The organism is Salinicola sp. MIT1003, assembly GCF_001858555.1.
Taxonomy (GTDB): Bacteria; Pseudomonadota; Gammaproteobacteria; order Pseudomonadales; family Halomonadaceae; genus Salinicola; species Salinicola salarius.
In genome coordinates, this window is sequence record NZ_MCAP01000013.1 from 1 (window position 1) to 57,281 (window position 57,281).

General features: G+C 64.1%; 50 protein-coding genes and 4 tRNA genes (1 of these 54 running past the window's edge). 21 read left to right on the forward strand and 33 right to left on the reverse strand.

Going from position 1 to position 57,281, the window contains the following annotated elements; translation table 11 throughout:
• Positions 1–735 precede the first annotated feature (735 nt).
• The 3 genes from BC443_RS07720 (at position 736) to BC443_RS07730 (ending at position 2,977) form a co-directional block, all read left to right on the forward strand.
• On the forward strand, positions 736–1,470 hold the full coding sequence (locus tag BC443_RS07720; protein ID WP_071231277.1) for an amino acid ABC transporter substrate-binding protein: 735 nt from the start codon (positions 736–738) through the stop codon (positions 1,468–1,470).
• 89 nt (positions 1,471–1,559) lie between these two features.
• The gene (locus tag BC443_RS07725; RefSeq protein ID WP_071231278.1) at positions 1,560–2,234 is read left to right on the forward strand and encodes an amino acid ABC transporter permease; all 675 of its coding nucleotides are present in this window, start codon (positions 1,560–1,562) and stop codon (positions 2,232–2,234) included.
• Complete coding sequence (locus BC443_RS07730; RefSeq protein ID WP_071231279.1) at positions 2,231–2,977, forward strand: amino acid ABC transporter ATP-binding protein; 747 nt, start codon at positions 2,231–2,233, stop codon at positions 2,975–2,977. Before BC443_RS07725 ends, BC443_RS07730 begins: the two co-directional genes overlap by 4 nt.
• Positions 2,978–3,076: 99 nt before the next feature.
• On the opposite strand, the gene BC443_RS07735 is transcribed toward BC443_RS07730, so the two are convergent.
• Positions 3,077–4,561, reverse strand: coding sequence for a sodium:solute symporter family protein (locus BC443_RS07735; protein ID WP_071231280.1), 1,485 nt, complete (start codon positions 4,559–4,561; stop codon positions 3,077–3,079).
• Positions 4,551–4,781 carry a hypothetical protein gene (locus BC443_RS07740; protein WP_071231281.1) on the reverse strand — a complete coding sequence of 77 codons (231 nt, stop codon included), beginning with the start codon at positions 4,779–4,781 and terminating at the stop codon, positions 4,551–4,553. Before BC443_RS07740 ends, BC443_RS07735 begins: the two co-directional genes overlap by 11 nt.
• 223 nt (positions 4,782–5,004) lie before the next feature.
• Here BC443_RS07740 and BC443_RS07745 point away from each other — a divergent pair, with 223 nt between their 5' ends.
• Positions 5,005–5,823 (forward strand): DUF1206 domain-containing protein, encoded by an 819-nt coding sequence (locus BC443_RS07745; RefSeq protein ID WP_071231282.1) that lies wholly within the window; start codon positions 5,005–5,007, stop codon positions 5,821–5,823.
• 161 nt (positions 5,824–5,984) lie between these two features.
• Here the strand turns inward: BC443_RS07745 and BC443_RS07750 are convergent, their stop codons facing one another.
• The 14 genes from BC443_RS07750 to BC443_RS07815 form a co-directional block, all read right to left on the reverse strand.
• Positions 5,985–6,590 (reverse strand): HupE/UreJ family protein, encoded by a 606-nt coding sequence (locus BC443_RS07750; RefSeq protein WP_071231283.1) that lies wholly within the window; start codon positions 6,588–6,590, stop codon positions 5,985–5,987.
• Between the two features lie 31 nt (positions 6,591–6,621).
• On the reverse strand, positions 6,622–7,284 hold the full coding sequence (ureG, locus tag BC443_RS07755) for an urease accessory protein UreG (protein WP_071231284.1): 663 nt from the start codon (positions 7,282–7,284) through the stop codon (positions 6,622–6,624).
• An 86-nt stretch (positions 7,285–7,370) separates the two neighbouring features.
• Positions 7,371–8,048 (reverse strand): urease accessory UreF family protein, encoded by a 678-nt coding sequence (locus tag BC443_RS07760; RefSeq protein WP_071231285.1) that lies wholly within the window; start codon positions 8,046–8,048, stop codon positions 7,371–7,373.
• Between the two features lie 13 nt (positions 8,049–8,061).
• On the reverse strand, positions 8,062–8,622 hold the full coding sequence (gene ureE, locus BC443_RS07765) for an urease accessory protein UreE (protein WP_071231286.1): 561 nt from the start codon (positions 8,620–8,622) through the stop codon (positions 8,062–8,064).
• A gap of 95 nt (positions 8,623–8,717) precedes the next feature.
• On the reverse strand, positions 8,718–10,424 hold the full coding sequence (gene ureC / locus BC443_RS07770; protein WP_071231287.1) for an urease subunit alpha: 1,707 nt from the start codon (positions 10,422–10,424) through the stop codon (positions 8,718–8,720).
• Positions 10,424–10,762, reverse strand: a complete 339-nt coding sequence (locus BC443_RS07775) for an urease subunit beta (protein WP_071231288.1) — start codon at positions 10,760–10,762, stop codon at positions 10,424–10,426. Before BC443_RS07775 ends, ureC begins: the two co-directional genes overlap by 1 nt.
• A gap of 165 nt (positions 10,763–10,927) precedes the next feature.
• Complete coding sequence (locus BC443_RS07780; RefSeq protein ID WP_071231289.1) at positions 10,928–11,230, reverse strand: urease subunit gamma; 303 nt, start codon at positions 11,228–11,230, stop codon at positions 10,928–10,930.
• A gap of 147 nt (positions 11,231–11,377) precedes the next feature.
• Positions 11,378–12,316, reverse strand: coding sequence for an urease accessory protein UreD (locus BC443_RS07785; RefSeq protein ID WP_071231290.1), 939 nt, complete (start codon positions 12,314–12,316; stop codon positions 11,378–11,380).
• Positions 12,313–13,008, reverse strand: a complete 696-nt coding sequence (gene urtE / locus BC443_RS07790) for an urea ABC transporter ATP-binding subunit UrtE (protein WP_071231291.1) — start codon at positions 13,006–13,008, stop codon at positions 12,313–12,315. The genes BC443_RS07785 and urtE overlap by 4 nt, the downstream gene beginning before the upstream one ends.
• Positions 13,008–13,865 (reverse strand): urea ABC transporter ATP-binding protein UrtD, encoded by an 858-nt coding sequence (gene urtD, locus BC443_RS07795; protein WP_071231292.1) that lies wholly within the window; start codon positions 13,863–13,865, stop codon positions 13,008–13,010. Before urtD ends, urtE begins: the two co-directional genes overlap by 1 nt.
• The gene (urtC, locus tag BC443_RS07800) at positions 13,862–14,953 is read right to left on the reverse strand and encodes an urea ABC transporter permease subunit UrtC (RefSeq protein ID WP_071231293.1); all 1,092 of its coding nucleotides are present in this window, start codon (positions 14,951–14,953) and stop codon (positions 13,862–13,864) included. Before urtC ends, urtD begins: the two co-directional genes overlap by 4 nt.
• On the reverse strand, positions 14,950–16,584 hold the full coding sequence (gene urtB, locus BC443_RS07805; RefSeq protein WP_071231294.1) for an urea ABC transporter permease subunit UrtB: 1,635 nt from the start codon (positions 16,582–16,584) through the stop codon (positions 14,950–14,952). The genes urtC and urtB overlap by 4 nt, the downstream gene beginning before the upstream one ends.
• Positions 16,585–16,676: 92 nt before the next feature.
• Entirely contained in the window at positions 16,677–17,996 is a 1,320-nt protein-coding gene (urtA, locus tag BC443_RS07810) for an urea ABC transporter substrate-binding protein (RefSeq protein WP_071231295.1), read from the reverse strand.
• A gap of 483 nt (positions 17,997–18,479) precedes the next feature.
• Positions 18,480–20,282 (reverse strand): acyl-CoA dehydrogenase C-terminal domain-containing protein, encoded by a 1,803-nt coding sequence (locus BC443_RS07815; protein WP_071231296.1) that lies wholly within the window; start codon positions 20,280–20,282, stop codon positions 18,480–18,482.
• 422 nt (positions 20,283–20,704) lie between these two features.
• On the opposite strand from BC443_RS07815, the gene BC443_RS07820 reads away from it, so the two are divergent.
• Positions 20,705–22,336 (forward strand): BCCT family transporter, encoded by a 1,632-nt coding sequence (locus tag BC443_RS07820; RefSeq protein ID WP_071231297.1) that lies wholly within the window; start codon positions 20,705–20,707, stop codon positions 22,334–22,336.
• A gap of 96 nt (positions 22,337–22,432) precedes the next feature.
• On the opposite strand, the gene BC443_RS07825 is transcribed toward BC443_RS07820, so the two are convergent.
• From BC443_RS07825 to serS, 5 genes are all read right to left on the reverse strand, one after another.
• Positions 22,433–23,155 carry a 3'-5' exonuclease gene (locus BC443_RS07825; RefSeq protein WP_071231298.1) on the reverse strand — a complete coding sequence of 241 codons (723 nt, stop codon included), beginning with the start codon at positions 23,153–23,155 and terminating at the stop codon, positions 22,433–22,435.
• Positions 23,155–25,116 (reverse strand): DUF294 nucleotidyltransferase-like domain-containing protein, encoded by a 1,962-nt coding sequence (locus tag BC443_RS07830; RefSeq protein ID WP_071231299.1) that lies wholly within the window; start codon positions 25,114–25,116, stop codon positions 23,155–23,157. Before BC443_RS07830 ends, BC443_RS07825 begins: the two co-directional genes overlap by 1 nt.
• A gap of 136 nt (positions 25,117–25,252) precedes the next feature.
• On the reverse strand, positions 25,253–26,182 hold the full coding sequence (locus BC443_RS07835) for a 2-hydroxyacid dehydrogenase (protein WP_071231300.1): 930 nt from the start codon (positions 26,180–26,182) through the stop codon (positions 25,253–25,255).
• An 85-nt stretch (positions 26,183–26,267) separates the two neighbouring features.
• On the reverse strand, positions 26,268–27,461 hold the full coding sequence (gene cobA, locus BC443_RS07840) for a uroporphyrinogen-III C-methyltransferase (protein ID WP_348769669.1): 1,194 nt from the start codon (positions 27,459–27,461) through the stop codon (positions 26,268–26,270).
• Positions 27,462–27,687: 226 nt separating this feature from the next.
• Positions 27,688–28,965, reverse strand: coding sequence for a serine--tRNA ligase (gene serS / locus BC443_RS07845; RefSeq protein ID WP_071231301.1), 1,278 nt, complete (start codon positions 28,963–28,965; stop codon positions 27,688–27,690).
• Between the two features lie 312 nt (positions 28,966–29,277).
• Between serS and BC443_RS07850 the strand changes: the two genes are divergently transcribed.
• The 3 genes from BC443_RS07850 (at position 29,278) to BC443_RS07860 (ending at position 35,014) form a co-directional block, all read left to right on the forward strand.
• The gene (locus tag BC443_RS07850) at positions 29,278–32,436 is read left to right on the forward strand and encodes an FAD-binding and (Fe-S)-binding domain-containing protein (RefSeq protein ID WP_071231334.1); all 3,159 of its coding nucleotides are present in this window, start codon (positions 29,278–29,280) and stop codon (positions 32,434–32,436) included.
• Positions 32,437–32,683: 247 nt separating this feature from the next.
• Positions 32,684–33,127: a thioredoxin TrxC gene (gene trxC, locus BC443_RS07855; protein WP_071231302.1), complete on the forward strand. Its 444-nt coding sequence runs from the start codon at positions 32,684–32,686 to the stop codon at positions 33,125–33,127.
• Positions 33,128–33,214: 87 nt separating this feature from the next.
• Positions 33,215–35,014, forward strand: coding sequence for a sodium:proton antiporter (locus BC443_RS07860; RefSeq protein WP_071231303.1), 1,800 nt, complete (start codon positions 33,215–33,217; stop codon positions 35,012–35,014).
• Positions 35,015–35,168: 154 nt separating this feature from the next.
• Here BC443_RS07860 and trpC read toward each other — a convergent pair whose 3' ends face one another.
• From trpC to BC443_RS07890, 6 genes are all read right to left on the reverse strand, one after another.
• Complete coding sequence (gene trpC, locus BC443_RS07865) at positions 35,169–35,981, reverse strand: indole-3-glycerol phosphate synthase TrpC (RefSeq protein ID WP_071231304.1); 813 nt, start codon at positions 35,979–35,981, stop codon at positions 35,169–35,171.
• A 78-nt stretch (positions 35,982–36,059) separates the two neighbouring features.
• Complete coding sequence (trpD, locus tag BC443_RS07870) at positions 36,060–37,079, reverse strand: anthranilate phosphoribosyltransferase (RefSeq protein ID WP_071231305.1); 1,020 nt, start codon at positions 37,077–37,079, stop codon at positions 36,060–36,062.
• A 21-nt stretch (positions 37,080–37,100) separates the two neighbouring features.
• Entirely contained in the window at positions 37,101–37,688 is a 588-nt protein-coding gene (locus tag BC443_RS07875) for an aminodeoxychorismate/anthranilate synthase component II (protein ID WP_071231306.1), read from the reverse strand.
• 314 nt (positions 37,689–38,002) lie between these two features.
• Positions 38,003–38,761, reverse strand: a complete 759-nt coding sequence (locus tag BC443_RS07880) for a Crp/Fnr family transcriptional regulator (protein ID WP_071231307.1) — start codon at positions 38,759–38,761, stop codon at positions 38,003–38,005.
• A gap of 112 nt (positions 38,762–38,873) precedes the next feature.
• A complete protein-coding gene (locus tag BC443_RS07885; protein WP_071231308.1) occupies positions 38,874–39,233 on the reverse strand; it encodes a hypothetical protein in 360 nt (119 codons plus the stop codon).
• A 296-nt stretch (positions 39,234–39,529) separates the two neighbouring features.
• A tRNA-Ala gene (locus BC443_RS07890) sits at positions 39,530–39,605 on the reverse strand.
• Between the two features lie 225 nt (positions 39,606–39,830).
• Between BC443_RS07890 and BC443_RS07895 the strand changes: the two genes are divergently transcribed.
• The 7 genes from BC443_RS07895 (at position 39,831) to dusA (ending at position 45,202) form a co-directional block, all read left to right on the forward strand.
• Entirely contained in the window at positions 39,831–40,640 is an 810-nt protein-coding gene (locus BC443_RS07895; protein WP_348769670.1) for a response regulator, read from the forward strand.
• A 79-nt stretch (positions 40,641–40,719) separates the two neighbouring features.
• Positions 40,720–42,561: an excinuclease ABC subunit UvrC gene (gene uvrC, locus BC443_RS07900; protein ID WP_083387281.1), complete on the forward strand. Its 1,842-nt coding sequence runs from the start codon at positions 40,720–40,722 to the stop codon at positions 42,559–42,561.
• A 61-nt stretch (positions 42,562–42,622) separates the two neighbouring features.
• Positions 42,623–43,171, forward strand: a complete 549-nt coding sequence (gene pgsA, locus BC443_RS07905; RefSeq protein ID WP_071231310.1) for a CDP-diacylglycerol--glycerol-3-phosphate 3-phosphatidyltransferase — start codon at positions 42,623–42,625, stop codon at positions 43,169–43,171.
• A 63-nt stretch (positions 43,172–43,234) separates the two neighbouring features.
• Positions 43,235–43,309: transfer RNA gene (locus BC443_RS07910), tRNA-Gly, on the forward strand.
• A gap of 83 nt (positions 43,310–43,392) precedes the next feature.
• Positions 43,393–43,466 (forward strand) — tRNA-Cys (locus tag BC443_RS07915).
• A gap of 99 nt (positions 43,467–43,565) precedes the next feature.
• Positions 43,566–43,652: transfer RNA gene (locus tag BC443_RS07920), tRNA-Leu, on the forward strand.
• A 524-nt stretch (positions 43,653–44,176) separates the two neighbouring features.
• Positions 44,177–45,202, forward strand: coding sequence for a tRNA dihydrouridine(20/20a) synthase DusA (gene dusA, locus BC443_RS07925; protein WP_071231311.1), 1,026 nt, complete (start codon positions 44,177–44,179; stop codon positions 45,200–45,202).
• Between the two features lie 58 nt (positions 45,203–45,260).
• On the opposite strand, the gene BC443_RS07930 is transcribed toward dusA, so the two are convergent.
• Both BC443_RS07930 and BC443_RS07935 read right to left on the reverse strand, forming a co-directional pair.
• On the reverse strand, positions 45,261–46,283 hold the full coding sequence (locus BC443_RS07930) for a succinylglutamate desuccinylase/aspartoacylase family protein (RefSeq protein ID WP_071231312.1): 1,023 nt from the start codon (positions 46,281–46,283) through the stop codon (positions 45,261–45,263).
• A 172-nt stretch (positions 46,284–46,455) separates the two neighbouring features.
• Entirely contained in the window at positions 46,456–47,220 is a 765-nt protein-coding gene (locus tag BC443_RS07935) for a CDP-alcohol phosphatidyltransferase family protein (RefSeq protein WP_210766264.1), read from the reverse strand.
• 362 nt (positions 47,221–47,582) lie between these two features.
• On the opposite strand from BC443_RS07935, the gene BC443_RS07940 reads away from it, so the two are divergent.
• From BC443_RS07940 to BC443_RS07960, 5 genes are all read left to right on the forward strand, one after another.
• Positions 47,583–48,554, forward strand: a complete 972-nt coding sequence (locus BC443_RS07940; protein WP_071231313.1) for a zinc-binding alcohol dehydrogenase — start codon at positions 47,583–47,585, stop codon at positions 48,552–48,554.
• Positions 48,555–48,629: 75 nt separating this feature from the next.
• Positions 48,630–49,028, forward strand: a complete 399-nt coding sequence (locus BC443_RS07945; protein ID WP_071231314.1) for a 6-carboxytetrahydropterin synthase — start codon at positions 48,630–48,632, stop codon at positions 49,026–49,028.
• A complete protein-coding gene (locus BC443_RS07950) occupies positions 49,025–50,089 on the forward strand; it encodes a glycosyltransferase family 4 protein (RefSeq protein WP_071231315.1) in 1,065 nt (354 codons plus the stop codon). Before BC443_RS07945 ends, BC443_RS07950 begins: the two co-directional genes overlap by 4 nt.
• Positions 50,089–51,015, forward strand: a complete 927-nt coding sequence (locus tag BC443_RS07955; protein WP_071231316.1) for a class I SAM-dependent methyltransferase — start codon at positions 50,089–50,091, stop codon at positions 51,013–51,015. Before BC443_RS07950 ends, BC443_RS07955 begins: the two co-directional genes overlap by 1 nt.
• Positions 51,012–52,019: a lysylphosphatidylglycerol synthase transmembrane domain-containing protein gene (locus tag BC443_RS07960; protein ID WP_071231317.1), complete on the forward strand. Its 1,008-nt coding sequence runs from the start codon at positions 51,012–51,014 to the stop codon at positions 52,017–52,019. The genes BC443_RS07955 and BC443_RS07960 overlap by 4 nt, the downstream gene beginning before the upstream one ends.
• Before the next feature lie 8 nt (positions 52,020–52,027).
• On the opposite strand, the gene BC443_RS07965 is transcribed toward BC443_RS07960, so the two are convergent.
• A complete protein-coding gene (locus BC443_RS07965) occupies positions 52,028–52,933 on the reverse strand; it encodes a RibD family protein (protein ID WP_244179938.1) in 906 nt (301 codons plus the stop codon).
• A 173-nt stretch (positions 52,934–53,106) separates the two neighbouring features.
• Between BC443_RS07965 and ribA the strand changes: the two genes are divergently transcribed.
• Complete coding sequence (ribA, locus tag BC443_RS07970) at positions 53,107–54,246, forward strand: GTP cyclohydrolase II RibA (RefSeq protein WP_071231318.1); 1,140 nt, start codon at positions 53,107–53,109, stop codon at positions 54,244–54,246.
• Between the two features lie 77 nt (positions 54,247–54,323).
• Here the strand turns inward: ribA and BC443_RS07975 are convergent, their stop codons facing one another.
• The 3 genes in view from BC443_RS07975 to recB are tightly spaced (each overlapping or abutting the next) and all read right to left on the reverse strand, a layout consistent with a single transcriptional unit that may run on beyond the window.
• On the reverse strand, positions 54,324–55,133 hold the full coding sequence (locus BC443_RS07975; protein WP_071231319.1) for a creatininase family protein: 810 nt from the start codon (positions 55,131–55,133) through the stop codon (positions 54,324–54,326).
• Positions 55,130–57,208 carry an exodeoxyribonuclease V subunit alpha gene (gene recD / locus BC443_RS07980; protein WP_083387282.1) on the reverse strand — a complete coding sequence of 693 codons (2,079 nt, stop codon included), beginning with the start codon at positions 57,206–57,208 and terminating at the stop codon, positions 55,130–55,132. The genes BC443_RS07975 and recD overlap by 4 nt, the downstream gene beginning before the upstream one ends.
• Positions 57,205–57,281, reverse strand: partial view of an exodeoxyribonuclease V subunit beta gene (recB, locus tag BC443_RS07985; protein WP_071231320.1) — the 3' end only. Its footprint extends 3,880 nt past the window's final position; 77 of the gene's 3,957 nt are visible here — the last part of the coding sequence; its start codon lies off the right edge, out of view; its stop codon occupies positions 57,205–57,207. Before recB ends, recD begins: the two co-directional genes overlap by 4 nt.

Consider the following 57,281-nt stretch of genomic DNA (forward strand, 5'->3'; position numbering starts at 1 on the left):
AGAGATGGCGATAGCAGTAAGTCATGGCAACACCGTACCTGATGGCTCACGTGTTGCACTTGGTCATTGAGACCGCCAAGCCACACCGGCATCGAGAAAGAGTTGGAGAGAAGAGAGAATCCTCTGAAGAGGATCGAGCCTCCTTGGAGAAGAAAACCGACGGAAGGACGCCGGCTTTCGGGACACCTGCCTAAACGAGTGCCATGGAACTCAATGCCAGAGGCGAAAGAGACCATGCAACACTTTCGCCAGCCATGCGCCAACCCTTCCTGAGCGATCCTGAGCCTTTCGGCTCGTTCCTTGGCCCATGCCACTAACCAACGCCGAGCGCAAGTCCCTTGGTCACGTCCCTGCAGCAGCCTTCACAGAAAGAACTGGGCAAATGTTAGATCAATACATTACAGACAGCAAAGATCAGTACAGATTGTTTCACCGCAATCTCTCGCGGGGCGTCACGCGAGGGCTCGCCGATTCATCCGATCGCCTCGCTTGTCTGCTCTCTGGGTCCGTAGAATGGAGCCATAGTCTATGATCCTAGGTATAGATGCCCATAGACGGTCCCATAGCCCCAAACGAATGGGCATATAAATTATTTTTCTTATTACCAAAATTGAAATTCCGCTATCCTGCCGTCACTGGATTCAACCAATGACGCTGATTCATTCACCCTCTTCTCTCCGTCAAGGATCTGCTCACATGCCAAAACGACCCTCTCAAATTCTCCCATGGCGCCGAATGGCGCTGGCTCTGGCACTAACCTCCCTGAGTGCTATGACGGCTCAAGCGGATACGCTGCGAGTCGGCATGTCGGGCAGTTATTACCCGTTCACCTACGTCGAACAGGACAAGCTCAAGGGCTTCGAAGTCGACCTGATGAACGCGATCGGCGAGATCACCGGCGACGATGTCCAGTTCGTGACCGCCAGCTTCTCCGGGCTGGCCGGCATGCTGGACTCCAGGCGGATCGATACCATCGCCAACCAGATCACCATCACGCCGGAACGCCAGGAGAAATATCTCTTCAGCGAACCTTATGTCTATGATGGTGCCCAGATCGTGGTCCGCAAGGGTAACGATGCCATCCACGGCGTCGAGGACCTCAAGGGCAAGACGGTCGCGGTCAATCTCGGTTCCAACTACGAGCAGTTGCTCAACGAGCTTCCCTATGCCGATGACATCACGATCAAGACTTACGACTCCAATATCGAGCAGGACGTTGCCCTGGGGCGTGCCGACGCCTTCGTCATGGATCGTGTCAGCGCTTCTCAGGTGATCAAGGACAAGCCATTGCCGCTACAGCTGGCCGGCCAGCCTTTTTCCAAAATCGAGAACGCCTATCCGTTCCGTGACGACGAGGCGGGAGAGGCACTGAGGAACCGCATCAACGACGCCTTGGCCCAGTTGCGCGACAGCGGCAAATTGAGCCAACTTTCTCAGAAATGGTTCGGGAACGACATTACCCAGCCCTGACCGAATCTCGCATCGACGGCCCATGACGCTGACCGGCGTCATGGGCTTTTCCGTTACCCAAGGTCGCCAAGCGCGGAGCACCAAGCCCTATGCACGCACTCGATTTCGACTACATGCTGGGCCTGGTGCCCATTCTTCTCGGTTATCTGCCACTGACCCTTGCCATGGCGGCCGCCGGCATGGCCTGTGCGCTGGTACTGGCGTGCCTGCTGGCGATCGTAAGGGTGACCCGTATTCCCGGCCTCAACGCCGTTGCGCTGCTGTTCATCTCGTTCTTTCGCGGCACGCCGCTGCTGGTTCAGCTGTTCCTGTTCTACTACGGGCTGCCCCAGGTACTGACCTTCCTGGTCGCGATCAACGGCATCACCGCCACCATTCTCGGTCTGACGCTCCATTTCTCCGCCTACATGGCGGAGTCGATCCGCGCCGCCATCGTGGGTATCGACCGAAGCCAGACCGAAGCGGCGCTCTCCATCGGCATGACACGTGCACAGCTGATGCGAAGGATCGTGCTGCCACAGGCGACCCGTGTCGCCACGCCGACACTGATGAACTACTTCATCGACATGATCAAGTCGACATCGCTGGCCTTCACCCTCGGCGTCACCGAGCTGATGGGGGCGACCCAGAAGGAAGCCGCTGGCAGCTTTCTCTACTTCGAGGCCTTCCTGGTGGTCGCGGTGATCTACTGGATCGTGGTCGAGGCACTCTCCTGGGTGCAAAAATGGCTGGAACAACGACTCAACCGGGCGTATCAGCGATGATCGAACTCAAGGGCATTCGCAAGCAATTCGGCGACCATGTCGTCTTCGACGACATCGATCTCGCTCTCGAGCGCGGCGAGATCATCGTCATCGTCGGCCCCTCCGGAACCGGCAAGTCCACCCTGCTGCGCTGCATCAACTTTCTCGAGACGCCCGATGCCGGCCATCTGACCGTTGGCGATCTCAGCTTCGACGCGACGCAGGCGACCCGTGAACAGATCCTCGCGCTGAGACGGCGCACGGCGTTCGTGTTCCAGAACTATGCGCTGTTCGCCAACAAGACCGCGCTGCAGAACATCGCCGAGGGCATGATCGTGGTCGACGGCATGCCCAAGGCCAAGGCCTACGCCAGAGCCCGCGAGATTCTCGAGCGCATCGGCCTGGCCGACAAGGCCGATGCCTATCCCGCCTCGCTCTCCGGCGGCCAGCAACAGCGCGTGGGCATCGGCCGGGCGATGGCGGCCAACGCCGACGTGATCCTGTTCGACGAGCCGACCTCCGCGCTGGATCCGCAATGGGTGGAGGAAGTACTGGGACTGATGAAGCAGCTCGCCGCGGAACATCAGACCATGATCGTCGTCACTCACGAGATGCAGTTCGCCCGTGAGGTCGCCGATCGCGTGGTATTCATGGACCAGGGCCGCATCATCGAGCAGGCACCGCCGGCGGAATTGTTCAGCCGGCCCAGGGACGAGCGCACGCAACGGTTTCTGCGCAAGATTCTGGCGACGAACGTCGTCTGATCGACGCTCGCCGCCAGCGGGATCAGCGCGGCGAAGGCGATCTAGAAAGCGTTGGCGCGCTGATGGCAGAAAATCGCCGGGAGCGATTTTCGACGCCGCCTAGCGGCGTCCCGAAGGGAGCCTGCCAGGGATGGCAAGCTCAAAGAAGCGCTCCACCACGTCGTCTCTCACCGGCGGCGTCAGGCAGGAGACGATCACGAACAGGGGCAGGTTGATCATCAACCCCCAGAACCCGGCGTGAATGCCGAGCGGATTGGGCCAGACCAGGGTGAACGCCAGCGTCACGCTGAACCCGCTCAAGATCCCGGCCAGCACGCCCCACCGTGACGCGCGGGTCCACAGGAACATGCCGATGAAGGCCGGCAACACTTGCGTCGCGAACCCCAGCCCCACCAGCAGGATCATGATCAGATTGCTCGGCTCGCTGATCGCCACCGGCGCCACGATCAACGCCATGATGGGAATCAGCAAGCGACGAGCGAGGCGCGCGGTGGCCGCATCGCCGAGGCGAAACAGCGGCTGAGCGATATCCTTGGCATAGGCCATCGATACCGAATGCAGAAACGGCTCGCAGGATGACATGGCAGCGGCCAGCGTTCCCGCGCCCAGCAGACCCACCAGCCAGCTCGGCAGGTTCTGCAGCGCGAATTCGAGCGCCACGGTATCGGCCCGGCCCAGATTGGGGAGCGCGGTGATGCCGATGAAGCCCACCACCACCATCGGCAGCACGACGATATAGTAGGTCGGCAGCCAGGTCGCGCTGCGCCGGATCGTGTCGGCCGAACGCGCGCTCATCCACTGGCTCCAGACCGGCGGCATGAACGAGAGCATCGAGACGATGATCGACGTGGTCCAGAACGCGAAACTCATCTTGCCATCGGCCCCCGGCAGGGTCAGAAACGCCGGCCGTTCGGCAGCCAGGCGCTCGAAGACGCTTGCGAACCCCATCTCGCCGGTAGCGTGATGAGCCGCCCACAGCCCGACCGTCCAGGCCACGACCAGCATCAGGATGCCCTGAAAGGCGTTGGTCAGGCCGATGGCCCGCTGACCGCTGACATAGAGATAGATCGCGATGACACTCAGAATCACGATCACGCCGGCCCAGACCGGGATCCGCCCACCGCTCATCACCGACAGGATATAGGCGGACCCTATCGTCTGGAGCACCGCATAGGCCAGCGAGCCGATCGACATCACCAGGGCCGCCAACCCGCCGAGCAGCGGACTCTGGTAGCGGTCGGCGATCGCCGCGCCCTGGGTGACATGCCCGAAACGCTGGCCGAAGGCCCACACCTTGGGGCCGCAATACCATGCCACCAGCGCCAGATAGGAGAGATAGATCACCACGTAGAAGACGGCAACGCCCTTGCTGTAGGCCCAGCCGGGCGCGCCCATGAAGGTGTAGGCGCTGATGCTGCCCGCCGCGATCAGCAGATAGAGCGTTATCGGCCCCATGCTTCGCCCGGCAACGCCCCACTCCTCCAGGCTATCCATCAGGTGCCCGCCACGGGCGCGCAACCCGATGAACAGCGCAACGCCGATGTACCCCAGGGTGATCCACAGCGGCAACAGACTAGTCGTCATGTGATGGCACCCGCAACCAGCGATTGGCGAGGAGCATGGCCAGCCAGCACCCCAGCACGATCACGTAGGTCCATATTGCGAGCCAGGGCAGCCCCAGCCATAGCCGCGGCTGGTTGAACCAGCCGATCACCGGCCACAGCCCCAGAGCGATCAGCGCCACGAACGCCAGGGTCAGGATCCATCCCTTACCCGAACGTGGGCGGACGACATAATGTTTCATCGATGTGTCTAGCCTTTGCAAAGTCTGGCCTGTGAAGAATCTGGCCTTTGAAGAGTCTCGTCTTTGAAGGGTCTCGCCTTCGAGGAGACTCGTCCCTGAAGTGTCTGGCGCCGCAAGTCCGAAGCGCCATAGAATCATACCGCACCGAGCGTTGAGGCCCGGCCGCCGTATCGCGAAGCCATTTTCTCTTCTAGGCTAGTAGCGCTCAATCATAGGGAACGGCATGAAAAGGATTCACTTCAGCCTGCGCGAGTGGCTGCAACATACCGCATCGGCAGGCTATGTCGCCAAGGGAATCATCTACCTGACGATCGGTTGGCTGGCGCTACTCACCACGATAGGACTTGGCGGCAGCGAAAGTGGCGCTTCGGACGTCATTCGCAAAATCGCGCTGTGGCCGTTCGGACGCGTGCTGCTGGCGCTGATGGGCCTGGGGCTCACCGCTTACGTCCTGTGGCGTCTGGCCCAGGCGTTCTGGGATACCGAGCGCAAGGGCAACGACTGGAAAGGCTGGCTTCAACGGCTGGGGTTCGCGATCAGTGGCGGCCTCTATGCCACGCTGGCCTGGCAATGTGCCACGCTGATCTTTCACAGCCTTTCCCAGTCCCAAGGCAGCGGATCCTCCCAGAACACCGAACGGCTCATGGGAATTCCGGGCGGCCGCTGGCTGCTGCTGGCCATCGGCCTCGTCTTCGTCGGCGTCGGTTTCCATCAACTGGTGCGCGCCTGGCGACGCGCCTATCGCAAGAACTGGCATCTGCAAAGCCGACCCAACCCACCCCTACCCCTGCTCGAGGCCATCGCCCGGCTCGGCCTGGCGGCCCGCGGTGTCACCTTCCTGCTGATCGGTGGGCTGCTCGCACTAGCTGCGTGGCGTCTCTCGCCCGGCGACGCGCAAGGTCTCGGCGCGGCCCTGGACCTGCTGGCTCATCAGCCCTTCGGCGACTGGCTTCTGGGCGCCGTGGCCGTCGGCCTCATCGCCTATGGCGGCTACTGTTTCATCAATGCCGGCTACCGCCGGGTACGTCATCCGCGGCACTGATCGATCATCACGAAGCGCGCGGCTCCGGAACGACCGGCCGAAGATCGAAGGCAACCGGGTTCAATAGAGAAAGCCGCCCAAGTCGGGCGGCTTCCAGAGGCTGGGACCCGAAGGCCCCAGAGAACTGTTCCGTTTCTGATACGACGCGGCTCGGCCGACAATCAGCCCAGCATCAGCGCACCGCCGGCGGCGGCGATAGCGGCACCGATACCGCGCATCCAGCGGTTGTCGCGCTGCATCAGCCAACTGCCGGTCAAGCGACCCAGCAGCGTGATACCCACACTGGCGATGACGAAGCCGAGCGCATAGAGCGCCGCCGACGCGCCCGGTGCGAGCTCGCTGCCGTGGGCGTGGCCGTGCAGCAGGATGAACGCGAAGACCAGCGTTCCGCCCAGCGCGCTGGGGAGCTTGACCAGACTGGCCAGCAACACCCCTGCCAGCAGAACGCTGGAGGCGATACCGAACTCGATGCCCAGCAGCGGCACGCCACCCCAGGCGAGCCCGGCACCGGCGACCATGCCCAGCGCAATCAGCAGCGGCATGGCACGGCGCAGTGCGGATGCCTGACGGCAGCTCCACAGCCCGACCGCCAGCATGGCGAGCAGATGATCGAGGCCGGACAGCGGATGCATCAGGCCGGCCAGAAAGCTGCCGCCGTGGGTGTGCGGCAGCGCGCCGGGGTGCGCCATGGCCGCCGAGGCAGCCAGCATCGCCACCGGCGCGGCCAGCCAGGCCAGACGTCGAGCAGTGAGGGTGGATGACATCATGATGATTCTCCTTGAATGATACGGACGCAAGTCAGTTGGCGCTCAGCAACGCCTGATCCTCGATGGCTCGGCACGCCTCACTGCGTCGATCCGGCAGCATGCCGCGATCGAGAATGAAACGAACGATCGTCTCGACACCGACGCCGTCGTGCAGATTGGTGAATACGAAAGGACGTTCGCCGCGCATCTTCTTGGCGTCGCGCTCCATCACCTCGAGCGACGCGTGAACGTAATCGGCAATATCGATCTTGTTGATGATCAGCAGATCCGACTTGGTGATGCCCGGCCCGCCCTTGCGTGGAATCTTGTCGCCGGCGGAGACGTCGATCACGTAAAGCGTCAGGTCCGACAGTTCGGGACTGAACGTGGCGGCCAGGTTATCGCCGCCGGATTCCACCAGCACCAGTTCCAGCGCGGGATGGCGCGAGTGAAGGTCATCGATGGCCGCCAGATTCATCGAGGCATCCTCGCGAATCGCGGTATGCGGGCAACCCCCGGTTTCCACGCCGATGATGCGGTCCGCGGCCAAGGCATCGTGGCGCAGCAGGAAATCGGCATCCTCGCGGGTATAGATATCGTTGGTCACCACGGCGATATCGTAGTGCTCGCGCAGCGCCAGACAGAGCTGCTTGAGCAGCGCAGTCTTCCCGGAGCCTACCGGACCGCCGACACCGACGCGTAAACAGTGCTTCATCTTGTTGCTCTCCTATTCCCTTCACCTTCAACTGCTGTCTCGTCCGAAGACGCTGAATGAATCGCGGTATTCGGACGGCGTCTTCGTCAGCTGCGGAACAGCCGTGAATACTGGGTCTCGTGCAGCGCGCTTGCCAGCGCCAGGCCCGGCAGGGCCGGACCCAGCTCGGCATCCATTAGCCGATTGGCCGTTTCGACGGCACCGGCCAGTTCGGGCCGAAGCCGCTCGATGAGCCGCTGCGCCGCCGTCTGCCCCAATGGCAGCGCCTTGCAGGCAGCCGCCAGCTGGTTTTCCAGCCATGCCCAGGCAAAGCCGAGCTGGGCATCCTCCACGGCAATGCCGCGCCGATGGGCCAGCCAGGCGAACAGCGTGACGTAGGCCGGGCGCTGCGGTAACCAGCCGGAAGCCGGCAACAGATCGAGATCATCCAGCAGGCGGGCCAGCGCCTGCCCCAGACGCAGGTCTTCCTCTGCCAGCTCGGCGGTCTCGCGGTTGGCCTGGAGCCAGTCGTTCCAGTACTGCAGCGACTCGTGATCTCCCACCGTCCAGGCGGCCTGAAGCCGAGCCAGAACCGGCAGCTCACATGACGTCAGACCATCTTCCAGCACGCCGGACAACCACGCATCCAGACTCTCTTCGTCGCTCACCCAGCCCAGTTCGAAGGCGCTCTCGAGACCTTGTGACCAGGCAAAGGCACCGATCGGCAAGGCCGGACTGACCAATTGCATCAATCCCATCAGCGCCAGCGGATCACGTTCACGCATCGGCTACCACCGCTCAATGCTCATGGTTATGACCATGACGGTGGGCCAGGTGTGGCTGGAGGTCGTAGACCTGCCCATGGCCGTCCGCGGGATCGTGATGATGACCATGATCGTGCCCATGTCCGTGACCGAGACCCTCGGCGTAGGCGCCCGGCTCGGGATCGAACGGCGCCTTGTGTCGCTCCAGCGTCGCGCCCAGTCTCGTGGCCAACGCCTCGAGAACATGATCCGGCGGAAAGCGTACCCAGCCGCCCCCTTCGCCGTGGCCGATCGCCAGTTGCACGTGCCGGTTACCCAGGTGATAACAGAGCCGGGCCAGCGCCAGGCCGGACGGGACCGATGCCGTCACGACAGACTCATCGGCGGCCCGGATGGCGACGATCTCGCCGGTTTCGGCGCGCAGCAGCGCCCCATCCCGCAGCACCGGTCCGCGATCCAGAAAAATGCCGATCTCGCGCCCGCCATTGCTGATCGCCTTCAACCGTCCCCGCATTCGCAGTTCGAACGGTAGCGTTACGCTGTCGAGGGCCTCGGCGTCGGACGTCGCCTCCAGCCGTTCAATCAATTTCCACATGTCTGTTCGCCTCATGAAGGCCAATACCGGGCACCCGGAATAACCAGACGATAGATAATCGAAAAAGTGCCCTGGCCGACGGTTGAATATCCCACTCAAAAAAGATGATAACGCTGCGCCAGCGGTAGTTCGGTCGCCGGTTCGCAGGTCAGCAGCTCGCCGTCGGCACGCACTTCGTAGGTTTGCGGATCGACGGTGAGATGCGGGCAGGCATCGTTGAGCTTCATGTCCCTCTTGCGCACGCCCCGTACCTGCCTGACCGCAACGAGCTCGCTCTCCAGCCCCAGCCTTGCCTTGATCCCGGCATCCAGCGCCGCCTGACTGACGAAGCTCAAGCGGGTCGCACTGGCGGCCTTGCCGAAAGCGCCGAACATCGGCCGATAGTGTACCGGTTGCGGTGTCGGAATCGACGCATTGGCATCCCCCATCGGTGCGGCCGCGATCATGCCGCCCTTGATGATCAGCGCCGGCTTCACGCCGAAGAATGCCGGGCTCCACAGCACCAGGTCCGCCAGCTTGCCGACTTCGACGGATCCCACTTCGTGGCCGATGCCATGGGTCAGCGCCGGGTTGATAGTGTATTTGGCAATGTAGCGTCGAGCACGGAAATTGTCTGCGCCCAGCGCTTCGTCTTCCGGCAGCAGGCCACGCTGCACCTTCATCTTGTGGGCAGTCTGCCAGGTGCGGCAGACCACTTCGCCGACCCGCCCCATCGCCTGCGAATCGGACGAAATCATCGAGATCACGCCCATGTCGTGGAGGATGTCCTCGGCGGCGATGGTCTCGCGGCGAATGCGCGAATCGGCGAAGGCCACGTCTTCGGGAATGTTCGGGTCGAGATGGTGGCAAACCATCAGCATGTCGAGATGCTCGTCGATGGTATTGACCGTATACGGCCGGGTCGGATTGGTCGACGACGGCAGCACGTAGTCCTTCGAGCAGGCGGTGATGATATCGGGCGCATGGCCGCCGCCCGCGCCTTCGGTGTGGTAGGTGTGAATACCGCGTTCCTTGAACGCGGCGATCGTGTCCTCGACGAAGCCGGATTCGTTGAGCGTATCGGTATGGATCGCCACCTGGACATCGTATCGTTCCGCCACGCTCAGGCAATTGTCGATCGACGCGGGAGTGGTGCCCCAGTCCTCGTGCAGCTTGAGCCCGATCGCACCGGCGACGATCTGCGCTTCCAGGGCTTCGGGCAGGCTGGCGTTGCCCTTGCCGAGCAGGCCGATGTTCATCGGCAGGGTATCGACCGCCTGCAGCATCTTGCCCAGATGCCATTCGCCCGGCGTACAGGTGGTAGCATTGGAGCCGGTGGCCGGCCCGGTACCGCCGCCGAGCATCGTGGTGACGCCGCTCATCAGCGCCTCTTCCACCTGCTGCGGGCAGATGAAATGGATATGCGCGTCGATACCGCCGGCAGTCAGGATCTTGCCCTCGCCAGCGATGATTTCGGTGCCCGGACCGATGACGATGTCGACGCCCGGCTGCACGTCGGGGTTGCCGGCCTTGCCGATGGCGGCGATCCGGCCCTTCTGCAGGCCGACATCCGCCTTGACCACGCCCCACCAGTCTAGAATCAGGGCATTGGTGATGACCGTATCCATGACCGAATCGTCGTGTCGCTGGCTCTGTCCCATGCCGTCACGGATGACCTTGCCGCCGCCGAACTTGACCTCGTCGCCGTAGACGGTGGCATCGCGCTCGACCTCGATCCACAGTTCGGTATCGCCCAGGCGTACCCGGTCGCCGATGGTCGGGCCGTACATGTCGGCATAGGCTTGTCGGGTGATCTTGACCATCAGTTGATACCCCCGTCGTTTTCAGCGGACCCATCCAGCAAGCCCATGACGTCGCCACGGAAACCGTAGATGCGGCGTTCGCCGACGTAGGGCACCAGCGTTACCTCACGGGTCTGTCCCGGCTCGAAGCGAATCGCCGACCCCGCCGGCACATCGAGACGGTAACCCCGGGCCCTGGCGCGATCGAAGGTCAACGCCGGATTGGTTTCGGCGAAGTGATAGTGAGAGCCCACCTGCACCGGCCGGTCACCGGTATTGGCCACCGCCAGCGTGAGCGTCTCGAGACCGGCATTGAGCTCGATCTCGCCGTCCTGAATCTGCATTTCACCGGGAATCATGCTTACCGTCCTTCTTGTTTACTAAACCGCAGTGACCGAGGGAATGAGCGAGCGAAGGCCAGACAAGGCGAATCTCGGCGAGCCAGCGGAGTTGACTGGGTGCTCAATGAGCATGGGGAGCCGAGATTCAACGCGGTATGGCCGAGCGCAGCCATTCCAGTGCGCTTAGACGATGGGATCGTGAACGGTTACCAGTTTCGTCCCATCGGGGAAGGTCGCCTCGACCTGCACTTCATGAATCATCTCGGCGACACCGTCCATGACGTCCTCGCGGGTCAGGATCTCGCGACCGAAGCTCATCAGCTCGGCCACGCTGCGCCCGTCACGCGCCCCTTCAAGAATCTCGAAGCTGATCAGCGCCATCGCCTCCGGGTAGTTGAGCTTGAGCCCACGGGCCCGGCGCCGTTCCGCCAGCTGCGCGGCGCTGAACAGCAGCAGCTTGTCTTTGTCTCGGGGTGTCAGTTCCATATCGATGTCCTGTCTGTAAGCTACGAGCTACGAGCTACGAGCTACGAGCTACGAGCTACGAGCATTGCAATGATGCGCCGGCTTCAGGCAGCGCAAACGACAGCGTCGGGCTGCTTCGACCAGTATCCGTCGCCGTCGGCATGATGACTACGTGTACCAGATCCGCGGTTCGCACGCCTCGCGGCCGACCAGTAGCGGCCTGAGCACATGCCAGGCCGCCTGGCAAAGCGCCCACGCTTCATTGCGCGAATCGCCGAGATAACGCAGCAGCAGCACGCCATGACGCTGGGTCACGGCCCAGTTCGGGCTTGCCGACAGCGCGTCTCGCACCGCTTTCACCGCCTGGCTCGGATCCGTCAGGCCGGCTGCCCACAGTGTCGCCTGGACCGTCGCGCCGCCCTGCCCCCACCGCCCCGAAAAGCGCCGGTGCAGCGGGTCCAGCGGTTGCCGCTCGAGCCATAGCGGCCGACCGTCGTGAAGCAATTGAAAGCGCTGCTCGATGCGACCGCTCTCGAACGGGAGAGCGCTGGCCGGACGCCCCAGCGCCATGATCTCCCACCCCAGGCAGCGCGCATTGCCCGTCAGCGAGATCTCGGTGCGCTGTTCCCCTTTCGAACCGTCGAAGGCGATCGTTTCCTGGGGCAGCCACTCCAGCAACCCGCCATCCTCGACCTCGAGCCGGTTGGTCTGGGACCAGACCACGCCGTGACTGTCCGCCCGATAGAGCTTGGTCGCCGCCGGCGTGGTCAGCACGGCATGCGCCGAAGCCTCGACGTTCACGTCGATCTTGAGGGCATCGCCGCTGACCAGTCCCCCCGGCGGATGCAGCAGGTAGACATGGCACGGATCGGCCAGCCCGGCCCGGGGCGATTCCGGATAGAACGACCGCTGCACCCGCAAGGGGCCGTGATGTCGCGCTCGGGTCAATCGCGTGCGCCTCATTGGCGCCGCGCCGTTGGATGCCGCGTCCATGGTGCGAACCGCAAACGCGAGCGACAGCGACGCCTCCCAACGCCGGGTCGCATCGAACCGGTGCCCCGAATCGGCGGGGGCCGCCTGCCAGTGGCATGAAGGATCTACCGTCATACAGTCAGATGTCGCTTGATCAGGTCGTCGCTCAGTTCGGCGATATCGCCACCGGCCACCGCCTGGCCACGATCCATGATCATGAACCTGTCGGCGTACCGCCGGGCGAAAGGCAGTTTCTGCTCGACCAGCAGCACGGTCAGGCCATCCTCGCGATTGAGACGCCGGATGACTTCGCCGATCTGCGCGACGATGTTGGGCTGAATGCCCTCGCCCGGCTCGTCGAGGATCAACAGCCTGGGGTCGAGCACCAGCGCCCGACCGATCGCCAATTGCTGCTGTTGGCCGCCGGAGAGGTCGCCACCGCGACGATAGCGCATCTCCCTGAGCACCGGGAACAGCTCGTAGATACGCTCGGGAATCCGGCGCTGCCTGTCTCTTCTCGCCGGCAGGCCGATGCGCAGGTTCTCCTCGACCGAAAGGGTGGCGAAAATCTGACGCCCCTGGGGCACATAGCCGATCCCCAAGCCCGCCCGCGCTTCGGGTCTTCGCTTGAGCAGTTCCTCGCCGTCGAAGCGAATCGCCCCGCTGCGCGCCGCCACCTCGCCCATCACCGTCTTGAGCAGCGTCGTCTTGCCGACGCCGTTGCGTCCCATGACGCAGGTACAGCGGCCGGCGGGCACCTCGAGCGACAGGTCGCGGAGGATGTGACTTTCGCCGTAGTACTGATTGAGCTTGTCGACGCTCAGCATCAGGCCGCCTCCTCGTCGCCGCCGAGATAGACCTCGATCACCCGCGGGTCGCTGGCGACCTCGTCCATGGTCCCTTCCGCCAGCACACTGCCCTGGTGGAGCACCGTGACCTGCCTGGCGATCGAACGCACGAAGCCCATGTCGTGTTCGACGACGACCACCGACTGCTGGCCTGCGAGGCGCGTCAGCAACTCGGCGGTGCGGTGCATCTCCGGCTCGGTCATGCCGGCGACGGGCTCGTCCACCAGCAGCAGGCGGGGCCGCTGCATCAGCAGCATGCCGATCTCGAGCCACTGCTTCTGCCCGTGCGACAGCACGCCGGCCAGGCGATGCCGCGCCGAGGCCAGGCCGATGGTCTCGAGCACCTCGTCGATACGCGCTTGGCCTTCCCGGTCGAGACGAGCCAGCAAGGTCTTCCAGACCCGTCGGTCGCCGGCCATCGCCAGTTCCAGGTTCTCGGTCACGTCGAGTGCCTCGAAGACCGTGGGCTTCTGGAACTTGCGGCCGATTCCCAGATTGGCGATCTGCGGTTCGTCCAGCGTCAGCAGATTGTGGCGGCTGCCGAACCAGACCTGGCCGTGATCCGGCCGGGTCTTGCCGGTGATGATGTCCATCATCGTCGTCTTGCCGGCCCCGTTGGGGCCGATGATGCAGCGCAGCTCGCCGTCATCGATGGTCAGGTTGAGCCGATTGATGGCCTGGAAGCCGTCGAAGCTGACGCTGACGTCCTCCAGGTAGAGAATCGGGCCGTGGCGCACGTCCACCGGAGACTGCGCCGGCGCCATGAAGTCGAAAACACGATCCGGACGGGCGAACTCCCGCAACCTGTCGAAGCGAGTGCTATCGATCACGCTCATGCGCTTACCTCCTGTCGATCCTGCTCTTCTCCATCGCGACGCTTCCCGCGCCAGGCCGAGATCACCCCGGCAATGCCCTGCGGCAGCAGCATCGTGACCAGCACGAACAGTCCCCCGAGAATGAACAGCCAGGCATCCGGCATCACCCCGGTCAGTACCGTCTTCAGGTAATTGACCACCAGCGCCCCCAGCAGCGCGCCATAGAGCGTCGCCCGCCCGCCGAGCGCCACCCATACCACCACCTCGATCGAGAACAGCGGCGCGAAGGTACTGGGATTGATGATCCCCACCTGGGGAACGTAGAGCGCACCGGCCACCCCGGCGATCATCGCCGAGACCACGAATAGCGCCAGCTTGACGTGGTCGACCCGGTAGCCGATGAAGCGCACCCGGGCCTCGGCATCGCGGGTCGCCACGCTGACCCGGCCAAGGCGTGACACCGTGATCGCTCGACACAGCCAGAACGCCAGCAGCACTGCCATGCCGGACGCCACGAACAGCGCCACGGTCATCCCTTCGCTCGCGAGCGAAAAGCCCAGCAGTTCATAGAAACGCGTCAGCCCGGTACTGCCGCCCATGCCCATCTCGTTGCGATTGAACGCCAGCATCAGCGCGAAGGTCAGCGCCTGGGTGATGATCGAGAAGTAGACCCCGGTCACCCGCGAGCGAAACGCCAGCCAGCCGAATACCAGCGCCAGCAGACCCGGCGCCAGCAGGATCGCCAGTGCCGCCACCGGGAAGTAGGCCATGATCGACTGCCAGCCGGGCAGCGGTGAGGTCTGCGCGTTGAGATAGAGCCCCATCGCATAGCCGCCCAGGGCAAAGAAGGCGCCATGTCCCAGGCTGAGAATGCCGAGATAGCCCCAGATCAGATCCACTGCCAGCGCCAGCAGCATGTAGGTGAAATACTTGCCAAGCAGCGATACCGTCGCGTTGCTGACGTGCCAGACGCTCGATTCCGGCAAGGCGTTCAATACCAGCACCACCAGCATGCCGACGATCAGCACCAGGCTGGTCAACAGCGTCGAGCGGGAAAGGAACGCCTGACGCGACCGATCACGTTCGTGCAATAAGGTTTGGGTCGTCATGAGGTCCGCCCCTTGGGTGCAAAGATGCCCTGCGGGCGCTTCTGGATGAACATGATCACGCCGACCAGCACGATGATCTTGGCCAGTACCGCGCCGACCCAGGGCTGCAGCACCTGATTGATCACGCCGAGCGACATGCCGGCCACCAGTGTTCCCCACAGGTTGCCGACCCCGCCGAAGACCACGACCAGGAAGGAGTCGACGATATAGCCCTGCCCCAGGTTGGGGCCGACGTTGGTCAACTGGGACAGGGCGACCCCCGCCAGCCCGGCGACGCCAGCACCCAGCCCGAACGTCAGCATGTCGACACGGGTGGCACGTACGCCCATGGCGCGGGCCATCGCCCGGTTCTGGGTTACCGCACGCACCTCCAGCCCCAGCCGGGTATAGCGCATCAGCGCCCACAGGCCGGCAAAGACCACCAGGCAGAACAGCAGCACCGCCAGCCGGTTGAGGGTCAACGACAGCGCCTCGTTGATCTGCCACGCCCCTTGCAGCCAGTCCGGCGAGGTGACGCGACGATTGAGCGGCGAGAACACGCTGCGCACCAGCTGCTGCAGGATCAGGCTGAGGCCGAAGGTGGCCAGCAGCGTCTCCAGCGGACGGCCTTTCAGGAAGCGAATCACGGTGCGTTCGATCACCACCCCGAACGCACCGGCAACCAGGAAGCCGCCGGGAATGGCCAGCGCCAGCGCCAGTCCCGGCTGCCCCGGTAGTGCCTGCTGGATCAGCCAGGTGGTATAGGCGCCGATCATGATCAGCTCGCCATGGGCCATGTTGATCACGCCCATGACGCCAAAGGTGATCGCCAGACCGATCGCCGCCAGCACCAGAATCGAACCGGCACTGAGGCCGAAGAACAGCGTCTGTGCACGGTCGTACCAGGCGCGCTTGCTCTCGATGCCGCCAAGGACCGACTGCGCCTCGGCGGCGAGCTCGGAATCACCGGCGGCGATCGGGGTCAACGTGTTGCGCACCCGCGTATCGAGATTGCCGCGCAGGGTTTCTAACGCGTCGATATCGCCTTGCTGGACATCGTAGAGCGCCAGCGCGACATCGAGCTGGCCGCGAACGGATTGGCTCTCCTCGTCGTCGCGCATGGCGCGAACGCTATCGGCGTTGTCGGCCGTGACTTCGCCGATCATACGCCCGGCGGCCGCCAGCCGAGAGGCCTCGTCGCCGGCACTCAGGGAGAGCGAGGCCAGCAGCCCCTGGATACGGGTGCGCAGATCGTTGTTGATCTTGAACGCCTCGACCGTGCGTCGTGTGCCGGTACCGGCGTCCTCGAACGTGATGGCATCGATGATCGGCCACTCGCGGCCGCTGTCATCGGTGATGATGTAGAAACGCTCGCCGCGACGCTCCTTGCCCAGGCGGCCGTCGAGCAGTGCCTGCAGCCAGCGCGTCTTCTGCTCGGCGCCGCTCTCGGCGATCGCCTGGGCGGCGTCGCCCTTGGCCTGGAAGCTGCGCGTGTCGAGCGCTTCCAGCAGCGCTCGGGCCTGCGCATCACTGACAGCGGCCGCCGCCGTCTGGCTAACGGAAAGGCCCCATGCCATCAGCAGGCACAGCAGCACGGAATGCATCAGCAGGCGCGTCAGACAACGGCCTGCCAAGTGTTGAGTCTTGATCATGTTCGTTCCTCGACACCGCCCTTTCGGTGCGGTGTCCGCCCCAGGTTCTGCTCGATGCCGCCGGCGCCCGTTCGAGCGCCGGCGGCCTGGCTTCATTCGGCGCCCGGGCCGTCTTCGCAGGTCATCGACTCGACGTCGAGCTTGCCGCAGCGCAGCGGTGCTCTCCAGTCGCTGATCAGGTTCTTGGAGTCCGGCAGGTAGTCCGACCAGGCATCGCCGGCAACCGTCGTCGGCGTCTGCCAGACCACGCTGAACTGCCCGTCGTCCTGGATCTCGCCGATCATCACCGGCTTGGTAATGTGGTGGTTGGGCATCATGGTGGAAGCGCCGCCCGAGAGATTGGGCACGGTCACGCCGATGATCGAATCCTTGACCGCGTCGACATCAGTGGTCCCGGCCTTCTTGACTGCCTGGGCCCACATGTTGAAGCCGATGTAATGCGCCTCCATCGGATCGTTGGTCACCGCTTCGTCATTGCCGGTGTAGGTGACCCAGTCGTCGATAAAGTCATAGTTGGCGTCGCTGTCGACGCTCATGAAATAGTTCCACGCCGCCATGTGACCAACCAGCGGTGCGGTATCGATACCGGTCAGCTCCTGCTCGCCCACCGAGAAAGCCACCACAGGGATGTCGCCCGCCGAAATGCCCTGGTTGGCGAGTTCGTTGTAGAACGGTACGTTGGCATCGCCGTTGATGGTCGAGACGACGGCGGTCTTCTTGCCCTGGCTGCCGAAATCCTTGACCTGCGAGACGATCGACTGCCAGTCGCTGAAACCGAACGGCGTGTAGTTGATCATGATGTCGTCGCCGGCGACGCCGTTCGCCTTGAGATAGGCTTCGAGGATCTTGTTGGTGGTGCGCGGGTAGACGTAGTCGGTGCCCAGCAGCGCCCAGCGCTCGACGCCCTGGCTCATCAGGTAGTCGACGGCCGGAATCGCCTGCTGATTGGGTGCGGCGCCGGTGTAGAAGATATTCTCCGATGACTCCTCGCCTTCGTACTGCACCGGGTAGAACAGCAGCCCGTTGAGCTCCTCCACCACCGGCAGCACCGCCTTGCGGGATGCGGAGGTCCAGTTGCCGAAGATGACGTCGACGCGATCGTCGCCGGTCAGCATGTCGCGAGCCTGTTCGGCGTAGAGCGACCAGTCCGATGCCGGGTCCATCACCACCGGCTCGAGCTGGCGACCGAGCAGACCGCCAGCGTCGTTCTGCTTGTCGATCAGCATCAGCATTTCGTCCTTGAGCGTCGACTCGCTGATGGCCATGGTGCCGGAGAGCGAATGCAGAATGCCGACACGAATCGGGCCATTGTCCTGCGTCTGTTCCTGGGCAATGGCAGCACTACCGAAACCGGTCAGCCCCAGCGCGATGCTGGAACCGGCAATCAACTTGCGAAGGGAGGTTGTTGTCATTGGGTTCTCCTGGTCATGACCCTTGGTGATCGGCCTGATGTCGTGGATAGCCGTGCACCAGACGCGACTATCGATCGAAGAACCTTATGCATTTTTCGTGCCTTGATCGCCACCCTTGTGATTCTCGTATACAAAAAAGAGCGAAAAGCACGGTAAATTCCGTCAATGAGCCAGAAATTGGTGCAAACGAAATCCCTTGGGCAGCGCCAAATTGTCGTTAATGGTGCATTCACTGCCGAAGCTGCGCAGTCATTGCACCCTTTTTGAGCAAAAAGATAACGCCATTACGATTGGCGCTTCATGAGAGTGCATGGGGACATTGGCAGGCCGCCGAGGTCGGCTCGAAAAGTCCTCGAACCGACACAGCGATGAGACACGAAGCGGCGGCGCTCGGTGCGCGCCGCACGGCCAGGGTCGATGGGGACGGGATCGACGAAGCCGGGATTGGCGGGGCCGGGACAACCGGCAGAGAGGGTGGCAGAACTAGAACAGATGCCGATCCAGTGCCATCAGCCCTTCCGGGCCGGCAGCGATCTGACGCTCCAGCGACTCGTTTCGCGGCAACTGGCGCTCCAGGAAGTGCCGCCCCACGACCAGCTTCGCCTGATAGAAGTCTTTCCCGGCCGGGCCGTTCCCGGACAGACCGCGATGCGCCGCGCGGGCGGCCTTGAACCACATCCAGGCATAGAGCGCGTGGCCCAGCAGATGCAGATAATCGTGGGCCGCCGCGCCCGCGGCAGCCGGATCCTTCCCGGCGGCCTCGATCAGCGCGGCACTGACCCGCTCGAGCCTCTCCAGTTCACGCACCGCCGCCTCCCGGAATGGTTGTAGCGGCGACGCTTCGATATCCTCGCCGCCGCCGAGATCTTCCCGCATCCGCTCGGCGAGGCGCTTCACGTACGCCCCCCGGTTGCGCGTCAACTTGCGTCCGACCAGATCCATCGCCTGGATGCCGTTGGTACCTTCGTAGATCATCGCGATACGGGCATCGCGCACGTACTGTTCCGCGCCCCATTCGACGCAGTAACCGCTGCCGCCATAGAGCTGCTGCGCCTCCACCGTGGCCGCGAAGCCACGATCGGTCAGGAACGCCTTGGCTACCGGGGTCAATAACGCGATCAGATCCGCCGAGGCTTCGCGCACCTCGGCATCGGGATGGTATTTGGCGCGGTCGAGCTCGCTCGCCACGAACGCCGCGAACAGTCGCCCCCCTTCATTCCACGCACGGGCGTCGAGCGCCATGCGCCGCACGTCAGGGTGGACGAGAATCGGATCGGCAGTCTGGTCCGGCTCGGCAGCGCCGCCGGGCGCCCGGCTCTGGCGTCGCTCGCGGGCGAACGCCATCGCGCCCTGATAGGCCATCTCGCCCAATCCCAGCCCCTGGAGGCCGATCGAAAGCCGCTCATAGTTCATCATGGTGAACATCGTCGCCAGCCCCTGGTGCGGCTCGCCGATCAGGATGCCTCTGGCCGCTTCGAAGTGCATGACACAGGTGGCGCTGCCCTTGATGCCCATCTTGTGTTCGAGGCCGCCACAAACCACACCGTTGGCACCGCCAAGCGAGCCGTCCTCCAGCACCTGTCGCTTGGGCACCAGAAACAGCGAGATGCCCTTGGCGCCTGCGGGCGCCTCCGGCAGCTTGGCCAGCACCAGATGGACGATATTCTCGGTCAGGTCGTGCTCGCCGCCGGTAATCCAGATCTTGCTGCCGGTAATGGCGTAGCCGCCGCTGCCATCGGGCACGGCGCGGGTCTTGATCAACCCCAGGTCGGTGCCGCAGTGCGGCTCGGTCAGGCACATGGTGCCCAGCCACTCTCCGGCGTAGAGCCGCGGCAGGTAGAGCGCCTTGGCGGCCTCGTCGGCATAGGCATCGAGCAGTAGCCCGGCACCGTTGTTGAGCGCCAGGTAGAGGGCGAAGCTCGCGTTGCTGGCATAGAGCATTTCGTCGAAGGCCTGCGTCAGCAGCTTCGGCAGACCCTGCCCGCCATGGTCGGGATTGCCTCCCAGCCCGCACCAGCCGCCTCGGGCCAACTCGAGAAACGCCTCCCTGAACCTGGCCGGCGTCCTTACCTCGCCGCCTTCGAAGTGGCAGCCTTCGGCATCTCCTCGCTGGTTGAGCGGAAACAGCTCGGCCTCGACAAGACGCCCGGCCTCTTCGAGGATGGCATCGGCGAGTTCGGCGTTGAGTTCGGCGGTGGACGGCATCGCCTGCCATTCCTGCTCGGCATGGAATACTTCGTCGCGAACGAAGCGCATGTCTTCGAGCGGTGCACGATAATCGGCCATTGGAACTCTCCCGGCGGGCTTCAAACATTCGTTTCAATATGGCCATGACTATAAGGGAGAAGAGCGGCGGCCTTCACTCTGACCTTGGTCTAGACCTTTGCCTGAAAAGCGCCTGCGCTTATCGGCTTCCCATACTGCATCCGGCCTTCCCTCCCGTGCCGAACGCTGCCATTGGCGACGTCTTTCACCGTATCTGCGGCAGGAAGCGCTAAGATTACTTCGAGACGGTTGGAACGACCGACTTGATTCAGGATAATTGGCAACTTGCGTGTTCCCGCGGATACGTCAGACTGAGAGTTCTGCCCACCGGCCGAGCGCTCTCTGGCATGACGCCCGAACGACGCAAGGGAGCGCAAGGGATCGTCGCCATTCGCCACGCGAGTGCGACCTTGAATAGACTCATCAAAGAATGGAGACGGCTAGTGGCTCAAGACACCGACAATCAGCCGGATGCGCCGCAAGAAGGCATACCGGCACCCGAGGGTCCCGCCAATCTCATCGATACCGATTATGTGATTGGGCAGGACAATATCCAGACCAACAAGTTTGGTTTCAACGTCGATCTGCACGGCAAGGTCTTCTCGATCTCGTCGCTGCTGATTCTGTTTTTCGTCATCATCACGTTGGCGCTGCCGGATCAGATGGGCCCGCTGTTCAACGGGGCGAAAGGCTTTTTGACCGACAACCTGAGCTGGCTGTTCCTGTTCGCCGCCAATATTTTCGTGCTGGTTTCCGTCGTACTGATCTTCACACCGCTGGGTAAGGTGAGAATCGGTGGCCTGCATGCCAAACCGGATTTCAGCTATGCCGGCTGGTTTGCCATGCTGTTCGCAGCGGGCATGGGTATCGGGCTGATGTTCTACGGCGTCTCCGAACCGATCACGCACTTCGGCACGTCCATTTCCGGTGATTCCTGGGCACCGCTGGGGGGCGCAGAAGGCGATCAGGCCGCCGCGCAATCCCTGGCCATGGCTGCCACCATCTTCCACTGGGGCCTGCATCCGTGGGGCATCTACGCGGTCGTCGCGCTGTCGCTGGCTCTCTTTTCCTTCAACAAGGGCCTGCCGCTGACCATGCGCTCGATCTTCTACCCGATTCTGGGTGAGCGGATCTGGGGCTGGCCGGGTCACGTCATCGACATCCTGGCGGTGTTCGCCACGCTGTTCGGCTTGGCGACGTCTCTGGGTCTCGGTGCTTCCCAGGCCTCCGCCGGCCTCAACTACCTGTTCGGCATCCCCAATACCGACGTGACCATGGTGCTGCTGATCATCGGTATCACGCTGGTTGCGCTGACGTCGGTCATGCTGGGTGTCGACAAGGGCGTCCAGCGCCTATCGCAGATCAACATGGGCCTGGCCTTCCTGCTGCTGCTGTTCGTGATCATCGTCGGCCCGACGCTGCTGATCGCTACCGGCTTCTTCGAGAACATGGTGTCCTACATCACGAACCTGCCGGCGCTCTCCAACCCGTTCGGCCGTGACGATACCAACTTCGTCCATGGCTGGACCGCCTTCTACTGGGCCTGGTGGATCTCCTGGTCACCGTTCGTCGGCATGTTCATTGCCCGCGTCAGCCGGGGTCGTACGGTGCGCGAGTTCCTGATCGCCGTGCTGCTGGTGCCCACCGTCGTTTCCGTTCTGTGGATGACGGCTTTCGGTGACACCGCGATCGACCAGCTTGCCAACCAGGGCTTCGAAGGCGTCAAGAATGCCGCGCTGGAGCTGCAGCTGTTCACCATGCTGGGCCAGCTGCCGCTGACGACGATCACCTCGTTCGTCGGCATCATTCTGGTCATGGTGTTCTTCATTACCTCCTCCGACTCCGGCTCGCTGGTCATCGACTCGATCACTGCCGGCGGCAAGGTCGACGCACCGAAGCCGCAGCGCGTGTTCTGGGCGCTGATCGAAGGTGCCATTGCCATCGCGCTACTGCTGGGCGGCGGATTGACGGCACTGCAGGCCGCGGTCATTGCTACCGGCCTGCCGTTCACCATCGTTCTGCTGGCCGCATGCTATGCGATCATTCAGGGGCTGCGTTCCGAACCCCGCTATTGATGGCATCGTAGACGGTGAATCGAAAAAAGCGGGCGGCTCATGGAGCCGCCCGTTTTGCGTTGAAGTCTCGTTATCCCCTTCCCGGCTCGTGCCGGCCTACCGCCATAGCGCGCTGACCGGCGTGCCCCAATCGTAGTGATAGAGAATCTGGGCCTGCAGCAGTTCCGCCGTGGCCAGCGAGTCCACCAGAGCGTGGTGCCCGGTATAGGCGGGAAGATGGTAGCGCTGGCGACTCTCGTGAAGACGAATCGAGGCCATGGGCCGCCCCGCCCAGCGCCGCAGCCTGGCCCACCAGGACTGGCGATGAATCCGTGCTTCCAGCGACATGGTGTCGATCATCGGCATCAGCAGGCCATCGCCCAGCCGTTCCCGAATCGCGGCATCGAGGAAAGTCCGCTCCAGCTGGCGATAGTGCACCACGACCAGCCGGCCGGCGAGCAGGGCCAGCAGCTCGTCGATGATCGAGGCAAAATCGGGGGCATCCGCCACTTCCGCGTGGGTGATGTGATGAAAGGCCACCGATTCATCGCTCAACTGGCGCCGCGGCGACAATACCCAGTACTTGCCATCCGCGGGACGGATTCGCGACAGGGTGAACGGCATCACGCCGACACTGACGATGTCGTGACGGCTGCCGTCCAGGCCGGTGGTCTCGAAGTCCATGGCCACCAGCGGCGCCTCGCCGATCGGCATGTCGGGGTCCAGCGTACCCTGCGCGAAGAAGCTGGCCAGCCGCGGCACACCGGTCTGTTGCGCGCGGGCTGCCATGTAGTCGGGCCAGTTCGGCCGAGAGCTTCCGTTCGAGCCCAGGCGCGGCATCAGCGACGACTCCGGGACGAGGCCTTGCCGCCCGACTGGGCAGCACCCTTCGACGCCCCCTGCCTGGACGGCATGGTGTAGCGGAAGGAGAGAAATTTCTGGGCGTTGCTGATCGCTTCGAAGGCATCCTTGAGATGATGACGCTCACGGCTGTCGATGTTTTCCGGATCGATGCTGTTGTCGGGCTCGGCGCCCCGCTCGATCGCATCGGCCTGATGGCGAATGCGCACCATCGACATGAATTCGAAGGCATAGCGTAGACGCTCGGTGACGCCATCCGCCAACAGCTTCGTCTGGGCGATATCGTCGAGACGAGCGAAGCTGTTCTGGGCTTTCGAACCGCAGGCCAGCGCATGGACGCGCACCAGATCCGTCAATGGCGCGGTGCCACGGCGCTTGAGATTGATCGACTTGCGGTGCTCGCCATCCTGCTCCATGACGAACTTGCGGAAGAAGCCCAGCGGCGGTGTCCGGTTCTTGGCATTGCGCGCCAACGCCGCGAGAAACACCGGGCGCTGAGGGGCCAGTTCGGCGATCAGATCCTGCAGCGACTCGACCATGGGCGCCTCGCCATGCACCGGGGCCAGGTCGAAGAAGATGGAGCTGTGCAGCAGCCGTTCGCCGTTGGGCTCGTCCATCCACTCGGTAAAATACTGCTTCCAGACCGCCAGCGGCTTTCGCCAGCGCGGATTGGTCGCCATCACGTCGCCCTTGCAGTACGGATAGCCGCAGGCGTCGAGGCCATCGCAGACGAACCTGGCCAGCGCCTCGAAATACTCTCCGTGCCGCTCGGGATCGTAGTCGTCATGGAGAACCAGCGCGTTGTCCTGGTCGGCATTGATGGTCGGCTCCTCCCGCGCCATCGACCCCAGTACCATGAAGCAGTAGGGTATCGGTGCCGGGCCCAGCTCGGCTTCCGCCAGCTCGATCAGGCGCTGCGTGAAAGCCCGGCCAATTGTTGCCAGCGCCCGGCAGACCATCTCCGAATTGGCGCCGTCGGCGACCATGCGCACAAACCCCGTGCGAACCTCGGGCGACAGCCTCGCAAGCTGTTCCGGCGTATTCTGAACGAAGATGTTGTTGACCAGAAACAGACTGCTGTGGGTCTCGTGACGAACGATATCGGAAAGATGCAGCACGCCGACCGGCTGGCGACGATGCAGCACTGGCAGATGGTGAACCTGGTTGCGCAGCATGCTCAGCATCGCTTCGTAGACCGACTCGTCGGACTGGGTCACGATCAACTTTCGCGACATCACCTCGCCCACTGCCGTGTCGGACGACTTGCCCTCCGCCAGCACGCGGGTGCAGAAGTCGCGATCGGTGAGAATACCGTTGAGCTGCCAGTATCGGCCGTCACGCCCGGTGAACGTATAAGCGGACTGCGTCTCGGTGACGTCCACCACCAGCACGCAGGTGACGTTGGCATCGCGCATCTGCCGGGCCGCCTGCTGCAGGGACGTGGAGGCTTCGACCATCTGCGGCTGCCGGCTGATCAACTTGCGCACCCGGGTCGTCATCAGGCCGCTGTCGTCGCGCTGCTGTTCCACCGTCACCTTGAGACGCTGGCCACCGGTCTCCACGAACTCGGCGAAGTCGTCGTCCTCTTCGCAGATCGTCTCGAAGACATCGCCGGGGATGAAATAGATCAGCGTGTCCTCGATCGCGCTGACCGGGTAGCGCACCCGGCGGTTGCTGCGCATCAGATCCGAGTAGCCGAAGATATCGCCCTCGCTCAGGCGATTGAAAAGCCGGCCACTGCGCTGATACATCTCGACCGCGCCGCTGCGGATGTACCACAGGGAGTCGATCGGCTGATCCTTGACCAGCAGCTCGCTGCCGGCCTGGAAGTAGCGAATCTCGACCTCGCCGGCAATGCGATCGAGCAACGCATCGGGGAGATTGTCGAACGGCGCGAACTGCGCCATATGGCTTCGGATATCCAACTGCTCAACGTTCATGCGCTCCTCCCCGTCGCGAAGACTTATTGTCGAAGGGCCGAGAGATGGCGTCAACGACGGCTTGTCTTCTATCCGCTTGATCCGCCGGCAAAAACCGCCAATATCGCTCTCGGTCTGAAGAGCAAGAAGCCCCGGGTCAGCCACACTCGCGCGCGAGGGCGCGCAGCCGATCGCAGGCGATTTCGAAGATACCCTGGGTCGAGACATCGGTCATGCCGCCGACATGCGGCGTCGCGATCACGTTCTGGGCGAATATCGGGTCTGCGGGATCGGGCGGCTCCTCCCAGAACACATCGAGCCCGGCGCCACCCAGCCGGCCCGAACGCAGCGCCTGCAACAGCGCATCCCGCTCGATCAGCCCGCCGCGCCCCAGATTGATCAGAAAGCTGCCCGGCTTGAAGGTCGCCAGGGAGGTCGCATCGATCAGATGATGGGTTTGCGGAGTATCCGGCAGCGTCAAGACGACGAAATCCGCCCGCGCCAGCAGCGTCGGCAGCTCTTCCAGCGTGCCCAACCAGGCAAGCCCGTGCCGTTCGGCGACCGCGGGATCGGCGTGGCGCTTGATCCCCAGCAGGGTCATGTCGAAAGCGTGCAGCCGCCTGGCCAGCGCCTGGCCCAGGCCGCCCAGCCCCACAATGCCCACTGTCTTGCCCTTGAGCCCCATCCCGATCGGCCCGCCCAACTGGCGGTCGGCCAGAAACTCGGGAATTCGCTTCGCCTGTCGGGCCAGCCCCAGCATCATCCAGATGCCCAGCTCCGCCACGGAATCGGCGTTGCCCGAGATATCCGTCGGCACATTGGCGACCTCGATGCCCCGCGCCTCGGCCGCCTGCCGGTCGACGCCCTCCAGGCCGGCGCCGATCTGCTGTATCAGCTTGAGGCGGTCGGCCGTCGCCAGCAGCGGCGCATCCACGCGACTCATGGTCGGAATCAGCGCATCGAAACCCGCCAGGGTCTTCAACTCGTATCCGCCGGCCGCCACGAACTCGACATCGGGCAGAGCCTGCCGGAACTTGGCGAGAATGCCGGCCCAGGCATCCTCCTCGGCTGCAAATAGTACGCGCACAGGCACCCTCACCCTCTCATCGTGAATCGGAGAAAAATACCATGCCGGGTAACGGGTTCGGAGTAAATGGCGGGGCCAGCACTCTTCAGGCGCTATCGGCCTTCGATAACGGCATGGGATGCTTGCCTTCGACCCAGCCGAGGCTGCCGCTGTCGCTCGGCTGGAACCAGTCGAGGCGAGACGCCAGCGCGACCACGCTGCCGACGACGATCAATGTCGGCGGTCTTGGCTGATATTGATCGAGGCTCGGGGGCAGATGCCCGAGCGTGCCCAGATGCACACGCTGGTTGGCCGTCGTGCCCTGCTCGACCAGCGCCATCGGCGTGGCGGCATCGAGCCCGTGCGCCACCAGCCGCTCGCGAATCAGATCCAGCGCCCCCAGGCCCATGTAGAAGACCAGAGTCTGGCCGCTGCGGGCCAGTGCCGGCCAGTCGAGGTCACAACTGCCGTTCTTGAGATGACCAGTGACGAAGCGCACCGACTGGGCGTGATCGCGATGGGTCAACGGTATCCCGGCGTAGGCCGCGCAGCCGGACGCGGCGGTGATCCCCGGCACCACGTCGAAATCGACTCCGGCTTCGACCAGCGTCTCCAGCTCTTCGCCGCCGCGACCGAAGATGAATGGGTCTCCACCCTTCAAGCGAACCACTCGGTTGCCCGCTTTCGCCCAATCGACCAGCGCCTGATTGATCCCCTCCTGCGGCACGCTGTGCCGGGAGCGCGCCTTGCCGACATAGAAGCGCTTCGCCTCCGGCCTGGCCAGCGCCAGAATCTCCTGACTGACCAGCCGGTCGTGAATCACCACGTCCGCGCGCTGCAGTTGCTTGAGCGCCTTCAGCGTCAGCAGTTCCGGATCGCCCGGCCCGGCGCCGACCAACGAGACATGCCCCCGCTGCCAGTGCATGCCGGCGGGTGCCGCCGCGTCCTGAACGGTCACTCTCGGCGGCAGCCGGACGCTGCATAGCGCTGGATGAGAAGGCACGAAAACAGCCACGCCTGCCTGCCGCGCCAGCGTCGCCATTCGACGATCGCGCTCGCCGTCACCACTGGCGACCAGCCATAGCTGACCGGTCGCGGGCACCGGGTCCGCGTCGTCCACCTTCCATCCTTGCGCCTGGCACAGGCGCGCCAGGGCCGGCATCGCCGAATTGGCGTGCACGATCACCGCCGGCACCAGCCCGGCGATACGCTGCGCCAGTGTCAGCGCTTCGCTGCCGCCACCGATGAGATGCACATCGAGACAGGCGGGGTCGTATTGAAGAGTGAGCGAGTCTGTCACGAGTCGGGCCGCTGGTCGGGAAGAAGAACGTGGCGCGTCGGGCTGAAGCGTATCCGGTCGAAGAACGCGCGGCTGAAGCATAGGACTGGAGCATAGCCGGCAACGCCATCCTTGATGGATGGAGTGTACGGTTTCCCATACGCACGACGAAGTAACGCTTTTTTGTAGAGTTATAACCAAACGACCCCTCATGCCATTTGGCTATGAGGGATCGTCGGCGACGGAATCAGCCGGCGTTGAAGCGAGTGACCCCGCCCATGTACGGCGCCAGCGCCGCCGGCACGTCCACGCTGCCATCGGCGTTCTGGTAGTTTTCCAGCACCGCCAGCAGGCAGCGCCCCACCGCCAGGCCCGAGCCATTCAGGGTGTGCACCAGCTGCGGCTTCTTCTGATCCGGGCTGCGGAAGCGCGCCTGCATTCGCCGCGCCTGGAAGTCCTCGCAGTTGGAAACGGAGGAGATTTCCCGGTAGGTCGCCTGGCTCGGCAGCCACACTTCCAGATCGTAGGTCTTGGTGGCACTGGCGCCCATGTCGCCGGTACACAGCGTCACCACGCGATACGGCAGCTCCAGCGCCTGCAGAATCGCCTCGGCATGACCGCGCATCTCTTCGAGCACGTCGTAGCTGGTCGCCGGGTCGACCACCTGAACCATCTCGACCTTGTCGAATTGGTGCTGGCGAATCATGCCCCGGGTATCGCGACCGTAGGCGCCGGCCTCGCTGCGAAAGCACGGCGTATGCGCAGTCAACTTCAGCGGCAACGACGCGTGATCGAGAATCTCGTCACGCACGAAATTGGTCAGCGGAACTTCGGCCGTCGGGATCAGGTAGTAGTCGCTGTCGCTCAGTCGGAACAGATCCTCGCCAAACTTGGGCAACTGGCCGGTGCCCGTCAGCGTCTCGGCGTTGACCATGTAAGGCACGTAGCACTCTTCGTAGCCGTGATCCTGCGTCTGCTTGTCGAGCATGAACTGGGCCAGCGCCCGGTGCAGACGAGCGATCGGCCCGCGCATCACGGCGAAACGCGAGCCGGTCAGCTTGGTTGCCATCTCGAAATCGAGATAGCCGAACCGGGCACCCAGGTCGACATGGTCGCGAACCTCGAAGTCGAATTCGCGTGGCGTTCCCCAGCGATGCAGCTCGACGTTGTCGCTCTCGTCGGCTCCCTCGGGAACGTCTTCATGAGGCAGGTTGGGCAGCCCGGCCACCAGATCGTCCCAGGCCTGCTGCATTTCGCCCAGCTCGCGCTTGGCGCGGTCGAGATCATCGCCGAGCTGACCCACTTCGGCGAGCAGCGGCTGGATGTCTTCGCCGGCGGCCTTGGCCTTGCCGATCGACTTGGAACGCACGTTACGCTCGTTCTGCAACTGCTCGGTCCGCGTCTGCAGCTCGCGACGCCGGGACTCGAGCGACTCGAGCTGTTCGGTGTCGAGAGTGAAGCCCCGCAGGGCCAGGCGTTGGGCGACGAACTGCGGATCGCTACGCAACAGCTTCGGATCGAGCATGACTGGGTTCCGTTGTTTGAAATAGACAGTTTGAAATAGACAGTTTGAAATCGAAAACCGTGACGACAGGAGACTGACCGAAGACGCAGGACAGCAGGTAACGTCTCGATGGTCACTCTTGCGAGGGAGATATTGTAGGGAAAACCCCATCCCGGCACCATGCGCCACCGGGGATTCGTGTCGCTGCCGCGCTAGGCGCGCTAAACTATCCGCCCTCGAGCGCCCCGGCGCCAAGAACCGATAACCTGCCGGATGGAATCCGTCCGGCGACGGCCGCCCGACCGGCCCGACGTGATGGCTTGATGCATGACGATGATTACACGCCTAGATCCGGCCAGTGCCGATCTCACCCTGCCCGAGCGCTATCGCCGGTTCCTCGCGGAGCTGGCCGATGCGGGTTTCCGGGGAGACATCGCCGACGATGCCGCCAACCGTACCGTGCTGGCGACGGACAACTCCATTTATCAGCGCTTGCCGATGGCGGTTCTCTACCCGCGCGACGCTGCCGATCTCGAACTGATCGCCCGCCTGCTCGGACGCGAGGCGCACCGCGACATCGTGCTCGCCCCGCGTGGCGGCGGCACCGGCACCAACGGCCAGTCGCTGACCGACGGGCTGGTGGTGGACGTCTCCCGTTACATGAACCGGATCCTCGAGATCGACGTCGAGAACCGCCGCGTGCGGGTTCAGGCCGGCGTGGTCAAGGATCAGTTGAACGCCGCGCTCAAGCCCCACGGGCTGTTCTTTGCCCCGGAGCTCTCCACCTCCAACCGCGCCACGATCGGCGGCATGATCTCTACCGATGCCAGCGGCCAGGGCAGCTGCGAATACGGCAAGACGCGCAACCATGTGCTCGAGCTCGATGTCGTGCTGCCCGGCGGCGAGCGGCTCGAGAGCCGGCCGCTGGACGAAACGGCGCTGGCGGCCGCCTGCCAGCGCGACGACCGGGTCGGCGAGATCTACCGCGCGGTGAGCGACATCGCGACCACCGAGCGGGCGCGCATCGCGGAGGTCTTTCCGCCACTCAACCGCTGCCTGACCGGCTACGATCTGGCGCACCTGACCGACGACCAGGGCCGCTTCGACCTCAACAGCGTGCTGTGCGGCTCGGAGGGCTCGCTGGCACTGCTCAACGAGGCGACGCTCAACGTATTGCCGCTGCCCAGGCACTCGACCCTGGTCAACGTGCGCTATGCGAGCTTCATGGATGCGCTGCGCGACGCCAAGGCGCTGGTGGCGGAAGGCAGTCCGACGTCGATCGAAACCATCGACGACCGTGTGCTGACACTGGCGATGGAGGATTTCGTCTGGGACAGCGTGGCGGAATTCTTCCCCGCCGTCGTTGGTGACAATGGTGAGCGCGGGACACCGATTCGCGGCATCAATCTGGTCGAGCTCAACGATGACGATCCGGCGCGGCTGGCCGAGCGCGTCCAGGCGTTCGTCGAGCATCTCGGCTCGGATGCCGGCGTCGAACGGCTCGGCTACACCCTGGCCGAGGGCCGCCCGCAGATTGCCCGGGTCTATGCCATGCGCAAGCGCGCCGTGGGTCTGCTCGGCAACGCCAAGGTCGATGCCAAGGGCGAGAAACGCCCGATTCCGTTCGTCGAGGACACCGCGGTACCCCCCGAGCGGCTGGCCGACTACATCGCCGAGTTTCGCCAACTGCTGGACGCGCGCGATCTCGAATACGGCATGTTCGGCCACGTCGACGCCGGCGTGCTGCACGTCCGCCCCGCCATCGACATGAAGGATCCGGCGCAGGCACGCCTGATTCGCGAGATTTCCGATGAGGTGGCAGCATTGACCCAGCGCTACGGCGGGCTGCTGTGGGGCGAACACGGCAAGGGGGTGCGCTCCGAATATACGCCGCGCTTCTTCGGCGAGCTCTACCCCGCGCTGCAACGGGTGAAGGCCGCCTTCGACCCGCACAACCAGTTCAACCCGGGCAAGATCGCGACACCGCTGGCGCCCGGCGCCACCGGCATCGTCGACGGACACGACCCGGGGCTGCTGGCGATCGACGGCGTTACCACCCGCGGTGAGCTGGATCGTCAGATCGACGAGCGGGTCTGGCAGGAGAACGCCAGTGCCGTCTACTGCAACGGTAACGGCGCCTGCTACAACTACGACCCGGCCGATGCCATGTGCCCTTCCTGGAAGGCGACGCGTGAGCGCATTCATTCGCCCAAGGGTCGCGCCAGCCTGATGCGCGAATGGCTGCGCCGTCAGGGCAACGCCGGTGTCGATGTAACCGAGGTAAGTCGAGCCCAGCGCCGCGGAGGCCTCGGCGCCTGGCTCCTGGCCCAGCCCGGCAAGATCGGGCGGTCGATCGCCCGGCGGCGCGGCGAGACGGACTTCTCACATGAGGTCCATGACGCCATGGCCGGGTGTCTGGTGTGCAAGTCCTGCGCCGGCCAGTGTCCGATCAAGGTCGACGTGCCGGATTTTCGTTCGCGCTTCCTGGAGAGCTATCACAGCCGCTACGCGCGCCCGCTGCGCGATTATCTGATCGGCGGGCTCGAGTTCGTCGTGCCGCATCTTCGATCGGTGACGCCACTCTACAACGCGCTGCTCGACAACCGCCTGGTCGACCGCTTCCTGGCGAAAGGCCTCGGCATCGTCGACAGCCCGAAACTCTCCCGCGCCAGCCTCGGGAAGACGCTCGCCGCCTGGGGCGTCGCCGAAGCCACGCCGCTGACGCTGGGCCGACTCACCGAGTCTCAGAAAAGCCGCAGCGTGGTGCTGGTGCAGGACGCCTTTACCAGCCACTTCGAATCGCGGCTGGTCATGGATGTGGTCGAGCTGCTGGGACGCCTCGATATTCGCGTTTTCGTGGCGCCCTTCCACCCCAACGGCAAGCCGCTGCATGTGCAGGGCTTCCTCGGTCGCTTCGAGCGAGTGGCGGAAAGACAGGCGGCCAGGCTCCGGGCGCTTTCCGGCTTCGGCGTACCGCTGGTGGGCATCGATCCGGCGATGACGCTCACCTACCGTCAGGAGTACGTCAAGACGCTCGGCCCGCAGGCCGTGCCCGAGGTACTGTTGCTGCAGGAGTGGCTACTGTCGCTGGGGCAGTCGATTCTGCCGCGAGGCTGGCGCGACGAGGCAACCGGTGCCGACTCCGGCTATCGCCTGATGAGCCACTGCACCGAGAAGACCAACGCGCCGGGCAGCCCCAGGGGCTGGCAGCAGTTGTTCGCGCACTTCGGGCTTCAGCTGGATCTGGTCGCCACCGGCTGCTGCGGCATGTCCGGCACCTACGGGCACGAAGCGCGCAACCGCGACACCTCGGAAAAAATCTACGATCTTTCCTGGCGTGCCCCGGTGGAAGATGACGCCAATGCCGGTCGTCTGCTCGCCACGGGCTACTCCTGCCGCAGCCAGGTCAAGCGACTGTCGAACCAGACACTGCCGCACCCGCTACAGGCGCTATTGAAATGGATCAAGATCGCGGATCGGTCTATTAATTGAGCCATATGAGAGGGTGTTTACAAAACAGGCGAACGAAGGCAAGACAAGGCAAAATTGGCCGAAAACACGGAGTTTACATGGGGTAAATGAGTATTCGAGGCCGATTTTAACGCTGGATTGTCGAGTGCAGCCCTTTTGTAAACACCCTCTGAGCCGTCGAGAAGAAACGGGGGGTTCGAAGACGAGCCCCGGCGCCATCTGCATCCATTGACCGACCCTCCCCCTTCGCCAACCAGGAGCCAACCCCATGTCCGCCGCGAAACACGTCGTTTGCCCCCACTGCCACGCGATCAACCGGGTTGCCAGTACACGCCTGGGCGATGCCCCGAATTGCGGGCGCTGCCACAACGCCCTGTTCGGCGACCAGCCGCTGACGCTGGATTCGGCCAACTTCGATCGCTTCGTGTCACGCAGCGACCTGCCGATCCTGGTCGATTTCTGGGCCGGCTGGTGCGGCCCCTGCAAGGCGATGGCGCCAGGGTTCGCCCAGGCCGCCAGGGCGTTGTCGCCGAACGTCATCCTGGGCAAGCTGGATACCGAAGCCGCGACGGATATCGCCTCGCGATTCGGTATTCGCAGCATCCCGACGCTGATCCTGTTCCGCGGCGGGCGAGAGATCGCGCGCCAGGCCGGTGCCATGGGCTCCGCGGATATCGTCAACTGGACCCAGCGACAACTCGCCACACCCTGAAGCCTCCTTTGCCTTCGATTCGGCATTGCATCAATGCAATGCCGCCGCTAGTCTGCGCGCCTTTTGCCACCTCCTGGAGAGACTGCCATGGAAAACGCTGCCCTTGCCCTCACCGGCATCGGCCTGCTGGCACTGATCTGCCAATGGCTTGCCTGGCAGCTCCGGGTGCCCGCCATTCTTCCGCTACTGATCGCCGGAATCGCCGCTGGCCCGGTGACCGGCATCCTCGATCCCGACGCGGTGCTGGGCGATCTACTGTTCCCGCTGGTCTCCCTGGCGGTGGCGGTGATCCTGTTCGAGGGCGCCTTGACGCTGGATTTCCGCGAGCTTCGCGGCCATGGCCGCACGGTCAGCCGGCTGGTGACCTGGGGCGCGCTGATCACGGCGCTGATCGCCATTGCCGCCGCGCATCTGGTACTGGGCCTTTCCTGGGAGATGGCCAGCGTGCTGGGGGCGCTACTGGTGGTGACCGGGCCGACGGTAGTATTGCCGCTGCTGCAAACCCTGCGCGCCCGGGAACACGTCAGCCAGATCCTGCGCTGGGAAGGCATCCTGATCGATCCGATCGGCGCCATCGGCGCGGTACTGGTCTACGAGTTCGTCGCCCTGGGGCTCTCCAACGGTGCGGCAGCGCATACCCTGCTGAGCTTCGCCCAGACCGCGGTGATCGGCTTCGGCCTGGGCACGGCCGGCGGCTATCTATGGGGCAGCGTGCTGCGTCACTACTGGCTGCCCCAGCGGCTGCACAGCTTCGGCACCCTGATGATCATGCTGACGCTGTTCACCGCGTCGAACCTGCTGTTCCACGAGTCCGGCCTGCTGACCGTCACCGTCATGGGGGTATGGATGGCAAACATGCGCGGCGTGCCGACCCAGCCGATCCTGGAGTTCAAGGAGACGCTATCGATCCTGCTGATCTCGGGGCTGTTCATCCTGCTGGCTGCGCGCCTGAGCCTGGCCCAGTTGGGCCTGCTGTCGTGGGAAGCGTGGGCGTTCCTGGTCATTCTGGTGTGGGTCGCGCGGCCGCTGGCGGTGTGGCTGTGCACCTGGGGCAGCTCGCTCAACTGGCGGGAAAAGGCGCTGCTGGCCTGGCTCTCTCCTCGCGGGATCGTCGCGGCGGCCGTGGCCTCGCTGTTCGCGATTCGCCTCGAGGCGCTGGAGGTTCCCGGCGCCGAGCTGCTGGTGCCGGTCACGTTTCTGGTGATCATCAGCACCGTCGTCGTCCAGAGCCTGTTCTCGCGCCCGCTGGCGAGGCTGCTGAAAGTGAACGCCCCAACCGCATCGGGATTCCTGATCATCGGCGCCAACCCCGTCTCGCGGGCATTCGGCAGCGCGCTCCAGGAAGCCGGTTTCGCGGTGCGGTTATGCGACCACAACTGGGACGCCATTCAGGAAGCGCGGATGGCCAACATCCCGACCTACTACGGCAACCCGCTGTCGGAGCACGCCGCCCAGCATTTGGGGCTGACCGGCATCGGCCACCTGTTGCCGCTCTCGCCCTACCGCGAGCTCAACAACCTGGCCGCGCTGCACTTCGAGCACATCCTCGGACACGGCAAGGTCTTCCGGCTGGCGGTGGAGTCCTCCCGCAATGCCCGGCGCCACCATCAACAGGCGCTGGCACACCTGCCGCTGCTGTTCGACGGTCATACCACTTTCACCCGTCTTTCAAGCCTGATCGGCCAGGGCGCCGTGGTTCGTCAGGCCAACATCAGCGACAACTTCGATATCGACGATTATCGTCGCATTCACCACGACCGCCTGCTGACGCTGTTCACGCTCTCGACCAGCGGCCGGATCCGTATCGCCACGGCCGACAAGCCGCTCAACCCGAAGGCGGGAGATACGCTGATCAGCCTGATATTCCCGGATTCGCCCGAGTTCTGAATTCCAGGTTCCGGATTTGGGGCTCTGGATTATGAGCTCCGATTAGGCCACGCAATGACGAACCCCGCTTCCCGAGTCGACGACCGGGAAGCGGGGTTCTTACATTGGCGCTGAGCGTTCGTCAGCCCGGCGTGGACGCGTGACGCGGTCCGGGTTAAAAGAACATCCGGCGAAGCGCGCTCCCGGGTTCTTTCTCGCGCATGAAAGCTTCGCCGACCAGAAAGGCATTGACGTCGAATTCGCGCATGCGCTCGACGTCGTCCCGGCCATGAATGCCGGACTCGGTGACGACCGTCACGCCCTGGGGGATTCGCTTGAGCAGGTCGAAAGTGGTGTCCAGCGAGGTTTCGAACGTGCGCAGGTCGCGGTTGTTGATCCCCACCAGTGGCAGATCGAGCATCAGCGCCCGTTCGAGCTCGAAGATATCGTGCACCTCGACCAGCACGTCCATGCCCAGTGCCGTCGCCTGCTGGTAGAGATCCTTGAGCTGCTCGTCGCTCAGCGCTGCCACGATCAGCAGAATGCAGTCCGCGCCGATGCCTCTGGCTTCCGCCACCTGATAGCCGTCGATGATGAAATCCTTGCGAATCACCGGCAGGTCGCAGACATTCCGGGCGGCGATCAGATAGTCCTCGTGCCCCTGGAAGTAGTCGGCGTCCGTCAGTACCGAGAGACAGCTGGCGCCGGCCGCGGCGTAGTCGGCCGCAATCTCGGCGGGCCGGAAGTCTTCCCGGATGATTCCCTTGGAGGGCGACGCCTTCTTGATCTCGGCGATGACCGCGGGGTCGCCGCCATCGATACAGGCATTGAGCGCCGAGACGAAGCCTCGCGGCGCGCTCTGCGCCTTCGCCCGCTCCAGCCAGGTCTGCTCGCTGTCGACCGCGCGGCGTTCGGCGATCTCCTCGCGCTTGCGTGCCAGGATCTTGGCCAGAATGGTAGGCAGTTCACTATCGGCGGCATCGGTCATCGTGGAGATTCCTGTTGAGCTGGTTCTGATTCAGCGAAGACGCTGGTTCGGCGAAGACGCCAGTTTTGTCGCGGGCGGTCAGTTGGCGAAGACCCGGGTAAAGTCGGAAAGCTCCTTGAGCTTTTCCAGCGGCAGCTTGGAGGCCTGGGCGTCCTGCGCCATCAGCACGCCTTCCTTGAGCGAATCCGCCACATCGGCAGCGAACAGCGCCGCTCCGGCGTTGAGCGCGACGATATCGCCAGCCACACCCTTGCCGACCAGCGCTTCCTTGACCAGCTGGAGACTGTCTTCGGCGGTCACGACCTTCAGCGGATCGAGGGACTGACGCTCGATGCCCAGCTCCTCGGGCGTGATCGTGTATTCACGAATCTCGCCGTCGCGAAGCTCGGCAACCCGCGTCGGCGCCGCCACAGAGATTTCGTCCAGGCCATCCTCGGCGTGAACCACCAGCACGTGCCGGCTGCCCAGCTTGCGCAGCGACTCTGCCACCAGCGGCACGAGATGCGGTGCGTAGACGCCCAGCAGCTGATTGGGCGCCCCCGCCGGATTGGTCAGCGGACCAAGGATGTTGAAGACCGTACGAACGCCCATTTCCCGTCGCGGGCCGATGGCGTGGCGCATCGCCTGGTGGTGGCGCGGCGCGAACATGAAACCGACCCCGACCTGTTCTATACAGCGCGCGATGGTCGCCGCGTCGAGATCGAGATAGATCCCCGCCACATCGAACAGATCCGCGCTACCGGCGGCGGAGGAAACGCCCCGGTTGCCGTGCTTGGCGACATGGCCGCCCGCGGCCGCGACCACGAAGCTCGAAGCCGTGGAAACGTTGAAAAGGTTGGCGCCATCGCCGCCAGTGCCGACGATGTCGACGATGTTGTCGCAGTCGATCGATACCGGCTGCATCAGTTCGCGCATGACCTGCGCTGCCGCCGTGATCTCGTCGGCGGTTTCCCCCTTCATCGCCAGCCCGATCAGAAAACCGCCGATCTGGGCCTCGGTCGCTTCGCCCGTCATGATCGCCTTCATGACGGCGTGGGTGTCCTCGTAACTGAGATCCTGACGGCGCATGACCGCGCCAATGGCATCCCGCATCTGCATGTTGGTTCCTCGCCTGTTCCGTTAGCCGCGCCGTTTCAGGAAGTTCGCCAGCAGCTCGTGGCCTTGGCGAGACAGAATCGATTCGGGGTGAAACTGGACCCCTTCGATATCCAGCGTCTTGTGCTTCAAACCCATGATCAGCCCTGGGGTCGGGTCGTCGTCATCGGCCCAGGCCGTGATCTCGAGGCACTCCGGCAGGGTAGCGGCATCGACCACCAGCGAATGGTAACGGGTGACCTCGAGCGGGTCTTCGAGCCCTTCGAAAACCCCTTCACCGCGGTGACGAATGCGAGATGTCTTGCCGTGCATCACCTGAGGCGCGCGGATCACGTCGCCACCATAGACCTGGCCGATGGCCTGGTGACCGAGACAGACGCCGAGTATCGGGATCCTGCCGGCGAAGTGGCGAATCGCCTCCATCGAGATACCCGCTTCGTTGGGCGTACACGGCCCGGGCGAGACCACCAGGTGGGTCGGTTCGTGGCGCTCCAGCTCGGCAAGGTCCACGTCGTCGTTGCGCACGGTGACGACATCGGCCCCCAGCTCGCCCAGATACTGAACGATATTGAAGGTGAAGCTATCGTAATTGTCGATCATGAGGACTGACATGGGAATAAACTCCTGATATATCGATTAAATCGACTCTTGGCTCGAGATTTACCCGAATGCGATCCAAGTCGATCGCTGCCTCTATGCCGACCTCACGAAGCGAAACGAACACACAAAAATGCCGCCCCGTGGGGCGGCATTCTTTTCAAACGTCAGACAGACGTAGGCGTGCCACCCTTGGATCAAAGGCGCCACCACCCCTGGTTATGCTTGCGTATTCGGTTCGTGATCATGGGAAATATAGTGCCGCGTCGTCACGCAGGGTGTCAACGGCGTTATCGCCTGTCTTCCAAAAGGAATCGGGCCAACGCCGCTCAATTCGAGACGCTCTTGATTTGGTGAAGATAGAGCGGGTCGAAGTCTCCCTCCTCCTTCAGCCGCTCCTCATCCAGAACGGTTATCCTGCCACGCTTGGCTTCGATCAGACCATCCGCGCGCAGCGCCTGAAAGACGCGATTCATGTGGACCGGGGTGATACCTATCGCATCTGCCAATTCGGCCTGCGTAATTGGCAGGCGGAAAGAGTCATTCTCGGCAAACCCTACGGCTTTCAGCCGCATCAATAGCTCGCAAAGAAGGTGCGCCACCCGCGGATAGGCGCCCCGCTGCCCGATATTGAGGATCCAGTCCCGGTATATCGACGCATCGACCAGTGTCTCGCGCCAGAAGGCCGCGGCGAGGCGGGGAGAACGCTCGCAGGCCCGCTTCAAGGCGTCATGCTGGATGAATCCGACCATGCTGGAACTGATCGACGCGAGACTCATGTCCATGACCTTGAGATGCAGGCTCTGCAGATCCGGCATGTCGCCAGGAACATGCACCGCCATGATCTGACGCTTCCCGTCCGAGGTCAGCTTGTAGACGCAGGTAAACCCCTCCAGCAGCAGACAGCTCCGGGAAGCGTGCTCGCCGATGCGGATGATATCCTGCCCGGGATTGAGCGACTCCACTTGCACCGGAAGGTCCTGTAGCACCTGCCTCTCATCGTCGGAAAGCCTGAAGATGCTCTCCAGCTTCCGAATCATCAGGTCGTTGGGAGAAAGACGATTGGAAAAGTGAACGCCTGATACCATGGTTTTGCACCTTTGCTTCCCAAAGAAATGAAGCTGCTGCCTCAGTATCTCTGTTCATATGATTAAAACGCCTGTCTCGTCCATGAAGTGTGGTTCACGCTTCGGGAGCTGGCTACTCGTCGACGCCATTTCCGTCGAGGCGTGTCAACAGTTCGTCGATATCGGGAAAGATGGGTTCGATCGCCAGCAGGCCAGACCTCAAGGGGCCCAGGCGGATACAGAGAAACTGCCAGAAAACCAGCCCGTAGCGGCTCATGTAATGGCCGACTCGGGATTGCAGGGGAACGCCCTCCCCCTTTGCGAGCCGCTGAGCCAGAAAAGGAATGATCACGTCCTGGAGACGTTCGAAGGCCTTCATATCGGTCGAGGCTTCTGCCGTCAGGCCGGGCAAGGCCGGCACCAACGCCTCCCAGCGTTGCCGGGACGAACCTGCTGCCGGTCTGATCGCGACGTCGAATACGAACTCTTGCATACGGCCCCTCGCAATGCGCTTGGCTACTCAAGATCAACCACTGGTTCATCGCGGCGAATCACTGCATTGTGTGAGTCGCTCGACGTGGCAAAGAGATAAGTATCTGCAGATAAATAGGCTAATTCATTGCCGCAGCCGAATTGCGACAGCCCGCTGCATGGCGTAGCGCAAGCGCTACGGCTGGAGCTCCCAATCGAATGATCCGGCTCGAGGGAATGATGACAAGGACAGGCATTCAGACATGAAAAAGCCGCCAGGCACATGAAGCGCGAAGCGGCTAATTCAATAGGTATTCTTGGTGGAGCCTAGCGGGATCGAACCGCTGACCTCAACACTGCCAGTGTTGCGCTCTCCCAGCTGAGCTAAGGCCCCGAATAGCTGCTGTCCCGAAGGACGCGACGCACTATAAAAGCCTGACAGGCCAAGGTCAACCCCCAATGGGAAAAGCATGGTCAAAACCACATCGGGAAGACCGATCGAAGCGATTTCCCGAGCGCAAATCTCGAGGCCGGATGGGAGTATTTGGTCCGATAACATGTCACACTACGTAACAGAGGGAACGGGAGACGACAGCGCCAACGGTGCCGGTTTCACGATTTGCTCATACTCTTTTTCGTAAAGAAGCCAACATCGGCTTTCCGTAAAGAAGCCAACATCGGCGCGTATCGACCCGATAAAGGCCCAGGGCGTTCCATCGCGCCGATTGCTGCACATTTGCCACAGGCAGGTTTCAAGGACAGCAGGAATCCAGGAGTTATCTTGATCAAGGTATTGGTAGCCGACGATCACCATCTGGTGCGCACGAGTATCGCTCGCGTATTAGACAGCGAGCCTGACATCGAGGTCATTGCCGAAGCCGACAGTGGTGAAAGCGCCTTGGAGAGCTGCCGGATTCATGCGCCGGATATTGCGATGATCGACATTCGCATGCCGGGAATCGGGGGCCTGGAGACCATCCTGAAGCTCCTCAAGACGCAGCCCGGCATTCGAATCATCGCGCTGACGGGACAGGTCGACGAAGGAACGGCGCAACGCCTGATCAACGCTGGCGTGACGGGATTCATCAGCAAGGGCACCGAGCTGGATCTGATGATCGACGCGGTGCGCCGAATAGCGGAAGGCGAGCGCTTCATCAGCGCCGACATTGCCCAGCGCGTCGTGCTGGCTCGTAGCGAAGGCCGTCACAATCCGTTCGATCAGCTCTCGCACCGGGAACTGCAGATCGCGACGATGATCATCCATTGCTACAAGGTGAGTCGCATTTCGGAGCAGCTCGCACTTAGCCCGAAGACCGTGAATACCTACCGCTACCGAATCTTCGACAAGCTACAGGTGCAGTCCGATGTCGAGCTGACCCATCTCGGTCTGCGCCACGGTTTACTGGACAATCTCGGCCCCCGGACCTGAACCTCGGCCATGCGCGATGAGCCCGGTGGAAATGTTCGATCCTCGCAGTGCCCGCCCGGGTTTTTGATATACTGCGAGGATGAGTGAATTCTCGATCGATACCCCATCGCGCTTCGACGCCAAGCACTTCCTGAAGTCGGTCTCGGAGTCTCCGGGCGTGTACCGCATGCTCGACGAGCAGGCCAACGTGCTCTATGTCGGCAAGGCCAAGCGACTCAAGCCACGACTGGCCAGCTACTTCCGTGGCGCGTTGAACGCCAAGACCCAGGCGCTGGTCGCGCGGATCCAGGACATCCAGGTCACGATTACCCGGAGCGAAACCGAGGCGCTGCTGCTCGAGCAGACCCTGATCAAGGAGTTGCGCCCTCCTTACAACATTCTGCTTCGAGACGACAAGTCGTATCCCTACGTCTTCGTCACCGATCGGCACCCCTACCCCGCGCTCGAGTTCAAGCGCGTTCGGCAGAAGCGACGCGACGGCCGTTACCTGGGCCCCTATCCCAGCTCCACCGCGGTACGCGAGAGCCTTTCGCTGATGCAGAAGATCTTTCGTATCCGCAACTGCGAAGACAGCGTGTTCGCCCATCGTCAGCGCCCCTGCCTGCAGTATCAGATCAAGCGCTGCAGCGCGCCCTGCGTCGACAACATCAGCGAAGCCGACTACCGCCAGGATGTCGAGCACGCCGTGATGTGTCTCGAAGGGCGCAGCGAGCAGGTCACGCAGCAGTTGACCGCCAGCATGGAGCGCGCGAGCGATTCCCTCGATTTCGAGGAAGCTGCCCGGCTGCGGGATCAGATACAGCAGCTGCGACGGCTGCAGGAGAAGCAGTACGTCGACAATACCGATGGCGATGCCGATGTCTTTGCCCTGGCGGAGCAACCGGGCGGGCTGTGCGTCAGCGTGCTGGCCATTCGTCAGGGACGCATGCTGGGCGCGCGGCACTATCAGCCCGACAACGGCCTGGATCTTGGCGCCAGCGAACTGCTCAGCGAGTTCGTCAGCCAGTTCTACCTCGGCCAGTCCAAGGAGATCCCGCTCGAGATCATCGCCTCGCATCCACTGATGGACAGCGAACTCCTCCAGTCGGCGCTGAGCGAGCACGCCGGCCGCCGGGTCCGGGTGACCTCGCAAGTCCGTGGCCATCGTGCCCAGTGGCGTCGGCTGGCGATCACCAACGCCGAGCAGCATCTGGCCACCCAGCTCGCCAACCGCAGCCAGTTGGGCAAGCGCTTCGAATCTCTGCGAGAAGCCCTGGACATGCCGACAGCGCCCGCACGGCTGGAGTGTTTCGATATCAGCCACAGTCATGGCGAGGCGACAGTGGCCTCCTGCGTCGTGTTCGACCAGAACGGCCCGGCCAAGTCCGACTATCGGCGTTTCAATATCGAGGGCGTGGCCGCCGGTGACGATTACGCGGCCATGCGACAGGCCCTGACCCGCCGTTTCAAACGACTGCAGAAAGGCGAAGGCAAACTGCCTGATATCCTGATCGTCGACGGCGGCAAGGGCCAGTTGAACATGGCCCGGGAAGTGCTGGTCGAGCTGGAAGTCGTCGGCGTTGCGCTGATCGGCGTCGCCAAGGGCACGACACGCAAGGCCGGCCTGGAAACGCTGTTCATCGAAACCGTGGACCGCACGCTGAATCTCGACACCAGCTCGCCGGCACTGCATCTGATCCAGCATATACGCGACGAAGCCCACCGCTTCGCGATCACCGGCCACCGTCAGCGCCGCGACAAGCAGCGTCGAACGTCTTCGCTGCAGGATATTCCCGGTATCGGGCCGAAACGCCGTCGAGAACTGTTACGCTTCTTCGGCGGTCTGCAGGGCGTGCGCAAGGCAACCAGAGACGATCTTTCGCGCGTTCCCGGGATCAATGAACAGATGGCGGCTACCATTCACCAGGCGCTCCATGGATGAGCGCAAGCAGCAGGCGTAAAATGCCCGATTCCCAACCCCCAGTAAGGACGCTAGCGGCACGATGAACATACCCAATATGCTCACTCTGGCAAGAATCGTGTTCATCCCGCTCATGGTGGTGCTGTTCTATCTCCCCTATGCCTGGAGTCTTCCGCTGACCGCAGCGCTTTTCGGGCTGGCCGCGATCACCGATTGGCTGGATGGCTACCTGGCCAGACGCTGGAATCAGAGCACCCCCTTCGGCGCCTTTCTCGATCCCGTGGCGGACAAGGTCATGGTCGCCGTTGCCCTGGCACTATTGATAGAGCGCTACGAGGCGATCTGGCTGACGCTTCCCGCCCTGGTCATCATCGGTCGCGAGATCGTGATCTCCGCGCTGCGCGAATGGATGGCGGAGATAGGCCAGCGCAAGCGCGTCGCCGTCTCCTGGATCGGCAAGTCCAAGACGACGCTGCAGATGATCTCCCTGCTGCTGCTGCTGGGCTTTCCTCCCGGTTCTCCGATCGCCCATCTCGCCATCGTTCTGCTCTACGCCGCGGCCGGCCTGACACTGTGGTCGATGATCCAGTACCTCAAGGCGGCCTGGCCGGAATTGACTCGTTCGCTGTGACTAAAAATTGCCATAAGCGTTTGACACTTACGAAGTTATCCTTATAATGCGACGGCGTGTTCAGCGGGAATAGCTCAGTGGTAGAGCATCGCCTTGCCAAGGCGAGGGTCGGGAGTTCGAATCTCCTTTCCCGCTCCAACACGATTTTCGATCCTACTGAATTGACGCAGGTTTTACTGGCCAGACCAGTTCGAGCGGCAGTCCTTGGTAAATCGATGAAAGGCTGGATGGCAGAGTGGTTATGCAGCGGACTGCAACTCCGTGTACGCCGGTTCGATTCCGACTCCAGCCTCCACTTCTTCTCAGCATCGAATCTGCGTGATTCGGTCGCTTCCTTGGTCACCGGCGCCTTGCCTTTCAAAAGGTTACCGGATAGTTTGACCGGATGTCGTTGGCCCGGATGGCGAAATTGGTAGACGCAAGGGACTTAAAATCCCTCGACCGTTAGGTCGTGTCGGTTCAAGTCCGACTCCGGGCACCATTTTCCTGATCAATTAGCATTTCCGTTCCCGAATCGATCGTCTTCTCAGGCCGAATACCGGCTGTATGATAATTCTCTTCCGTCTTTCCGGAATGACACGTTCTCCAGGCAATATCGCGGTCCGGTATGACGAGAAGCCGCGGTAAAAAATCGATTCTTGAAGTCAATCAGTGAAATGTCCGATGTTGAATCGGCGGGAAAAAGCGACCCGATCGCACACAAGGATGGTTGCCATGTGCGCCGGGTCGAAGCAGTCGCAGGGAAGCGACACAAAGTGATAGGCGAATTCGGCAAAGACGCCGAACACATACCCGGCTACTGGCGCTCATGCGCGCATCAGGCCGTTGGACGAATACTCTATCGGCAGACAACCAGGCGACTTTAGCCCGCCCCTTGCATTCGTCTCGAGTCATGCGACCTGCTCGAAAATATGCGACACTCTCGCGCCCTGTGGCCCGCCGAATCAGTCATCCCGCTATTCGGATCCCGCTGCCAAGACATCCTGCCAACTCGATCTCGATGCCATGACCGACCTTCAAACCAATACCACAGCGCCACAGCTCGACCGCACCTTTTCCGTGGCCCCGATGATGGAATGGACGACCCGCGATTACCGCGCGCTGGCGCGGTGTCTCACGCGGCGTGCGCTGCTGTATACGGAAATGGTGACCACGGGCGCGATCCTGCACGGCTCGCCGCGAGAGCGTTTTCTGGGTTACAGCGCCGTCGAACATCCGCTGGCGCTGCAATTGGGGGGCAGCGATCCCGGGGAATTGGCCGAATGCGCGGCCATCGCCGAGGCGTGGGGCTACGACGAGGTCAACCTGAACGTGGGCTGCCCCAGCGATCGGGTCCAGAACAACCTGATCGGCGCCTGCCTGATGGGTTATCCCGACAAGGTTGCCGATGCCGTGGCGGCGATGCGTGGCGCGGTATCGATCCCGGTCACGGTGAAGTGCCGTATCGGCATCGACGACCAGGACGAGGATGCCGATCTCGAGCGCTTCATCGAGCGGGTGGCAGCCGCCGGCTGCGATACCTTCATCGTGCATGCCCGCAAGGCCTGGCTGCAGGGGCTCTCTCCCAAGGAGAACCGGGACGTGCCGCCGCTGAACTACGAAAGGATCTATCGTCTCAAGGCCGCCCATCCCGAGCTGCATATTGGCATCAACGGCGGTATCAAGACGCTGGAGGCGTGCCGGGCGCACCTGGAGGCCGGCGTGGACAGCGTGATGGTCGGTCGTGAGGCGTATCAGAATCCCTGGCTGCTGGCCGAGGTCGATAGCCAGCTCTATGGTCAGACGCCGCCGGCATCCAGCCGCCACGACGTGGCGCGCGCCTTCCGTCCCTACGTGATCGAGCGACTCGCCGAGGGCGCCAAGCTCAACCACGTGACCCGACATCTACTGGGACTGTTCCAGGGCTGCGCGGGCGGAAGACGCTTCCGTCGTCATCTATCGGAGCATGCCCATCGGGAAGGCGCCGGCATCAGCATCTACGACGATGCCGTTGGCCTGGTGGACGAAAGCCGGCTGGCACAGACGGCCTGACTGCCGCGGGCCAAAGACCGGTGACCGGTGACTGCTCGCCGACTGTTGAATATCAAACCTAGAAGCCGGTCGTCTCGTAGCGCGACTGGAAGTCCTCCACCGCGTTCTCGACGTCGTCGATTTCCTGGTAGCGGGCAACGTGAAGCAGCGCCTCGCCTTCGTTGACCAGCGGCAGGTTGCTCATCCCGATGACGATACCATCGGCACTCGCGACGATCGGTGCTTCATCGTTGCCGAACGGATCAGCGACCACCCCCAGCACCTGCTGCTTGGCGACCCGCGCGCCCAGCCTCACGCGCGGCCGGAAAATGCCATCGATCGGCGCCCGTGCCCAGCTGGAACCGTTGGCGATCTCGGCCGCCGGCGGCGCCCGTCGCCGGCTGTCCACCGGCAGCATGCCGATCAGCCGCATGACACGCCGGATCCCTCTGACGCCGGGCGCTATCGCCCACTCATCGAATCGCAGCGCCTCGCCGGCCTCGTAGGTCAGCACCGGCACGCCGCGATTCTGGGCATATTCGCGCAGACTCCCCTCGCGCAGCTCGGCATTCAGGATCACCGGCACCCCGAACGCCTCGGCCATGGCCTGGGTTTCCCGATTCTGGCGCAGTTGGGATCGGATCTGCGGCAGGTTGGTACGGTGAATGGCCCCGGTATGCAGGTCGATGATATGCGTGGCCCGATCGACCATCTCCTCGCGCAGCAGCGCCGCGATTCGTGAACCCAACGACCCGTTCTCGCTTCCCGGAAAGCAGCGGTTGAGATCGCGCCGATCCGGCAGGTAGCGCGACTGCTGCACGAAGCCGAAGACGTTGACGACCGGAACGGCGATCAACGTTCCCCGCAGTCTCGACAGGTTCGGCAACTTCAACAGTCGGCGGACGATCTCGACACCATTGAGCTCGTCGCCATGAATCGCACTGCAAACCAGCAGCACCGGCCCGGGCTGGCGCCCGTGAACCACTTCGACCGGAATATGCATCGGAGCGTGCGTATAGAGCTTGGCGACCGGTACATCGATCTGGCGACGCGTGCCGGGCTCGATTCGTTCGCCCGCAAGCGTGAAAGCTTCCTGCGCCATGACAACCCTTGGTAATTGAAGATCTTATGATCGTAAAGCCATCGCGCGATCAAGGCGAGTCATGTTACTGCCCGGCTTCCCGCTCGATAGGCGCGGTGCCTCCTCCTCTCCTCGCTCCGAAAGCATTCGAAAGCGGATCATGGATGCGCGAGACACCGGCAACGACGCAGCGTCAGAATTCGGCATCGTCGACCGGGCGGTGCCGCCAGAGCCAGATGATGTCGCGGCCGAAGGAGAGCAGCAGCAGCGCCGCCGCCAGAAGCGCAAAATCGGTGGCCCACGCCGGCTCGACGAAAGGCAGCAGACAGACCATCAACGTCGCCACCTGCCATACGCAGATCGTCTTGCGAAAGTAGCTCTCGGGCAGCGCCCGATTGAGCCAGGGCGAGTACATTCCGGCGATCACGAACGCGTAGCGAGCCAGGCCGATGACCAGCACCCACGGGCCGACCTTCTCCAGCGCGATCAGCGCCGTACACAGCACGACGATGAAGAAGGCATCCAGCTCCATGTCGAAACGGGCACCGAAAGCGCTCGACGAACCGGTGCGGCGCGCCACCCAGCCATCGATACCGTCGAGCGACAGCGCCAGCAAACAGAGCGAAGCGATACCTTCGGCGTGGCGCTGGATGAAATCCGGATAGACCACCACGCCAGCGATGACCGCGATCAACGCGGCGCGCAGCAACGTGATGCGATTGGCCCAACCCAGGCCATGACGGGCGGCGGGCCAGACCCACAGCACGGCCGTCGCGATCGCCAAATAAACGCCACCGGCGGTGAACCGCAGGCCCGACGGGGCGGAAAACGCCCACTGCACCCACTCGACCAGCAACGCCACCAAGGCCAGACCCGCCGCTAGCTCCACCCAGCCCCGCACGGACCGAAATCGCCGTGAAGGCGGTGCTACCCGCATGCGTGCCGATGAATGTCGCATCGTCGGTCTCTCCCTGGTTGCCATGATCGCCCTCTCCCACGCCGCCTCATTGCGTCCAAGGCGTTGGTGGTCAGGCATCGTTACGCACCTCGTACAAGTCTGGATGCACTTTGATCGATTTGCGAGAAGCGACTTCCTGGCCGCTTCATTACCGGAAGCGGACGGCACCCTATCCCGCCCAGCATCATTCCGCCAAGCCTTCGATAGAAAGCGGATATCCAACCCGGGTTCGATGACTCTTGCTTGCCGCCCTTTTATTGTACAAGTATTGTACAATGCTAAATCGTCATACTCTGCCATACTGCCATTCAGAGCGACAGCAAGCCGGACATCCAGATCTGTATCAAGGAGCGGATATCTCAATGACGACGCCTTACGCCCATGCTTTCTGGTCGCTCGGCGACGGCACCGGCGAAATTCGCCAGGCCGAGCTGAGTGTCAGCGGCGATCTGATGATAAGAACCTGCTACTCGGCCATCAGCCGTGGCAGCGAAACCCTGGTCTTCAAGGGCCAGGTGCCGGTCAGCGAATACCAGCGAATGCGCGCGCCGTTCCAGAGCGGCGAGTTTCCGGGGCCGGTCAAATACGGCTACTCCAACGTCGGCGTCGTCGAGCAGGGAGCCCACGACTGGCACGGCCGGTACGTCTATTGCCTGCATCCACACCAGACCCACTACCGCGTCGGGGCCGACGATGTCGTTCCGCTGCCGCCGGACGTGCCTCCGCAACGCGCGATCCTCGGCGCCAACATGGAGACGGCGCTCAACGCCCTGTGGGATGCCGCCCCGGGAATCGGCGACCGAATCAGCGTCGTCGGCGCTGGCGTGGTCGGCGCCCTGGTGGCCTGGCTCTGCGCGCGCCTGCCCGGTGCCCACGTCCAGTTGATCGATATCGACGAGCGCAAGCGCTTCCTGGGAGAGGCGCTGAGCGTCGACTTTCATACCCCGGAAACGGCCGCTGCCGAGCAGGACCTGGTCATCCACGCCAGCGCCTCGGATGGCGGCCTGCAGACCGCCCTTTCGCTGGCCGGGTTCGAGGCGACCGTGCTCGAAATGAGCTGGTACGGCAGTCGCGAAGTGAACCTGCCGCTCGGCGAGGCGTTTCACGCGCGCCGCCTGACGCTGCGGTCGAGCCAGGTCGGCAGCGTCTCCCCGGGGCATCGCCCGCGCTGGGATCACAAGCGGCGGCTCTCGCTCGCGCTGTCGCTGCTCAACCACGACTGTCTGGACGTGCTGATCAGCGGCGAAAGCCACTTCCGGGATCTTCCCGAGACATTGAAACGGCTGAGCCAGTCGGATGACGATACGCTCTGTCAGCGCATCCGCTACGGCTGAAGCCGCGTAACCGCCTTGGCATTGACATCCAAGGGCACACGCATCAAAGGACTCATGCCTCAAGGAGCGAAAGGAATGTTCAGCCTGACCGTCCGCGATCACATGATGATCGCTCACAGCTTCCACAGCGAAACCTTCGGCCCGGCACAGAAGCTGCACGGCGCGACGTACGTGGTCGATGTCACCTTCAAGCGCCCCGAGCTGGATCATGACGATCTCGTGGTCGACATCGGCCTCGCCAGCGAGACCCTGAAGCGCGTTCTCGGCGAGTTCACGCTGAACAACCTCGACGAGGTCGAGGAGTTCAAGGGCCGCAATACCACCACCGAATTCATGGCCCGGGTCGTTTTCGACCGCCTGTCCCACGCCATTCGAGAAGGCGCTTTGGGCGACGGCGGCCGCCACCTCACCGCCATGACCGTCACGCTCCATGAATCCCACATCGCCTGGGCAAGTTACGAAGGGGGCCTATGAGCGACTTCACGCTTATCGTTGCCGGCGACCCCGGCCAGTTGACCGGCGGCTACGTCTATGACGCCAGAATCGTCGAGGCACTGCGCGCCAGCGGCTGGGAGATCGACATCGTCGGGCTCGACGGGCGCTTCCCGGAGCCGGATGCCGTCGCCTCCCACGCCCTGGACAGCGCCTTGACCGCCCTGCCCGACGGCAGTCAGGCCGTGATCGACGGGCTCGCCATGGGCGGCCTGCCGGCGATCGTCGAGCGTCACGCCTCGCGTCTGGCGATCACGGCTCTGGTGCATCACCCGCTCGCCGACGAAACCGGCCTGGGGGCGCCCGAGCAGCAACGTTTTCGCATCAGCGAAACCCGCGCTCTGGCCGCCGTCGGCCACGTGATCGTCACCAGTGTCTACACCGCCCGCCGGCTGGCCGACTTCGCCGTGCCGGCGGAGAAGATCGCCGTCATCGAACCCGGCGTCGAGCTCGGTCAACTGGCGAGCGGCGACGGCAGCGGAACGCCTCGCCTGCTCTGCATTGCCACGATCACCCCGCGCAAGGGCCAGGATCTGCTGGTCGAGGCGCTGTCGGGCCTCACATCGCTGCCGTGGCAGTGCGATCTGATCGGCGCTCTCGACCGGGCCGACGCCTACGTCGACGAGGTGCGCGAGGCCATCGACGCACACCAGTTGAACGAGCGTATCCGGCTGCTGGGTTCTCAACCCACCGATCGTCTGAGCGAGCATTATCGGCAGGCCGACCTGTTCGTGCTGCCGTCGCACTATGAAGGCTACGGCATGGTGATTACCGAAGCTCTCGCCCATGGTCTCCCCGTCGTTACCACCACGGGCGGCGCCCTCGCCCACACGCTGCCGGACACGGCCGGTATCAAGGTGCCGCCGGGGGACGCGACGGCGCTTCGCGACGCCCTGAAACGCATGCTCGAAGAGCCGCAAACCTATCGGCGCTATCAGGCAGGCGCGCGGGAGATTCGCGACACGCTCGGCGACTGGAACCGCGCCGCCGAGGCCTTCGGTCACGCCTTGAAACGCGCCGGGGCCGCGGAGGCGACGTCCTGATGTCGATGCCGTCCACGCCCGCCGCCGACGCTCTGTTCAGCGATGCCTTGTTCAGCGACCAGTGGCTGACACTGCGGGAGCCCGCCGACCATCTGGCGCGCGATGCCCAGCTCGCCCACGCCGCCGACCGCTGGCTGACGCAGCGCGCCACGCCGACCCGACCGCTCGAGACGCAACGGACGCTGGTCGATCTGGGATGCGGCAGCGGTTCGAACCCGCGCTATCTGGCGCCACGGCTTCACGGTGCCCAGCACTGGCGTCTGATCGATCACGACGCCGAACTGCTGACCCAGGCCCGGCTGCGCTGCGAGCCACTGGTCAGCGCCGACGGCCAGCCGATTCACCTGGAGACCCGCAATCTGAGCCTCGCCGGTGCCTGGAAGCACGGCCTGCAGGGGGCGGACCTGGTCACCGCCTCGGCGCTGTTCGATCTGCTGACAGCCGCCGATATCGAAGCTCTGGCCGATGCCTGCCGGGCCAACGATTGCGCCGTGCTGTTCGCGCTCAGCGTCGATGGCCAGATACGCTTTCACGATTCCAGCGGTACGCCGCTTTACAGTGACGACGACCGTTTCATGCTGGCCGCACTCGCGGCCCATCAGCAGCGCAACAAGGGCGGCGGTCCCGCCATGGGCACCCAGGCGCCGCGCCATCTCCGCGAGAGCTTTCATCGCCGTGGCTACCACATCCGCGAGGCCACGACGCCCTGGCGTCTCGGGCCGGAATCGCTGGCGCTCGCCGAGGCCCTGCTGGCCGGCTGGCGCACCGCCCTCCACGAGCAACTGCCGCAGCAGCACAGCCGCGTCGACCGCTGGCATGCCCAACGGCTGGAAAGGTTGATGCGCGAGCAACTGACGGTGACCGTCGGGCATCGGGACCTCTTCGCCGCGCCCATCGCGGACGCCGCCCCGGGAGCGCCAGCGTGAACCGCTGGCTGTCGCCTGCGCTGCGCCTGGCCGCGACGCTGGCGCTGCTGGGGATGCTCGCCTGGCAACTGGATACCGACCGGTTGCTGTCGCGGCTCGCCGACCTGTCGCCGAGCTGGGTTCTGCTGGCCGTGCTGATCGGTGTTCCCCAGGTCGTGCTGTCGGCCTGGCGCTGGCGCATGACGGCTCATCAGATCGGGATCGCGCTGCCGTGGCCGACCGCCATCCGCGAATACTATCTGGCGACGTTCCTCAATCAGGTCTTGCCGGGCGGGGTGATGGGAGACGCGGCGCGTGCCTGGCGTCACGGCAGTGCCCGTGGGCGGCCGAATGCCCGCGCCAGCTCGCCATCCGGGGCAGCGATCCGAGCCGTCATCATCGAGCGCGCCTCCGGACAGCTCGCGCTGCTGCTGGTCGCGGTCGCCGCCATTCTGCTCTCGCCGGCGCTGCGCGGCGGCATCGGCGGATGGTGGGAAGTGCACGGCACCATGGCGCGGTGGCTGCTACTGGCGATCCTGCTCGCATCCGCCGCCATCATCCAACGCCTGCGACATCGGCCCTGGCCGCCGCTGGCAAGCTTCGGCCGGGACGCCAGGCGGGCGCTGCTGGCGCTTTCCGTCTGGCCGGCCCAGTTGATCGGCTCGCTGCTGATCGTCGCCACCTACATGGCCGTGTTCCTCTGCGCCGCCCAGGCGCTGGGGCTGTCACGATCGGTGTCGGAATGGCTGCCGTTGATCCCGCCGCTGCTGATGGCGATGGCGATTCCGCTGACCATCGCCGGCTGGGGGTTGCGGGAAGGCGCCGCCGCCGTGATCTGGCCACTGGCCGGCCTGCCGGTACAGGAAGGCGTGGCGCTGTCGGTGACCTACGGCCTGCTGATTCTCGCCGCCAGCCTGCCGGGCCTGGCGGTGCTGCTATGGGATCGCCGGCCGAACCGGCAGGCCACGCGGCCGGTTCGAACGCCCGCGCGGGGCGAGTCCGCTCCGGGAGGGCACCCCGGATGAAACCTCGATCACGTCACGCCGCGATCGCGCAGATCCAGATCGAACAACATGTCCTGGCCCAGGCAGAAGTGCCGGCAAGCCGGCCGCAGCGCCCCGTCCAGCGTCTCGATTTCCGGCAGCGTCAGCGCCGGACGGCCGGAGCCGATCAGCATGGGCGCGACCACGCTGTGCATTCGATCGAGGCAGTCAGCTTCGAGAAAGCGCGAGATCGTCAGCCCGCCGCCCTCGATCAGAATCCGGCGATGGCCGTGCTCGGCCAGCAGCGAGATGACCTGCGCGGGATCGATCCCCGCCGGCCCCGGCGTCACCGGCTTGACGCTGACATGATCGGCGCCACCGTGACCGGCAACACCCTCGCCGACGAGATGCCAGGTCGGCGCCGCCGGCTGCCGAAACACACCGCGATCCGCCGGCACCCGGCCTCGCGGATCGAGCACCACGCGCAGCGGGCTGTCGCCCTCGACATGACGCACGGTCAGTTGCGGGTCGTCGGCATCGACCGTACCGGCACCCACGACCACGGCATCCACCAGCGCCCGCAGCCGGTGAAGATGAACCAGACTCTGCGTTCCGGTGACATAGTGGGAAGCCCCGCTCGCCGTCGCGATTCGACCGTCCAGGCTCTGCCCGATCTGCGCGATGACGCGCGGGCCCCGGGTGATGTCCGCCATGCACCACGGCAGCCAGATCGACAGCAACTGCGCCGCCTCCTCGTCGACCTCGTGGCTACAGCGCCAATCGCCCCGGGCATCGATATCGAGCCGGTAGCGCCCATCGACGACAGCCCCCTCGAAGATACCGTCACGGTTCAGATCCGCCGCACGACGAATCCAATTCCAGGCCTGCGGAGTATGTACAGGAGGTATACGAGCAGAAGCAGTACGAGAAGAAGGAGTACGAGAAGAAAAAGTCATGGTCATTCCTTGGCCAGACGGCACCACAGCGTAGCAAAGATCGCCCCTCGGGCGGAGGCGGTTCGATGATGAACACCATGGCCGCCAACGACACGCACCTTTGATCACGGATGACGATCACGGCTCTCGATCATGCAGAGGCGGATCATGGATGACAGGATAAGGAGACGAGCATGCGACAGGTAGAACGCGCGATTTTCGATCTGCGACGCGGCCTTCCGGTTCTCGTACGCGCCAGCCATGGCGACGTGATGGTTCACCCGCTCGAGGGCTGCGACGACGAAGCCCTGGCAGCACTGCACGCCTTCAGCGGCAATCAGCCCGCGCTGGCGCTGACCCGGCATCGGCTCTCGCGGTTGGGCATCGACTTCGAGCCCAGGGTCGGGCTAGTGCCGATCGGTCCCGCCGACCGGGCGGAAGAGATCATTGCCTGGGCCAGCGCCGAGGAGCAGCGCTTCTCGCCGGGGAGCCAGCCGCTGAACGCCAACGACGGCAGCGTGGCGGCGCTGGACCTGATGCGCATCGGCCTACTCATCCCCGCCGCGATCGTCGCCAGCGTCAGCGATGGCAAGCGCGCCCAGGTAGAAGCCCTCGTCGCCGAAGGCACCGTGCTGGCCGTCGCCGCCGAGCAGATCGCTGCCTATTCGGAGACGCGATCGCATTTCCTCAAACGCACCAGCGACGCGGAAATCCCGCTATCCCACGCCGAACGCGCCAGATTCGTGATGTTCCGGGAGGCCGACGGCATGCGCGAGCACATTGCCATCGTCATCGGCGATCCCGATGCGTGGAACGATGCCGTGCCGGTGCGGCTGCACTCCGCCTGTCTGACCGGCGATCTCTTCGGCAGCCTGCGCTGTGACTGCGGCGAACAGCTCCGCGAGAGCGTGCGCACCATCGACGAACGCGGCGGCGGCGTGCTGCTCTATCTCGCCCAGGAAGGACGCGGCATCGGCCTGGCCAACAAGCTGCGCGCCTACACATTGCAGGACGGCGGGCTGGATACGGTGGACGCCGACCAGGTACTCGGATTCGGCGAGGACGAGCGCACCTATGGCGTCGCGCTGGAGATGCTGGAACAGCTCGACATCACCCGCATCGAGCTGTTGACCAACAATCCGGAGAAGATCGCCGCCATGGACCAGGGCGGCGTCGAGGTCGTCAACCGCCGCGGCGTCTACGGCAAGCTGACCAAGCAGAACCGTCGCTACCTGGACGCCAAGGCCAAGCGCGCCGGCCACTGGCTGGAAGAGGTGCTCAACGAGGGCGAAAGCGGGCCGGTGACGCCGCTCAAGCGCCCCGTGGCCCGCTGACAGGCGCCTCGGACGAAGACCTACGTCGGACGAAGACCTACGTCGGACGAAGACCGACGTCCGGACGACGCCGATCTTCAGGCGTCGCCCGGATCTCGACCTCGCAGCGTGGTCAAATCGAAGCGCCCCGCTTCCTCGATCACCCGCGCCAGGCGGGCACCGAAATGCTCGACCAGTCGTCGCCCGGTATCGGCATCGGCCAGCGTCGCATTGCCGGTGACGCCGCTCGGGTGCAGATCCTGGGCCATCCAGGCGTAGCCGGCATCGCCTTCAGGGCCTAGCGTGGAGCCGGCTTGTTCTTGAAGCCGGCCCTGCGACACGGCATCTGCCAGATGATCGACACGAACCTTGTGCGGCGCGAGGTGCAGCATCATCGACGTTTCCAGCGCGCCGCCATGCAAGCCATGGCGCAGCTCCTCGGCCGGAAGCGCCTGCTCCGGGGGCGCGAAGCGAAAGTAGTTGGCCTTGACCACCAGCATGCCATGGGCGGCACGCAGCTTGAGTGCCGCCAGATCGATGACCGCCTTGTTCCCGCCATGGCTGTTGAACAGCACCAGGCGCCGGATGCCGGCGCGATGCACCGCCTCCCCCAGCGCCTCGATCACGGTCATCGCCGTCTCCGGCATCAGGCTCAGCGTTCCCGCAAAATCGGTATGTTCCAGACTCGAGCCCAGCGCCAGCGGTGGCAGCGCGATCACACCCCGGGCCGGCTCGAGCTGCCCCGCTGCCACGTCGAGCAGCCCCAGCCCGATATCCAGATCTGTCGAAAGCGGCAGATGCGCGCCGTGCTGTTCGATCGCCGCCAGCGGCAACACCGCCACCGTCGTCTCGTCGACCAGCCCGGCAAGCTCGGTGCTGGTCAGCTCCTGCCACTGATGAAGACTCATGCTTCCCTCCCTGACGAATCGGTTGCGGTGGATGCCGCCGAGGTCTTCAGCAACCGCTCCGCGATGGCACTGTCCCTGACCACCCGTCGCGCCACGGCGTCGCGCAGCATCCGCTCGTCGCTGCCGCCGCGGGACTGAGGCTGGGCCAGAGCCAACGTCAGCCGTGAGCGCGCTCGGGTGATACCGGTGTAGATCAACTCCCGCGTGACGATGGGGTTGGCTCGCGCCGGCAGCGCGAACAGCACATGCTCGAATTCCGAACCCTGGGACTTGTGGACGGTCATGGCGAAGGCGGTCGCCGCCGCATCGAGCCGCGAAGGCAGCACCTGACGCACGCCGTCGCCCTGCGGGAAACAGACCCGCAGCCGCCCGCCCTCGTCGGGCAGGGTCAGCCCCAGGTCGCCATTGTAGAGCCCCAGTTGCGGGTCGTTGTGCGTCACCATCACCGGACGTCCGGCGAACCAGCCATCGGTGCGCGAGATCCAGCCCTGCTGCCACAATGCCCGCGCAATCCGCTCGTTCAACCCTTCGACGCCCCACGGCCCGCGTCGCAGCGCGCACAGCACCTGAAAGCGGCTCTGCAGCGCGCGGATCGCTGACGGCGAAGCCCCGGCCCGCAGCGCCTCGAACAGTTCCCGATAACCCGCCACTACCGCCCGCTCGAACGCCGTGGCGTCGATATCCAGCGTCGCCAGGTCCTCGAAGCCGCCTTTCAGCGCCTGAACGAAGCCGCGGCCATCGCCGGCATTGGCGGCTCTGGCGAGCGCCCCGATGCCGCTGTCCGCCCGGAATCGAAAGCTCTTGCGCAGCATGGCGACGTGGTCCGCCAGCGGATTGGTCTGGGTGGCGGCGGGCAGCGGCTCGCCGGCCACCGCCTGCAGATAGTCACGCAGGGGCTCGGAATATCCCACGCCGTCACCGACGCCGGCTCCCGCGCACAGATCCCCCAGGACCGAGCCCGCCTCCACCGAGGCCAGCTGGTCCTTGTCGCCGAGCAGAATCAGTCGGGCGTCCGCCGGCATCGCCTCGAGCAGCGCGGCCATCATCTCCAGGTCGACCATCGAGGCCTCGTCCACCACCAGCAGATCCAGGCTCAACGGCGCCTCGGCGTGATGGCGAAAATGGCGCGTGTCCGGACGCGCCCCCAGCAGCCGGTGAAGCGTCTGCGCCTCCTGCGGAATCGCGTCGCGCACGGTCGCCGGGACCTCCAGGCGACCCACCGCCCCGGCGATCGACTCGGACAAGCGGGCTGCCGCCTTGCCGGTGGGTGCCGCCAGCCGGATACGCAGCGCCTCGCCGTCCCGCGCCAGCGACTGCTGCTGCAGCAGCGCCAGCAGTCGCGTCACGGTAGTGGTCTTGCCGGTGCCGGGGCCGCCGGAGATGATCGTCAACCGCTGGCGCAGCGCCAGTGCGCACGCCACGCGCTGCCAGTCGGGGTCGTCTCCCTCGCGCTGGTTGCCGGCGAACAGTGCCGCCAGTTGCTCCGCCAGTTCGTCGGCGACGGCCAGCGGCTGGCCCAGGCGCTGACGCAGGTGCGCCGCGACGCCGCTCTCGGCCTGCCAGTAGCGGCGCAGATAGAGTCGTTCGCCGTCGAGCACCAGCGGCGTGGCGAGCCCCGAGGCCTCCCCGGCCAGCGCGACGATGGAGGACGCCGCCAGCACCGCGACCCACCGCTGTGGCGTGACGCCCTCGAGCAGGGATTCCGGCAGCACCACGGCCTGCGCGGCGTCGTTCCCCTCCTCCAGTGGCGGCAACGACAGCGCGGAACGCGGCGCCTCCAGCACGCGGGATAGCGACAGGCAGACGTGACCGCGCCCCACCTGGTGGCTGGCGAGCGCGGCCGCCAGCCACAGCAACGGATCGTCGCCCGGATCGCGCTCGGCGAGAAAGATCGCGAAGTGGCGGTCGAGCTGGCGCAGCCAGCCGAGCTCCACCCACAGCGCCAGCGCCTCGAACAGCGCCTCTCGCGTCAGCGCCGGCTCGTCGACATCGAGCGCCAGGGTGAACTGATCCGCCTCGCGGGAATGCGGGTCCGATCGTTGATCGGGTTTCTGCGACGAGGGTCGGCGGTTCATGAATGAGTCTCCCTGGACTGACGCAACAAGGCTCTGGCCGGCTCGGTGTCCCCTTCGAGCCAGGCATCCAGCG

Excerpts from the sequence above, each read along its gene's own strand:
- BC443_RS07720 (WP_071231277.1), top strand. The coding sequence starts at position 736 with ATGGCGCTGGCTCTGGCACTAACCTCCCTGAGTGCTATGACGGCTCAA.
- BC443_RS07725 (WP_071231278.1), top strand. The coding sequence starts at position 1,560 with ATGCACGCACTCGATTTCGACTACATGCTGGGCCTGGTGCCCATTCTT.
- BC443_RS07730 (WP_071231279.1), top strand. The coding sequence starts at position 2,231 with ATGATCGAACTCAAGGGCATTCGCAAGCAATTCGGCGACCATGTCGTC.
- BC443_RS07735 (WP_071231280.1), bottom strand. The coding sequence starts at position 4,561 with ATGACGACTAGTCTGTTGCCGCTGTGGATCACCCTGGGGTACATCGGC.
- BC443_RS07740 (WP_071231281.1), bottom strand. The coding sequence starts at position 4,781 with ATGAAACATTATGTCGTCCGCCCACGTTCGGGTAAGGGATGGATCCTG.
- BC443_RS07745 (WP_071231282.1), top strand. The coding sequence starts at position 5,005 with ATGAAAAGGATTCACTTCAGCCTGCGCGAGTGGCTGCAACATACCGCA.
- BC443_RS07750 (WP_071231283.1), bottom strand. The coding sequence starts at position 6,590 with ATGATGTCATCCACCCTCACTGCTCGACGTCTGGCCTGGCTGGCCGCG.
- ureG (WP_071231284.1), bottom strand. The coding sequence starts at position 7,284 with ATGAAGCACTGTTTACGCGTCGGTGTCGGCGGTCCGGTAGGCTCCGGG.
- BC443_RS07760 (WP_071231285.1), bottom strand. The coding sequence starts at position 8,048 with ATGCGTGAACGTGATCCGCTGGCGCTGATGGGATTGATGCAATTGGTC.
- ureE (WP_071231286.1), bottom strand. The coding sequence starts at position 8,622 with ATGTGGAAATTGATTGAACGGCTGGAGGCGACGTCCGACGCCGAGGCC.
- ureC (WP_071231287.1), bottom strand. The coding sequence starts at position 10,424 with ATGGTCAAGATCACCCGACAAGCCTATGCCGACATGTACGGCCCGACC.
- BC443_RS07775 (WP_071231288.1), bottom strand. The coding sequence starts at position 10,762 with ATGATTCCCGGTGAAATGCAGATTCAGGACGGCGAGATCGAGCTCAAT.
- BC443_RS07780 (WP_071231289.1), bottom strand. The coding sequence starts at position 11,230 with ATGGAACTGACACCCCGAGACAAAGACAAGCTGCTGCTGTTCAGCGCC.
- BC443_RS07785 (WP_071231290.1), bottom strand. The coding sequence starts at position 12,316 with ATGACGGTAGATCCTTCATGCCACTGGCAGGCGGCCCCCGCCGATTCG.
- urtE (WP_071231291.1), bottom strand. The coding sequence starts at position 13,008 with ATGCTGAGCGTCGACAAGCTCAATCAGTACTACGGCGAAAGTCACATC.
- urtD (WP_071231292.1), bottom strand. The coding sequence starts at position 13,865 with ATGAGCGTGATCGATAGCACTCGCTTCGACAGGTTGCGGGAGTTCGCC.
- urtC (WP_071231293.1), bottom strand. The coding sequence starts at position 14,953 with ATGACGACCCAAACCTTATTGCACGAACGTGATCGGTCGCGTCAGGCG.
- urtB (WP_071231294.1), bottom strand. The coding sequence starts at position 16,584 with ATGATCAAGACTCAACACTTGGCAGGCCGTTGTCTGACGCGCCTGCTG.
- urtA (WP_071231295.1), bottom strand. The coding sequence starts at position 17,996 with ATGACAACAACCTCCCTTCGCAAGTTGATTGCCGGTTCCAGCATCGCG.
- BC443_RS07815 (WP_071231296.1), bottom strand. The coding sequence starts at position 20,282 with ATGGCCGATTATCGTGCACCGCTCGAAGACATGCGCTTCGTTCGCGAC.
- BC443_RS07825 (WP_071231298.1), bottom strand. The coding sequence starts at position 23,155 with ATGCCGCGCCTGGGCTCGAACGGAAGCTCTCGGCCGAACTGGCCCGAC.
- BC443_RS07830 (WP_071231299.1), bottom strand. The coding sequence starts at position 25,116 with ATGAACGTTGAGCAGTTGGATATCCGAAGCCATATGGCGCAGTTCGCG.
- serS (WP_071231301.1), bottom strand. The coding sequence starts at position 28,965 with ATGCTCGATCCGAAGCTGTTGCGTAGCGATCCGCAGTTCGTCGCCCAA.
- BC443_RS07850 (WP_071231334.1), top strand. The coding sequence starts at position 29,278 with ATGATTACACGCCTAGATCCGGCCAGTGCCGATCTCACCCTGCCCGAG.
- trxC (WP_071231302.1), top strand. The coding sequence starts at position 32,684 with ATGTCCGCCGCGAAACACGTCGTTTGCCCCCACTGCCACGCGATCAAC.
- BC443_RS07860 (WP_071231303.1), top strand. The coding sequence starts at position 33,215 with ATGGAAAACGCTGCCCTTGCCCTCACCGGCATCGGCCTGCTGGCACTG.
- trpC (WP_071231304.1), bottom strand. The coding sequence starts at position 35,981 with ATGACCGATGCCGCCGATAGTGAACTGCCTACCATTCTGGCCAAGATC.
- trpD (WP_071231305.1), bottom strand. The coding sequence starts at position 37,079 with ATGCAGATGCGGGATGCCATTGGCGCGGTCATGCGCCGTCAGGATCTC.
- BC443_RS07875 (WP_071231306.1), bottom strand. The coding sequence starts at position 37,688 with ATGTCAGTCCTCATGATCGACAATTACGATAGCTTCACCTTCAATATC.
- BC443_RS07880 (WP_071231307.1), bottom strand. The coding sequence starts at position 38,761 with ATGGTATCAGGCGTTCACTTTTCCAATCGTCTTTCTCCCAACGACCTG.
- BC443_RS07885 (WP_071231308.1), bottom strand. The coding sequence starts at position 39,233 with ATGCAAGAGTTCGTATTCGACGTCGCGATCAGACCGGCAGCAGGTTCG.
- uvrC (WP_083387281.1), top strand. The coding sequence starts at position 40,720 with ATGAGTGAATTCTCGATCGATACCCCATCGCGCTTCGACGCCAAGCAC.
- pgsA (WP_071231310.1), top strand. The coding sequence starts at position 42,623 with ATGAACATACCCAATATGCTCACTCTGGCAAGAATCGTGTTCATCCCG.
- dusA (WP_071231311.1), top strand. The coding sequence starts at position 44,177 with ATGACCGACCTTCAAACCAATACCACAGCGCCACAGCTCGACCGCACC.
- BC443_RS07930 (WP_071231312.1), bottom strand. The coding sequence starts at position 46,283 with ATGGCGCAGGAAGCTTTCACGCTTGCGGGCGAACGAATCGAGCCCGGC.
- BC443_RS07935 (WP_210766264.1), bottom strand. The coding sequence starts at position 47,220 with ATGCGACATTCATCGGCACGCATGCGGGTAGCACCGCCTTCACGGCGA.
- BC443_RS07940 (WP_071231313.1), top strand. The coding sequence starts at position 47,583 with ATGACGACGCCTTACGCCCATGCTTTCTGGTCGCTCGGCGACGGCACC.
- BC443_RS07945 (WP_071231314.1), top strand. The coding sequence starts at position 48,630 with ATGTTCAGCCTGACCGTCCGCGATCACATGATGATCGCTCACAGCTTC.
- BC443_RS07950 (WP_071231315.1), top strand. The coding sequence starts at position 49,025 with ATGAGCGACTTCACGCTTATCGTTGCCGGCGACCCCGGCCAGTTGACC.
- BC443_RS07955 (WP_071231316.1), top strand. The coding sequence starts at position 50,089 with ATGTCGATGCCGTCCACGCCCGCCGCCGACGCTCTGTTCAGCGATGCC.
- BC443_RS07965 (WP_244179938.1), bottom strand. The coding sequence starts at position 52,933 with ATGACTTTTTCTTCTCGTACTCCTTCTTCTCGTACTGCTTCTGCTCGT.
- ribA (WP_071231318.1), top strand. The coding sequence starts at position 53,107 with ATGCGACAGGTAGAACGCGCGATTTTCGATCTGCGACGCGGCCTTCCG.
- BC443_RS07975 (WP_071231319.1), bottom strand. The coding sequence starts at position 55,133 with ATGAGTCTTCATCAGTGGCAGGAGCTGACCAGCACCGAGCTTGCCGGG.
- recD (WP_083387282.1), bottom strand. The coding sequence starts at position 57,208 with ATGAACCGCCGACCCTCGTCGCAGAAACCCGATCAACGATCGGACCCG.